The organism is Geojedonia litorea, assembly GCF_042654525.1.
Classification (GTDB): Bacteria; Bacteroidota; Bacteroidia; order Flavobacteriales; family Flavobacteriaceae; genus Geojedonia; species Geojedonia litorea.
In genome coordinates this window covers 692,058-749,728 of the sequence record NZ_JBHSGP010000014.1, presented here as the reverse complement: position 1 = coordinate 749,728, position 57,671 = coordinate 692,058, and the positions used below count along the sequence as shown (strand labels likewise).

The following is a 57,671-nucleotide window of genomic DNA, read 5'->3' as shown; positions in this document are numbered from 1 at the left end:
TATAGACGATTTTTTGCTTCGTGTCAGTAAGCTTGACTATTTCTTCTGCAAAATCTTTTATACTGATTTCATGTGGGTTTCCAATATTAACTGGGTAAGCATAATCACTGAACAATAGTTTATAAATCCCTTCTACTTGGTCATCAACATAACAAAATGATCGTGTTTGCAATCCATCTCCAAACACCGTAAGGTCTTCTCCTCGCAACGCTTGACCCATAAATGCAGGTATCACTCGTCCATCATTTAATCGCATTCTTGGTCCATAGGTATTAAAGATACGAACTATTCGGGTTTCTAAACAATGAAATCTGTGATAGGCCATGGTTATTGATTCCTGAAAACGTTTTGCCTCATCATAAACTCCTCTTGGGCCAATGGTATTTACGTTACCATAATAATCTTCGGTTTGCGGATGAACCAGAGGGTCACCATAAACTTCGGAGGTTGACGCTATAAGTATTCTAGCCTTTTTTGCTTTTGCAAGTCCCAGTAAATTATGTGTACCTAGAGATCCTACTTTAAGGGTTTGTATCGGGATTTTCAAATAGTCTATTGGGCTTGCGGGAGATGCAAAATGAAGTATGTAGTCCAGATGGCCTTGTATGTTTACAAATTCAGTTATGTCGTGCTCAATGAACTTAAAGCTGGGAACATCTAAAAGATGCTGAATGTTTTTACGATCTCCAGTAATGAAATTATCCATCCCAATAACTTCAAAACCTTCAGCGATAAACCGATCACATAAATGCGAACCTAAAAATCCAGCAGCTCCGGTTATGAGAATTGTTTTTGACATTATTGAACAATATTTCTACCTATTGAACTATAATAAAAGCCTTCATTAATCATATCGTCAATATCATACAGGTTTCTTCCATCAAAAATAACTGTTTGATTCATGTTCTCTTTTAATTTTGAAAAATTAGGTGTTCTAAAAATACTCCATTCAGTTGAAATAATAAGTGCATCTACATTATTTACAGCATCATACATATTTGTAGCGTAATAAAGCTTGTTGCCATACTTAAGTTTAACATTATCCATTGCTTCAGGATCGAACACCCGCAACTTAACCCCCTTAGACAATAGCTCATCAATCATATATAACGCAGGTGCTTCCCTAATATCATCTGTTTCTGGTTTAAAAGAAAGACCCCAAACAGCAATGGTTTTATCTTTTAGTTGCTGATTAAAAAAGTTATCTATTCTTGGAATTAAAATCTTTCTTTGAAGTTCATTAACCTTAATAACCGCATCCAATAAATTAAAGTTAAATCCCAAATCTTTTCCTGATTTATGTAAGGCCTTAACATCCTTCGGGAAACATGAACCTCCATAGCCTATACCTGGAAACAAAAACCGTTTCCCAATTCGAGAATCAGAACCAACTCCAGCTCGTACTTTATCAACATCTGCTCCTACCAACTCACAAAAATTAGCGATCTCATTCATGAACGTAATTTTGGTTGCTAGAAAAGCATTGGCTGCATATTTGGTAAGCTCGGCTGATTTCTCATCCATAACTATAATAGGGTTTCCAGATCGAACAAAGGGTTTATAGAGTTTTTTCATAAGGTTGGTTGCTCTCTCTGAACTCGACCCAATAACAATGCGTTCTGGTTTTAAAAAATCATCGACCGCAAAACCTTCCCTTAAAAATTCTGGATTTGAAACCACATCATGTTCAATATTGGTTTCTGCAGTGATAACTTCTTTAACCCTCTCTGCTGTACCAACAGGCACAGTGCTTTTATCAACAATAACCTTATAACTCTTAATAAGCTTACCTATTTGTTTAGAAGTTTCAAGTACATAAGACAAATCGGCCGAACCGTCACCACCATCTGGTGTAGGCAAGGCAAGAAAAATGATATCCCCATGATTTAATCCATCTTCAAGATTAGTAGAAAACCGTAGTCGATTGGCTTTAATATTTCGTTCAAAAAGTACATCCAAATGAGGCTCATAAATTGGAACCTTACCTTGCTGCATTAATTTTACCTTGCTTTCATCAATGTCGATACAAAGTACCTCATTCCCAGTTTCTGCTAAACATGTTCCTGTCACTAAACCTACATAACCTGTACCTATTACCGATATTTTCATTAATTATAATTTATATTATTGCAAAAATAGGAAAGTATGCTGAAATACAACCCAACCATAATTTTTGAATTGAACGTATAACAATACTAAGTTTTAATAGAATATTTAATTAGCTAAAAAATCTTGCTTTAAACACTAAAAAAATAAACTTCATGTTACCGATTAAATATCGCTTCCACATACGTTTTGGCTCCTGTATTAGCCGATAAAACCATTCTAATCCACATTTTTGCATCCAATAAGGTGCCCGTTTTACCTTTCCAGCCACGACATCAAAACTACCTCCAACGCCCATTATAAAATTGACACTATTTAAAAGCTCCTTGTTTTCGTATAAGAAATTCTCCTTTGTTGGAGAGCTAATAGCAACAAACAAAATATGTGCACCGCTTTGTGCAATTTGTAATGCTATATCCTTTTCATTTTCTTTTTTAAAATATCCGTTTCTATATCCAGCAATGATATTGGAAGAATACTTTTTAGAATAAGTACTGACAACATTGGTAACAACCTCTTCCTTGGCTCCAAAAAAGAAAATCTTATAATTTTTCTTATGAGCAAAAACAACAAGATTCTCCATTAAATCTATTCCCGCAACTCTTTCTTTTAAAGGTTGACGTAAAAACTTTGAAGCCCAAACCACAGCTTGCCCATCAGCATTGATTAAGTCACTTTCATTAACACTATTACGAAGCTGTAAATCCTTTTGCATAGCCACTATTTTGCCTGCATTTACTACCACATGATGTATTTGTTCTCCTTGCTTAATAGACTCTTCAATTTTAAGGAGTGTTTCATCCATTGAGAAATTATCAATTATTGTGTTGAGTATTCTTATTCTATTCATCATTATTGAGCTCTAAAAAGTAAAAACTAAATGCATAAAACATCCAAGCTTGCGCCCAACGAATATATGGAATTCTAGAAGTGATCATTTTCTTTTTTTGATAATAAAAATAACCCTTGTTAGATTGCATATTATCAATTGTCCAGCTTAAAACTTTATCTATAAGCTCTCTGTTTTCTTTAAAATTTCCAAATTTAGACAGAGTGACTATTAATTGTGATGGTGCATGGATATCGATTGGATACGTTTGATTATTATAATATTTTGATATGCCTTCAGAAGTAAAAAAAGTTTTTAAATAATAATCCATACCTCTTTTTAGGTTCTCATCATATGACGAATCTTTAGACGATTGTTTATAAATGCTAATGCATTCTAAATTATAGCCTGTATGAAAATTATCTATCCATTGGTGAAACGGTAATGTACCGTAGGCCCAAGAACCATCGCTATTCTGTTTTTTACAAACATATGAAACTACTTTTTTCGATTGCTCAAGTAAACCTTCATCCTTAGTATAAACATATACTCGGCTTAACAGTTTTGCTCCTAGTAGCCCTGCATTGTAAACTTGCGTATTATCTAGTGGAGAGTAAGAAAACGTATAATCCCCATCGCTATCAAAAGATTTGTTCAAATCATTCTTGACAAATTCTGCTGCACTTATAACCGTATCTAGATAACGCTTGTTGTTGGTGATTTTATAGGCTTCTAATAATGCTTCAGAAATAAAGGTCGTAGCAACAACTGTAGGTGTGTATTTGGGTTGAAAGAAGGCTCTTGCTTGCCAATCAAAGTTATAGCCCCAACAAGCTCCTGAATACCCTTCGGTTTTAAGGGCTATTATTTGTTGGGCTAGTTCATTTATTTTGTTTAAATAGTCTTTTTTGTTTTCTATGGTATAAAGATTACAATAGCCTGTCAAGAATAAGCCAAGTCCTTTGGGGTTATAAGCCTTTTTAATTCCAAATAACGTTCTTAAATTTATAGGGTTCCTTTTGAAAAGTTGAATCCATGCTAATCTAAAAAAACGGGATTTTCCTAAAAACGTATTTTGTATAATCCAGCTATTTAATCCATCATAAGGGTCCCACCCTTTGTAATACTCTTGTTCACAGTAAATTTTTAAATTTTCAAAGCTTTCTCTAAAATTCATTCTGATATTTATTATCGTTCAATTTAAAAACCAACCCAAAATATACAATCCAAAATAATGAAGACGAATGTGGTAATTCAAGAATAACATTAAATGAACAAAATATTGCAATGCCCAATAAATTCAAAAACAAAAATAAAACTTCATTATCCTTTAGTAATTTTTTATTGGTGAAAAGTGTTTTTAACGGATAAATCAGCAGGAAAATTGATAAAATTCCGATATGAAGTATCATTGAAATAAAAGAATTGTGTGGAGCACATAAATATTTACCATCACCAACAATTTGAGGACCGCTTATTGGCCAAGAAAATAACTCATTTAGCTTCGACACTGTCTCATCAGATGCATATTGAATACCAAAACCGTCTCCAAATATAAGATAGTTGTCAATGACTTTACTTAATGAATCTTTCCAGAATAAAAAGCGCCATTTCATGTTAACATCAGTAAAGGTAGGAACAAATGCAAAAACACAAACTCCAACTGCCAATAGACTCACTGTCAAAATAATTCTTTGACTTTTATTTGCTTTTAAAAACCAATACGAAAAGTAAACCAATCCTAAACTTAAATATAAGGAATCATGCCCTGTTGTAAGAGAGATATAAAAGATTAAGATGAATAAAATATGTTTTAAATAAGTGTTTTTTATATTGATAAGCACATAACTACCCATAAGTAACAACCCTAGCATGATTATTGGTGAATAATAATATTTATGCAAAATAGGATCGTAAGACTTGAAAACAATTACATAGGTTATATTCAATGCTTGAATTATAAAGCAGAATACACCAAAATAGATAAGGTATTTTACAAGGTTTTTATACGTAATTTCTAAACTTGTTAATCTATTGAATATAAAGTAGATCACTATTCCATACCCAAATAACATAAACTGTCTTAAAATATAATATGAATCCTCAAGGTTCAATTTTAAAAAAGAATATATTAGATATACGCAAGAAATACCGAAAAAAAGTTCGACACTTTTTATTCTATGTTTAAATCTAAAATATGGAATTGATAGTAGGCCAATAGTTAGCAACACTAAATCATGTGCATAAAAAAAAGGCTTAATTACCAATAGAGTTGTGTATGATTTACCAAATAAACCAAGCAAAGCAAGATCCATAACTAGAGCTATACTTATAAACCATGCTAATTTCTTGTCCATCTGTACCTTTATTTACCGTTTAAATGCTTTGAGGTAAACCGGTGTTTAAGCTATCAATAATTTTTAAAGTGGTTAAGGTTGTGTATTTAATTGACTGAAAACTAATTGGTGAATTATGCCCTTGTTCAATAGATTTAACAAACTCTTGAATTTCCTCTTTATGCCCTTTAGAAGGTGATTTTAGTTTTATTTGCTTGTTTTTTTCATGTAACTCTCCCGATCTAAAATCATGGATTCTTCCAACTTTACCGCCTCCAAATACTTCAATGCTTTCTTTTGGAAGCGATTTATCTCCATTTGCCAAGTAATTTAAATTTCCAATTGAGCCATTTTTAAATTTTACAATAATTGAAATATTATCATCTGGTTTGATTTTTGAGTTATCTGTATTAATACATTCTGCAAAGACTTTTACGGGTTCAGAATCCGAAAAATATTGCATCAGATCAATGAAATGGCACATTTCGCCAATAATTCTTCCGCCCCCCAACTCTGGGTTTTGAGTCCAATGGTCTTTAGGGATAAATCCAGCATTCACTCTAATATTAACAAAGATAGGCTCCGTTAAACCTTGAAAGGCTTTTTTGATTGACTTCGAAACTTCGGCAAATCTACGGTTAAATCCAACCATTAATCTGCCTTCAGTTTTACTATAGGCTTCTTCTACAGCACTCAATTCTTCAATGGTCATTGCTAAAGGTTTTTCAACAAAAACATTTTTATTGGCATTCAGCCCCAAAATAGTATAATGAGCATGGGTGTTATGAGGAGTAGCTACAAAAACCGTATTAATATTTGGATTTTGAATTACATCATTGTAGTTTGAAGATGCTTGATTGAATCCAAATTTTTCAGCAACATTTTTTGATGTGATTCCTTTTGTTGTTACTACTGTATCCAATGATGCACCATGTGATTTAACATTTGGTATCAAGTAACTTTGTGCAAAACTCCCAGCGCCAATAAATCCAGCATTAACTTTTTGAATTTTTTTATTGTTAACTTTAACGCTAGCTATAGTTTTGTTAGGGTTTTCTTCTGGATACCTCAATAAAATTCCTATCGAAGGTTCTTCAACCTTTCCAAGTACAATATCATAAGCTTTTTCTGCATCAATGATGTCAAAAACATGTGTTGTAAGAGGTTTTAAATTTATGGCTCCATTAGATATTAATTTTAAGAAAGCCTCCATGTTTCTTTGTTCAGTCCATCTCACATAAGCATATGGATAATCTTCTCCATTTTCTTCATAATTTACATCATATCGCCCAGGACCATATGAGCAAGACATACGTAAATCCAACTCTTTCCTATAAAAATGTGGGTCTCGAGGTATATCCATTTTTACTGCTCCTACAACCACAACACAACCTTTTTTACGTGCAATTACCGCAGATAGTTCTATTGGATCGTTAGAAGGTGCGGCGGCAGTAATAATAATACTATCAAAACCGTGACCAGATGTAAAGTTATCGGCGGTTGCCAATAAATTTGAATCGCCTCTTAACATGGCTTCGTCAGCAGATGTTTCTTTGGCTAAACTAACTAGTCTAGGAGATAAATCTATACCAAAAACATTGCACCCATTAGCTTTTAGTAGTTGACAAGTAATTTGGCCCAATAATCCCAAACCAATTACACATACATTATCTCCTAATTTAGGCTCACTTTGCCTTACGCCTTGCAGGGCAATGGCACCAAGAGTTGTAAAACAAGCATCTTCAAAGGAAACATTATCTGGTATTTTGGCTACCAAATTTTGTGGTATTCCCACAATTTCAGAGTGGGAGGCATAATCCTGGCCGGCGCAGGCAACGCGATCTCCCTTTTGAAATTGGCCATTGGAATCCATTGAAGCCATAACAACACCAGATGTGCTGTAGCCCAAGGCCTTTAAACTATCTAGTTTTGTTTTAACTTTATCCAGAGTGGCTTTTAAGCCTTCCTTTTTAATGTTCTGTAGAACTTGAGCAACAAGGTCTGGCCTTTGTTTAGCTTTGCCTAACAAGCTAGCCTTTCCAACCTTTACGGTCCCTCTTTCAGTACCCGCACTTATCAACGAAAATTTGTTCTCAACCAATACCATCCCTTTTGAAATTGATGGCATAGGTACCTCATCGACATATAATTCTCCTGTTTTAAAATTTTGAATGACTTGTTTCATTGTTTTATAGCTTTACATCATTTATAACAAATTCTTTTATCACCGAAAGGTTATTATCAATGTCTACTAAACCTAAACGGAATAGTGCGAATTGTTTCAAATTTGATGTAAACGTTTTTTTAATTGTTGGTTTTCCGAATTCTTTTGTAATGCTAAAATCTATAATATCGAAATTAACAAACCCATATTGTATTCTATCGGCTGGTAAACTATTTATATCATTTGGATAGCTATATGCGTGAAAATAAAAATACCGTTTTTTACTGTCGATTAAGCTTTCATTTAAAAAATCATTGAAAATCAAAGAAACCTGATAAGTGTTTTCGCCCAATTTATCTAATTCTATACTTTCGATAATTATTTGATCAGTTATATCAATAGGAGCGTCAATGAGCTGTTTTATATCTTCTTTATTGTTCTTGAGATCTTTATTATAAAATACAAAATAATTGCCATACTGATGGTTTGTATTAAAATACTTTGGCAATAAAAAATTACTATATTGATTATAATTCTTTTTGTCTCTATTTACTATAACAATATCATTATAACTTAATTTATCAATTATAGCTTTTAACTTTTCTTTATAATTCACTTGAGAAAAATAAATATCTGTGGTAATATCTATTTTGTTGTTTGAGTAATTGGATATTACCTCCTTATCTATATTAACGAATTTCATGTCTCGCTTTTGCAGGTCGGGGATGTTATTTATAACTGCTTTAAAATTATTAGTTGTGCTGGGTAACACTTCATCGTAGTGTGCATTGAAAACCCCTATATAGGCAATTAGGACGAACGACACTACCAAATATTTTAATATTTTAATATTTTTAAACACAAGTTTGTTCTGAAATTCTCTTATTATTATAGTTAAAAAAGCACTCGATATAAATAAAAATGGAGTATAAAAAGGCACAATATTTCTTTCATAAAACTCTACTTGCTTCATCAAACCGAATAACGAAATAAATAATACTATTGTTAGTATTCCAAGTTTCATTTTTTCATTCTTATTAGAATAATAAAATCCAAATATCCAAACAAAAGGTAGAAGATAAATAAAATACCCTATTAGGTCTTTTAACACAATAAAAACGTGTTTAAAGTTATTATTAAATCCCGCAGTACTCTCATTAGAGGCTAAAGCAGACTGACCATTTTGATAGTTCCAAAAATTAGACACGAAGTCATGTAGCATAACATTGATATCTCCAAAAAAACCGTAATAGTTAATAATAATAAAAGACAAGAAGAAGGATCCGAATACAATAAAAACCTTTTTTAAACTAGTCTCTAAATCATAACCGCCTTCTTTATTTACAAATGGCATTGTTAGAAGCAGCAAAACAAAAATCAAAGCAGAAAATTTTACCGAAATTATAAATGCTGACAATAACCCAAGTAAAATCATCAAAAAACTAGAAATTTTTCTTTTGTCGTATAAATAAAGAAACAACCAGGTAATAATACTAATAAAACCCATTAGTAAAGGCTCAATATAAGCATAGCTTTGTTCATGCGTTAATTGGATATTAATTGCAGGAAATACAATTAAAAAGAATAATGACATGCTATAGTTTCGTTTGAAACAATAATACAAAAGGGGGATAAGGCATATAAAAACAAAAACTATACTTTGAAGTCTTAAAAAATAAAAGAAATCCCTTAAGTTAGGGTCGTCAGCTAATCTCTGTTTCACTATTGAAGGGTTGATATCTTTATTAATATACTCATTTAGTATATAATTGTGTCCTGGTTTCTCCCAGCCTGACAAAAAAGTATTTCCTCCCATATTTTGGGACATCTTAATGAGCGCTCCAGGATAAAAAAGTCGATACATCCATCTTGCACCTTCCAACGACCTAAAGTTTTCGACCGTTCCAGTTTCAAAAGATTTTATTCCTAAATACACGGTGTGAAATTCATCATCATGATAGGTGTTTAAATTGTTTTCTAGATGATTTTTTCTAACTCCTACCAACAGTAAAAAAGAAAGAATTAAAATAACACTAAACTGGAATGTTTTATTTTTTAATAATTTTTGAATTCTATTTTTCATAATTTTTTTAATTGGTAACTACTTGCTGTATGTAATACAATAAAAACAATTGTGTAAACCCTTTATAATTATCTTCCCATATAGGCTCTTCTATAAGGTCTTCTGCGTTGTTTACAGTATTATATGCAATCTGCTCTATCTCTAATGCCGTAATAGAACCTACCACCTCTAATTGTTGAGAATCTGTATCGTATAAATGATTTACTTGAATAGTTTTAATGTCATTGAATTTTTCACAAAGTAAATTCAAATCAATGCTAGTTTCGCAGCTAATCATTAATCCTAGGTCAACAGGTTCTCCGTTTCCTATATCAATATTTTTATTGATTGAATAATAAGATATTTTAATATTAGCGTGTTTAGATTGAGATTGTATATACTTTAAAGAATCTGTTTTCCTAATCTCTAATTGTTTAATAACTTCTTCTTTGGTATATCCTCGCATCTTCATATCCCTATTGATTTTCCAATGAAGCCTCAAATCTTCAGCTGGGGACACAAAAATTTTTATATCAAATAATTCACGTTTTGCTAAAATATAGAATGGATGTAACCCTTCAAATAGAATAACTTTATTTGGATAAATACTGAGGGGCTTTGTGAATTTACCCGTATTATGATCATAATGCCTTCTTAATATTTTCTTTCCTTCCTTTAAAGATTTTAACTGGGTGATTTCGTCATGTAGATCATTGGCTTTAGGCGACAAATGTGTATGTGTTTGCCACATGGTATGACCTCTTTCCCACTTATGCATATCATCCCCTCTCAATATGGTCATGTTATCTTTTGCGAATAGCTTTTGAATAGATGCCGTTAATGTGCTCTTACCAACTCCAGAGTCTCCGCCAACACCTATTAAGCAAGGTGCATTTTTAATTTTTGCTTTTACATTTTTAGTTACGCCAATTCTGTATATCCAAAAAATATTAATAAATAACAATACCTGAAGCCCTGTAAAAACAATATTTAAAAGCATACTTGGGTTTAGTCCAAAAGACTGAAAAAATGTATATAGAGTATCTCCATCGCTTTTATAAATGTAAAGATTGGTAAAATCTGAGTTTGGAATCAAAGCAAAATAAAGAAGATAAAAAAATTGCAATGCTAAAAGGGGAAAGACACTCAATTTATCCTCTTTTATATAAAAATAAATCAAAAAAGGAATGATCCAAAAATACCATCCTGGTTGAGGTGGAATAAATAGCAGTAAAGAACAAAATGCAAAACCAATAAACATGATAAAAAGATCTTTACTTAACTGCTTATATCTAATAACCTTTGCTATCATTAGCAAATAAACAGCTGGAATGACGTAAAAGAACATGTTACCAAATCTAATTTTGAAATCCCAAAGTTTAACTTGTTCTTTATTTTTAAAAACAAGGGTTAAAAATTCTTTATCTAATAAAAAGGTGCTATTTAAAACAAGGAAAACACCAGTAACTATACAAAAGGCACTCGACACCAATTTAATTTGTTTGTTAGCATTGGTAAACTTCCATAAATAAATAAAAAAGAATGGTAAAACTATTAATAAGTTAGTTTTTGTTGCCAAACCTAACCCAAGAATTGCGCTCGCAACAAAAAACCTCTTTTTAAATAAGAAGAAAAATGAAACAAATAAAAACATGATGGGTAGTATATCAAACTGCCCATGCAAATAACTGATATAAAAAAGAACCGGTGAACACCAATATAGAAGTAATAGCTTCTTCTCTGCATTTTTTAAAAATCTGCTCAGAATTATTAAAATAACTATATCTGCAATTAATAATGGCACTCTGAACAAAAAAGACTGAAGAATTATGTTGTTTTGAAAAAAGAAACTAAATATACTTTGAATGAAGAGCATTAAAGCAGGGTAAGGGAAAAAGTCGAACTTTTCTATACTATAAAAATGTTCATAAGGATTACTAAACCCTGTACTGCTAAAATAATTTACAAAAGGTATGAACTTGTTTTTTAATAAGTCTCCTATAAAGAAAAATGGTGCCACTATTTTAATTAGTAAACCAATTAAAAATATCTTATTTTTTAAAATATTTAATTTGTATTTCCCTAATTGGTCGTAGAGCAATTCGTTATTAAATACCACTACCCTCGCCATTTTTCTATGTTTTTATACTTTGTGCAAATAGCATCAAAAGTTATTTTCTGTTGCATTAAATAATTTTTATATTCCAGTATATCTTCTTCTCGACCTTGTAATTCAGGTGAAACTAAACACAACTTATATCCCATTGCTTTAATTAAATCAAACACTTTAAAATCTAGTGGTAGTTTGGTAAAACAATCTACCCAAACCCATTTTACTCTTCCCTTCATAGCTTTTAAATTATCTAAGCCTTCATATTCTGAAAACCTAAGTGCTATGTTTTTTTCTCCTTTATTAGACAATAAATGTATCATAGGGAAAGAACTGTCTAAAAAAAAGTACTTCCTTATATTATATTTTCGGATTAATTTTAAAACATTTTCTTCAATACGCTCGCTTTTTATATTCAAAATAAGTGTGCCATGATTATAAGCCTCCAAATAGGGCTCAAACAACTCTCCAGAAATAAAAGGGTCGTGACTGATATAAATATTTCCATTTATATCATCTCTCAAGTCAATTTCTACTCCAAAATTTTTAGGCAGGGTCTTTAATTCTTTTAGCGTGTTGATTCTATGGGCAATGTATTCAATCATTTTAAGCTTTTTTTCAATTTTAAACTAAAATCGAAGGTTCTCTTAATAAATTTCCATTTAGATTTTAAACCTGTATTCCAGCTGGAAGAGCCATGAATACGTTCTGGAAATAATACATTAAACCTAATGATTTTAAAATTTAGTTTTTTTGCATAATAAAGCGCATAGAGATCAAGTGCAAAATCATTAGGAGCGTTTTCCCATTGTTCAAAAAATGATCTGTGAAAAATATTAGGCTGCGCATTGATGTCCCAAAGTTTCTTTCCCATATATAAGGTTTCAAAAACACTCATTCCAGAAGTAAAAAACTGGTCAAAAAAAGGTCTACCTATGCGATTCCCTTTAATGTATACTTGGTCTTCATTTTGATTTTCGATAATTTCCAGAGCCTTTATTACATCTTTAGGATCTGTTTGCATATCTGCATGTGTCCAACCAATATATTCTCCACCTGCTTGTTTTAAACCAGAAACAATTCCAAAACCATAACCTATATTTTCTTCTACTTTTACAAGTCTTGCAAACGCATACTTGGGTATTAACTTTTTAAAAATATCATCACTGTTGTCCGTAGAGCCATTGTTTACTATAACAACTTCTACGTCATCTCTGATTATAACATCATTGAATCTTGAAAGTATCAATGGAATGTTTTCTGATTCATTATAACAAGGTACTACTATTGATAATTTCATAATTGCCTTTCTTTAAAAACCCAGTATTTTTGTCCAATAAAATTTAAAACTGTGCTAGCTCCAGTTGCACAAATAAAAGCAAATAAAACATTATTTAATATTATTAAAGCTAAAGCATTTATCCCAACATTGACTCCTAACGTCATTGTATATAAAATCATAAATAACCAAAATTGCTTTGGAGATTTCTGCTTTTGTTCAAAAGTCCATAATTTATTTATTATATAGGAAACTATTGTTCCTGAAAAAAAGGATATAAACTTAGCAATTGCATATTTCACATTTAAAAGTTCTACCAACATAAAGTAAACTACAAAGTCTATTAAAACAGCACATATACCGGCGAAAAAAAATCTAATTAATTGTCTTTTTATTTTTGAATCAACCTTATCTATCCCCATTTTTGACTAAAGCTAGTATATTCGTTTTCAATTACTGAAATTGCTTTTTTATTAATTGTAGTGTCTTTTTCCAATTTGTAGGGGTGCCAATCTACTTTATGAAAAAAACTCTGCCAATATTTAAAAGTTTTATAATCGTTAGGGGTTCCCCAACAGATATAGTTGTCAATTTCAAACACTTTCACATTTAATCCTATATTTACTAACTCTTCTATACAGCTGTCAACATAAAATTCTCCGTTAATTCTAGTGTTTTTTTTATACATTTTATCCAATGCTTTTTTGAAATGTAACCCTTTTCTAAAATAAAATGTTCCAACTATAGCATGATCTTTCCGAGGGTTGTCACTAATTGGTTTTTTAACGCTTACACCTAAAACTTTATCCCCTTTTGTTTTAATCCACCCATACATTTCAGGATTTCTTTCGCTTGATGGATGATTTCTAAATGACCAAATAATAGCGTCTACTGATTGGTCTTGTAAAAGTTCCTCATATCTTTTTTTATTCCATAACATCCCATTGTCACAGGCTGCTATTAATAAAGGTTTTTCAAGATTTTCCCCTTCCAAACCAAGTTCACATGTGCAAGCTTGGCCTTCGGTGACTTGATTTAAACTGATTATTTTAGAATCAGGAAACTCTTGCCTAATTTCTTTCTCTAAAGGGTAATTTTTTAAATGATCTTCTAAACATATAAAAATGTTGCTTTCTGCACTAGGAAGGAAATTAGATGCTTGAACTATAATGGGTTTTCCAGAAACCTCAATTAACGGCTTAGGGTTTTTATATCCTTCTTGTACAAACCTACTTCCTTTACCTGCTAAAGGTATCATATTAATAGATCCTTTTTCAATTTTAGGTGTTACTCGTTCTTTAATAATTTCTTTAAAATAATCTGAAAACCCATTATATTCTTCTAAATCTTGTGGTGTTCCCCATTGTAACATGTGCTGGATATTATAAATTGAAACAGTCAACTTATCTTGAACAAGAAGGTTGTAAACTAAACTTACATAAAACTCCCCATTAAGGTTAATATCTTCAGCAATAAGCTGATTAAAGTATTTTTTTACAAATGTTCCTTTTTTAAAGTAATAAGTACCTATAGAAGCATATTCTTCCATACGGTTGTCTGTAAAAGGTTCCTTTTCTTTTATTTCGAGCATCCATTGTTTGTCATCCCGCATGAAAGCATAATTCGTAGTGCCTAGCATGTGTGGGTGAAATCCTTTATATGCAGGTACAGCTCCATCTGCATTTCTATTTCGAGTGTGAGACAAGAAATCTTGATAATCCCAATAGCATGAAAAATCGCAATAATTTACAATGATTTCATCATCATCATTTATTAAATCTTGTATTTGTTGTACTGCATAAACAGGTCCTTTTTTGTGAGGTGGAATTTCTACAACAATTCCATTGGGAGCAATTTTATTTAAAACACTTCGCATATTAGTTGTACGCAAGTGTTCGCTATTGCAAATAAATATAAAGTCTTTCTCGCCTGGAAACATATTAACAACGTGTTCTATAATAGGTGATCCATTTACTTCAATTAATGGTTTCACATTTTTATACCCCGCATTTATAAATCTTTGCCCTTTTCCAGACATTGGTACTATTATCTTCATGTATTATAAATTTTGTCTGTATTTTTCAGCGTCCCAATTACCTAAGTATGCTATCTCTGCATCATCTAAAAAAACAATTTCTTCTTTTACCTGTTTTAGTATTAATAAATTGTTTTTTAAAACATCTTCTATCATTTTTGCTTTTTTCAAATCTTTTGATACAATGTATAGATGTTTATTATAAATAATTAATTTGGGCAATTGCTTATATTCTTTCAGGTAATCTATAACACTTTGATCTCCTGTATATTCTAGTGCTTTATAACCACAAAACACATAACCGTCTGGACAAAATGGCTTTTTAAAAAACAATTCTTTATTAGATTTTAAAATTGAATTTATATATGCATCTTCAGATAAATAAGACATCAAAAGCTCATTAGAGTGTTTGTTCACTGCTTTAGATAAAATGTTTGTTGCTTTATATGCTTTAAAATCAATTTTTAAAAATGTTTCTACTTTATTTATAAATTCTTCGGTTAATTCTTGAACACTTTCAAAACTATTAGAAGTAATTATTAATCCGTGGTTTTGAAGGCAAATTATTGATGGTTTTTTATGGTATTTTTTTACATACAATTTCATTTGAGCGTTCATTTCTATTGCTAAATCAATACCAGGTGTTTCATATTTTATTAATAAAACTTCTGGGGCTATCCTATTTAACAAATCTTCCCAGTTTTTAACTGATGTTAGCATGTTTACTGAAATAGCATGTACATGTAAAGTATATTTATATAATAAAGAATGAAGATATGTTTCTATAGAAGGTCTTGGCCCTTCTGTTATTTGAGCATTATTAACTGCTTCAGATCCTTTTTGATCTCTTAACCTCTTATTTGAAATATTAATTATTGTTGGATCTTCAATGATGCTCAAGATTTTTGAATTATCTACTAAAGCATATCCTGTATTTTCATCTACTTCAGATAACAAATAACCTGAAGCTTTAATGATCATTTGGTTATTATCTAATTTTACAGATGTATTGCCGCCTCCAGCTTGGATGAGATCAAATCTTTCCCCAGCATAATTAGACATTCTAATAAATTTCTCTAATTCTTGGTTCATTATAAAATATTTAATAATTCCTCAAAATGAAAAATTTCAGTAATTCCTGGTGGCATTTCTTTTTTCTCTCTTTTGTGATTTAACCAAATACCTTGAATTCCAAAACTATAGGCTCCTAATATATCTTTTTCCCAATTATCTCCAATCATTACAGCTTGTTCCTTAGTGCCTTTTAGCTTGTCAAGTGCTTTATAAAACATTATTGAATGTGGTTTTTCTTTTCCTGCCTCTTCACTACTAACCATAAAATCAACATAATTTGTTAATTCCAAAGCATTAATTTTTCGCATTTGAATATGAGTGGTTAAGTCTGTAAGAATACAAATTTCTCTGCCTTGTGATTTAAGCATTTCTAACAAACTTATAACCCCCTTGAAGAGTATCATGTTATTTAAAAAGGTTCCCCAATAGGTTTCATAGCATGGCAAGGCAAGTTCCAAAGCATTCCTATTTAAACCCTCAAGTGTTTTCTGAAAGTAGAGTAGCCGATTGTGAGACGAAGCAGTATTAGCCAATTCAATATGTGTATTCTTTCTAGCACTATTAAAAGTCATTAAAATTTTTTCCTCCGAGCAACCTGTCATTTTTCTTAAAAAAGACAGAGCTTCATTAATTGCTATTTTATGGGCAAGATCATAATTATAGAGTGTGTGATCCAAATCAAATATGACTTTACTTTTAGTTTTATAAGACATTATAATGGTTTTGATACATTAATAAATTTAACTCATGACTAACTTGCTATTCATTCTTAAGCTTTTGGCATTGGGACCTCTCATCAACACAAATTTTATTGTTTTAAAATTGTGTATGACTTATTTCATTTAGATTTCTCACTTTAGTAAATGTTTGAATCATTTATATATACCTCCCATAGGCTTTTCCCATCTAAGACTTGCCCCGTGGTAATGCTTAAAATATGTTTTAAGGGAAGCTTTCTACTGGCAATTTTATATATAGCGTTAGAGGTTTTTGATACTAATAAATGCTCGTTAAAATTAAAGTCCAAATTAATAAACTCCTCTGTTTCTTTTATCACAACGTGAAGATAAAATCTGTGCTTAAGTTGCTCATCTGTTGGGTTTTTAAAAATATAATAAATAACATCTCTGTTTACTAACAACGATAATTGCTCATCTTTGATAATTTCCCAATTGTTTTTAAACCCTTCATTTAAAATTTCAATATCGTCACTGGAAACTATTTGGTTTTCAAACTTTATTTGTTTTGTGTTTTGTGTTTTGTGTTTATGGTTCTCATTGCAACTAAATACAACAACACAAAATACAATAATTAGTTTTTTCATATTAAACCTTTACCTCACTGAATTCTTTTTTAAATGACTCGATTATGTATGAATTCTCGTCTTTAGTTCTTGATGCCAGTCTAACAAATTCGCCATTCAATCCTATTTTGTCTGAACATGTTCTTAAATAAATCCCATGCTTGATAAGCATTTTAAACACAAAATCATCGCTAGTTTCACCGTTTAATATTTCGAGTAAAGCAAAATTCGCCATACTTGGGTACACTTTAATGTTTGGAATTTGCTTTAACTGGTTAATAAAATCTTGCGTTTCTTTAATGTATTTCACTCTAACTTGTTCATATTCCTTCAAAAACTCGTCACTCGTATATAATCTAAAAAAGTACTCTGAAAGCCCATTAGAATTCCATAAAAACCCATTTAATAATAGCTCTTGAACGCGTCTAGAGTTCATAACTGCGTATCCCGCTCTTATGCCAGCTATACCGAAATCTTTAGACATGCTTTTAACTAAAATTAAGTTAGGAAACTTATATACTAAATTTGAAGCCGTTTTTAAATCATAGTATTCATTTTCGTAAGCAAAATGGATAAAACTCTCATCTAAAATCAAGTTTTTAACATCTCTTAACTCTCTTAAAATATGATGTACTTTTTGAGAATCCATATAAGCTCCATTAGGGTTATTTGGGTTTATAAGTACAACAGTGTCTGGTTTTTCTTTTTTTACAAGTTTTATATAGGATTCTACATCTAACTCATAATTATTTTCTTTTAAAAGTTTATTATAAACTACCTGTACATCGTCATTTATAAACTCATAATATGATGAGAATGTGGGAATATTTATAACAATTTTAGTCTTGGTATAACGTTGAATAATAGTTTGAATAATCTCTATAGCCCCATTACCTATAAAAATATTATCTGGGTGTATCCCAATTGTTCCCGAAAGCGATTCTGCAATTACTCTATTTTGCGAGGGGTAAAATTCAAGCAAGTCTCTCAAACCTCCAGTATCTAATAATTCCCTTTTAAAGTATTCTAAAAATAAGTCTGTCGCATAGGGATTGGACAGAAAACAAGCGTCAACTTTTACCTTTAATTCGGGAATGGCTTCTTTTATTGTGAAAATACTTGGTGAGTGTGATCCAGCCTCTTCCTTAAGTAGGCGTAATTGCTTTGTAAGTTCTTCTTTTGTTTGCATTAAACTTTTACTTTAGATTCAATAATTTTTACTTTATCTGTTTGTTTGTTTCTGGGTATGTTTTTCACGACATTTATGGTAAGTGGAACATCCCCTAGTCTTTGATTAATCCCTGCCTTTAAATTATCAAGATCCAATTGGGTTAGTGGTTCATTCTCACTTATATCCATGGTGATAGAAAGGTCTTCTTCTTGTAAAATATAGAATTGTTTTATGTTCTGAAATTTCTCCATTAAATTATAAAAATTAATGGTAGGGATAGCTTGCTTACCTTGTTTATACAAAATATCATCTTGTCGTCCTTCAATTCCTTTAAATGGAATTGTCATTTGCCGGCCACATTTACACCTAATATTTTCATGTTGTAAAGGTATTGCTTTATCATTAGTTTGATATCTTAATAAAGGCATAATATCATTGTTTAACGAAGTAGCAATGATATTATTTTCCTCATCCAATTCACAGATTCCATAATCATCATTATTATGGTAACTACCGTATGCACATTGTTGAGCTGTTATTGTTCTTTCATTCTGGCCATACCAATCGAGTACATCACATTGCCAATACGCTTCTATAACACGTCTGTATTTTGGCAGCATAGTTTCAGATGATGTTATAATTGTTTGGATTTGAGGCAGTTTAATGCCTTGCTTTTTTAAAAGCAAGGTTAATATATACACCGAAGAAGGGTAACCTTTTAAAACTTTAGACCTAGATTTATTAAAGACTTCCAAAAAGATTGGGAGATAAACTTCGTTGATATGATAAGGTGATAAATACCAGAAATTTCTAATAATATCTCTTTTATAGATTGGCTCACCTTCTTTTGGAGAAAAACTTCTTATAACAATGGCAGGTGCTCTTAATTTATAATCAAATTTACCAAAAGACCAAGCACGATAGCCTAAGATTACCTCGATGGCATCACTAAAATAATTCTTGGGGACTTTGAAAGGTTCGCCTGATGATCCTGAAGTTGATTTCCACCTTAAATTTTTTATATCCTTATCCTCTCTGATAAAATTAGTTGGATTTGCCCTAATAAGATCCTTATTAACAACCGGAAGTTTTTGTAGTTCGTTCAAGCTAAAATTTTCAAAGTCAATTTTAGATTTATAAGGTTTGTAGTATGGCACTTTATTGACGGCAATTTTCAAGATACTTTTTAATTTTTTCTCTTGAAACAACCTGATCTCGCTAGCAGATTTAAATTGAAACCCTAAATATTCGTTATATTTTAAGTATGTATATACAATATTTAGCAACTTATTTAAGGCATGACTCACTTTCATTTATTAAAAACATTTTCTAGCTTAAAACTTGCGTTTCTTTCTTTAAAATTTTTGTAGAGCGGAAAGGCAAATTTACCCAAATTTCTAATAAATTGAGGTAAATTAAGTTTATTTTTAATCTTGTAATAGCCTGAGAAATAATTATTATCGCCATTCATTTTTTTGTGCCCTAAAATTTGTATACTTTCTTTATTACAGTTTATCAAACTTGATTTTAAGTTTTGTGAATCTAGATTGATTTTACAGAAGCATTTAAGTATATCTGAATTATAGTGCGCATCACTTCCCCCAAGAGGTATTAAGTGCGTATAGTTAATAATCTCTTTTTGAGCCAAAACATTAAAATCGTGATTGATTTTAGCATTAAATACTTCAAAAGCATCACCAAGTTTTATGGCTTTATCATAACTTTTTGATTGCATAATTCCATCTTTACGTGCAGGATGCGGAAAATAAACCAGCCCCTCCTGATTTTTGATAGATTGAATTACTTTAAGGGGCTCTGCTGATGGTATATGTTCGTTTAAAAACAAACCTATTATATGTGTGCCATCAGTGCAGGTGATTTCTTCCCCAATTATGACCTCTAAATCTGTTTTATCGTTTTTTTTAAGCCATTTAATCAATCGATAAGCGCCTTCAATAGTGTCATGATCAGTAATCGCAATTACGTCTAATTCTGCTTTCTTTGCGAACTTATATATTGCTTTACAGCTATTATAGCCATCAAAACTGGCATTTGTGTGTGTATGAAAATTTACCTTGATCAATTTATTGTTGTAAAATTTTATAAAAAGTATCTCTGATATTGTTTTCAAATGATTCTTGGTTATACATTTTCAAATATTTTGCCCTCCCATTATTACCAAAATCTTCTCTTAATTTACTGTCATTTAATAGTATCTCTGTTTTAGCAACAAACTCTTTTACTGTAATTTCTGGCACTATAAATCCCGTTTCATTGTCATCAACAATTTCAGGTATTCCGCCAATTGGAGTTGAGACTACCGGTAATTTACTTTGCATGGCCTCTATAACAACTCCTGGATTTAGATCTATAAATGAAGGGAAAATAAATATTGATGCTTTTGCGTATAATTCAAATTTTTGCTTTTCAAAAATTGGCCCATTAACTTCAACATTTTCATCTATTCCTTTTTCTGTTAGTAAATTTTCTATTTGAATTTTAGTTACATCAGCATCCGCTCCTGCCATGAGTGCTTTAATATTATAACCTTTTCTTATTAAAGCTTCTACGAGATCTACAAACAATAACGCTCCTTTATCTTTTACATAATTTGATAAATACAGTAAGGTGCTTTCTTGTTTAATGTTTGAATTCAAAAATTCAGACGCTTCATCTTTCATGCCATTGGGCACTACGAAACACTCTTTATAAGGCAAAAAGCTCACGTCTTCAAACTGGTTATTATTTAGTATTATTACATAGGCGTTTTTAAAAGCAAAATCATATAGCAACTTTTTAAATTTTCCTTCATAACTTTTTTTTATTCCTAAACCCCTTAAATGAAAAATTCTCTTTACCCCAAATAGTCTAACAAGTGCCACATAAAATACGTCTCTTAAAAAAGGTGTTCCAAAAGGAGAAATTGTAAAATACACTGCATTGGGTCTAGATACTAAAGCCAAAGCTAGTCGAAACCAATAAATAATAACTTTAGCTATTTTTTTTATAGACATTTTTCCTATATCTGCAATAGAATCGGCGAAATTTATAGGTAAAAGTTTTATATTAAAGTTATCTTTAATTTCTTTGCTCTCAATTAATGATTTATTTCTTAATGCTGCTCCATGTACAGGAGGAGGAACTTGTAACATGAAAAGTATCTTTGCTTTATTAGCCATAAAGTATTTTTAATTGATAAATATGAAAAAAATTAAACAGTGCTTTTTTTTATTGGCCTCAAAGATATATATATATATTATTTTGGTTAAGTTAAGCAGAAGGAAATATTCCCGAGTGTTTATTTTTGATATTGATAATACAATTGCCCATACGTGGTTTAGCTTTAACACAACTTATTTTAAAAACAATCACGATCGTTTATTGTCATTACCTATTTTTACAAAAATGCGACGTTTAATTAGCATTTTATACAAAAACCCCAATACTATAGTCCTTTTTTTAACGGCTAGAAGCCTACACGACTATCCCGTGACCTACAAATGGTTAAAAAGTCAAGGGTTTCCTCTAAAATATTCGGATTTATTTATTGTAAATTCGCCAAGATTTAAAATTAAGATACTTTCGGCCTTAAAAAAGCAGAAGGTCAATGTTTATTATATTGATGATTTAAGCTATAATCATGAAAACGGAGTGGTTAAGTTTTATGATTCAGAAATAAAAGACATAAAAAACCTTTCGACTTTACAAGAAAATATAAAATACTTTGGGTATGACGATATTGAACGTTTTAACAGTTTTTAAAAAAGCGTTAAAAAAAATTCAAACAATTTATTTCTGTTTAAAAAAAATAGATTGGAGAAAGGCATACACACTTTATAATAAAGAAGCGGATATTATTTTGTGGTATTATCCCCTTTATCGAAAAAATATCTTTACTCAATCAATTGAACGAGATTTTGCATTTATCAATGCTTTTGTTGAACAAAATTTACCCTTTAAAGTGTTTTTTGGCAAAAATATTGGCAAATATTCAAACAAGAAGATTTTTTATTCTGTTACAAAATATTATGATGGCAACGGTTTTAAAAACTATGCCATGATTTTATATCATATTTCAAAACAACTTGAAGAACAATCTAATATTGTATATCCCACTTCTCACGAAACTTTATTGTGGGAAAACAAATTGCATATGCATAAACAATTTAATGACTTAAATATTAACCAACCTAAAACAGTATTTATATCACAAGAAACCGATTTGAGTAAAATCGAATTAGACTATCCATTTCTTATTAAAGAACCTCACTCTAGTAGTTCTATGGGTTTGTACAAAGTAAATTCATTAACAGAATTACATAATCTCATCAATACCAAAAAACCTTTCAGCAGAAACAATGCTCTATTGGCCCAAAAAATTATTGATATGAGAAAAGATGTTAGGGTAATTCTGGTTGGAGATAAAATTATGCTGCATTATTGGAGAATTAATCTCTCTAACGAATGGAAACCAACAGCCACAGGTTATGGAAGTAAAGTTGATTTTGAATTTTTCCCGAACAAATGGGAGGATTATATTAAAAATGAATTTAAAAAATTGAATATAACTACTGGGGGATTTGATGTGACTTGGGACAAAGATGATTTAGAAAAAGAGCCTTATTTTTTAGAAATCAGCCCATTTTACCAACCAAATCCAAAGGCTGATATGACTAATGTAAGCTACTCATATGGTGAATACAAAAAGAAGTTTAAACTGATAAACTCTTGGGATAAAATATTTGTTGATGTTGTTTTTGAACTACAATCTGAAACTGTGTCACATTTTTTAAATAAACACGCTTAATTTAAACTTTTGGGGGATCTATTTAACTGTAGTACCAAATAGTAAAAAGTTACAAAAAACACTATTCCCTTATTGAGGGTGAGTACGTTTTCTGTTATACTACAAACGCTTAATAAAACAACCAATGCAAAAAGCAAAAAATTTGATTCTTTTACACTTTTGAATAAATTTACTAAAACACCAAAAATAAAAACTAAAGTCCCAATAAGGCCCAACTCAATTAAATAATGTAGATATTGATTGTGGGTTGAAAATTTATTACTAATACCTAGTTCAAAGTTTTTAATTGAATATATATTATTTAATTCTGTTTGCCCATTACCTACGCCTACACCTAGAAACATATTGTTTTTAAAAACTTCCAATGCACATTCCCATTTAGCTAAACGAATATTTAATGAGTTCCAGTTAGGATTATGAACATTATCCTCTAAATTATATCGAAAAACATTTTCGTCAATGCCTTTGGCTTTATAATAGAACAAACCTACTATAATCACTAATAGGATTACTATAAAAAGTCTCGCCCACTTGTTAAATTTTATTTGCTTAAAATGAACAAAATAAAAACAAAGGATAATAAAACATGAAACAATTACCGAAAATGAATTCAATAAAATAATACCACTTAACAAAACTATAAGCATCAAATAGCTCCAAATTTTATTGCCCTTGTTTTTTAAATCAAAAATCAAAATGCAAGTAGAGAAAACCGAATAAATTCCCAAATAAACAGCATGAAACTCAATTGGAGCACTAAACCTGTGGTACAAGAAATAGTTTTCATTGACAAAATTTTCAGGATTATAAATAATGAAAGTGCCATTTTCCAAAACCTTGTAAGCAGCAGTAGCGAGACAAATTAAAATTAAAACAACATTGACATAAGCAAACACTCTTAAAACTTTAAGCACCTCATTTTTGGCAACAGAAACTGGAGTTAGTGTTAAATAGAGCAAAATAAAAACTAGTGTCTTTTCCAAGGCTTTTAAGCCTTTCAATAAATCACTAGCATAAATTAAGGAAATTAGGGATAAAGTAAATAATATGGGGAAAAAAAGCGATTGAAAATCCAACTTAACTTTGGATTTTTTAAAATGGATAAGGCCGTAAATAGAAAACAATACAATGGCTATATTATTTATGACCATTGGTAGTGCCATTGTTATTATTACGAGCAATAACAAAAACGTAAAAATGACACTATACTGTAATTTTACTCGCTTCATTTTCTTTTAAATAAATGCCCATAAACAGTTCAAAAAATATAATTACACTAAAATATTCAAACCAGTAATCTAATAAGAAATAACATAGCATAATAATTAATAAAATTGAGATAAACTTGGATTTATTAAATAGTTTTATCGGTCTGTACAAATATATTAGGAACAACAAAATTCCAATCAACCCGAATTCACCTACAATAAAATTATAATGAGAAAATGGTTGATTTGCAGTCCCATCGGAATAGCCTCTACTTAAAACTTTAGTGTTCCATAACTTGAAATGATTGTTCTCAAAATCATTCGACTTATATATTAAACTTTCAGGAAACCAAGAAACATATTCTCCCCCTGTTGTAAAAGCAACTCTAGAAGAAAATTTACCTCCGCCGTTACCAACAAGAAAAGTTGTAGGGCTATCAATCCAATTGCCTAAGGTTTGCTCTAACGACACTATCTTTCTAGCAGGATCCGTTTTACTATTAATCTTATCAAATAAAATGTTCTTCGCATATTGTACGTTATTTGGACTAACTGCATTGAATCCTACAAACAACAATATTAAAACTACAACGCTTTTTATTTTATTTGAAAACGAAAAGAATGAAAATCCATATATCATTAAAGCCAACAAAAATAAAACAATACCGCTCATGTAAGTTGTTGAGAGCACCGCTATTGTTGCAATAACAAAATATTTCCACATTTTCAAACTAACAAAATAGATTAAAAAAAATGACATTATTAACATGTTAACCGATGAATTGGGAAAAATTCCTTTCATAAAATCTCCTGCAGACATAAAATATTTCAATGAGGAGAACGGATTAATGGACATGACATCAATACACATATAGAGGTACTGATAAATCATGATGGCTATATTAATTTTAAAAAAAAGTAATAATACCTTTTCTAAATAATCCTTGGATACAGTTCTTGTTGCAAAAGATACTACGTTGCTGTTAACAAATGAAATTCCTATTAAAAAGACTATTAACCCAGTATTAACAATATAATTTATACCATAATCTTCTTTAAAAAAAAGTAAGAACTGAATTGAAGATAGTAATATGATAGATAGATAATAAGTGTTTTTAAAATCAATTTTAAATAATTTATGATAAATTAAAAAATAACCTGTTCCAAAAATCATCAATAATCCTATTTGAATGATCGGAGATGATAAACTACTTATAATCAAGAAAACAAAAAACAAAAAGGCTTGTAGTTTTTCTTTTCTTATCTTCATTTGTATAGTTCTTTATTGGTGTAAATATAGTAACATCCGTAAATTATCAGTATTAGCAAAGTTAAAATACTACTATATAGGAAAGTAAAATTCTCCTTTAGAAGAAAAAATATTAAGAACATAAATAAAAAAGGAAGATAAAACATAAACCTCTTTTTAAACTGAAATTCGGTTTTAAGAAAAAATGAGAAGCAAAAAAACAGGGTTAATTCCCCTGCCAATATAGATAGTGCAATACCTGAATCTCCATAATAATTAAATGAAAAAAGTAATACAGAAATAATGGTAATAATCAAGGACAAAATATAACTGAAAGTATATTCTTTCTCTCTTTTAAGTAATAATGTTCTAGCGCTTGATGCAATTAAAACTGAAGACACTAGTGCCGCTACACCGATAATTTTAAATAAAATTTCAATCCTAAAATATTCTTTGGAATAAATCAATTCAATTAATTCGGATGGATATAGTGTACATATAACAAAAAAAACAAACCCACTTATAAAAATTAACTTATCTATCAATAGAGATTTGTCCAATGACACCAAATCTTTGTAAAAGGCCTGAAAAATCAATCTTTGAACCCCTTTCAATAGAACATATATTTTTAAAACTAAAAAAGTGTCGGTAACAATCTGATCTTTATAAAAAGGTGTCGCGATGCTCAAAATACCCAACTGTAAAACAGTGATTGTAATATCTGTGAGCCCAATATTTACATTTTTAGCATATAATTTATAAAAGTGCCTGTCTGCATTTAACTTTATTTTAAAGTTCAATATTTTATTGGAAACATAAACTACTACTGCAAAAGTTATGAAAATAATGATATAGTACGTTCCAATAGAATAACATTCAACAATCCCCATTAAAATCAAAGCTAAAGAAGGCAACGTAACTCTAATTAATGATATAAAGGAGCCTTCAATGGCCAACCCCCTTGCATATAATGCATAATCAGAGACATATGCAATTATTGGGCTTACCAAAAAAATTAAGTAAAAATTTGTTTCTGTAACTAAAAAGGCCAAAATACCGAAAAGGGCAAGAAGAATTCCTAAAGTAAATCTAGCTGCTTGGGTTTTTTCAAGGATTAATTTCCAATTTTGTGACACCACTATATCCCTTGTAGTAATTTGCTGTAACCCAAACGCTATTATCGCAATTATTAATGCTAGTGTAGATTCGATGTTAGTTACATTCTCTAAAAAAACAGCGTCAACTCCACGTTTTACAATAAATGAAATCGAAAAAACAGAAAGAAAATGTCCTGTAGCTACTATGAGTGCAATTATTAATAGTTTTTTCAGCATTGATTAGGAGTCTCATGCAAATACAAAATAGGTGCCATAATTTTAATTTGAGTTATTAATTACTCCACAAAAATCCAATACTACTCTTTCTTTAGGGATTTCTATTGTCTTAAACTCCTTGTGCGCCACTAAAAACGCAATAATATCAGCCTTTTCGACAGCTACTTTATAATCTGTTAATTTAAATACTTTGTGAGTTTCAAGATTTGGTTCAACGATAAAATATTCTTCATTATTTGCGTTTTGAAGTACTTTTTGAGCAATGTATTTTGCTGGTGATTCACGTAAGTCATCAATATTTGGTTTAAAAGCTAACCCCATAATTGCTATACTAGGCTTGCGGCCATGTTGCAATTCAAATTGTAATTTAGCTGTCTGTATTTTTTCCGCACACCAAAATGATTTATAATTGTTTATTTCCCTTGCCTTTCCAATAATTTTAGACTCCATTGGATACTCAGATACTATAAAATACGGATCCACTGCGATACAATGCCCTCCAACACCACAGCCTGGTTGCAATATATTTACTCTTGGATGTTTATTGGCCAATTTAATTAGCTCCCAAACATTTATATCTGCTTTATCACATATAAGGGATAACTCGTTCGCAAAAGCTATTTGCACATCTCTAGATGAATTCTCTACCAATTTGCACATCTCTGCAGTTCTAGCATTTGTTTCATGCAAATCCCCTTTAATAAATTGTCCGTAAAATGACGACGCTTTTTTTGTTGATTTGGTATCGATACCTCCTATAACACGGTCATTATGAACCAATTCATACATGACGTTTCCAGGTAACACCCTTTCAGGACAATAAGCGATATTTAAGTTACCCTTTAATTCTGGTCGCATTTTGTAAATTAAATCCGCCATTTTTTCGGTTGTTCCTACTGGTGATGTGGATTCAATTATATACAAATCGTCCATTTTTAAAAGAGGAATAATAGCCTTTGTAGCTGCTTCAACAAATGAAATATCTGGTTCATTTTTAGCTTTAAATGGTGTAGGAACCACTATAAGGTATGTGTTGGCTTGAATAGGTTTGGTGTCTGCTTTTAAATATCCTTCTTTTACAGCAATTGCAACAGCTTCACCAAGTTCTGGTTCAATGATATGGATTTTCCCTGCATTAACAGTGTCAACTACCGCTTGATTAATGTCAACTCCATGAACGAAGGTTTTATTTTTGGCGATTAAAGTGGCTGTTGGTAAACCAATGTAGCCTAACCCTATCATTACAACTTGTGGTTGATTCATTTTTAATTATTTTTAATATAGTCTACTATTTTTTCACAGGCAGTACCATCTCCATATGGATTGTGTAATCTACTCATACTTCTATAACTATCCTTATGGGTTAATAACCTTCTTGCCTCATCAACGATTTTATTAGTATTTGTTCCAACCAAACATACGGTTCCAGCTTCAACTGCTTCTGGACGTTCGGTGGTATTTCGCATCACAAGTACAGGCTTCCCTAAACTTGGTGCTTCTTCTTGTACACCGCCGCTATCTGTAATGATCAAATATGATTTTTCCATTAACCACACAAATGCTGGATATGATAAAGGAGGGATAAGACTGATATTGTCTGAGTTACTTAAAAGATCGTACACTGGCTTTTGAACATTAGGGTTAAGATGAACCGGATAAATAATTTGACAGTCGGGATGTTCAACTGCTATCTTATTTAGAGCATTGCAAATATTTACAAACCCTTTTCCGTGATTTTCCCTCCTGTGTCCGGTAACTAAAATCAATCTTTTGTTGGGATCTACTATTTCTTTTAAATTTTCTATTTCTTGATCTTTAAAATCAGGGGAGTTAACCTTGCCTACACTATAAAGTAAAGCATCAATAACTGTATTACCAGTCACAATAATACTTTCTTCCTTTTTATTCTCGTTAATTAAATTAAGTTTAGCGGTTTTGGTTGGAGCAAAATGAATATTGGTCACAACTCCTGTTACCGACCTATTCATCTCTTCTGGAAAAGGTGATTTCATGTTGAAAGTTCTCAAGCCCGCTTCAACGTGGCAAACAATGGCACCGGAATAAAAAGCCGCTATACTTGCTGCCATTGTTGTGGTTGTGTCTCCATGCACATAAACATAATCCGGTTTAAAATCTTCTAAAATATCTTTTAGTTCTGTTATTATACTCGCGGTTAGCGAGTAAAGATTTTGATCGGGTTTCATGATATCCAAATCATAATCCGGAACTATTTCGAAAAATGATAAGACTTGATCCAACATCTCTCTATGTTGGGCAGTGATACAAACTTTAGTTTCAAACTCGTTTTTATATTGCAAAAAATGCTTGACAAGAGGCGCCATTTTAATGGCTTCGGGGCGAGTCCCAAAAATGATAAGATTTCTTTTCATTTACTGATTATAGAAAAAGATTCTAATTTAAATAGTAAAAAACCCTTTTACTTATGATTTGAACTGCAAAAGTAAGATAACTTAAGGCTTAATCAAATCTTGGTACAAGGTTTTCTTAATTGAAATTATATTACTGTTTTGAGCTTAAAAAATTGCCTAAACGTATATAGCTTCATTATGGTCAATTTGTGGTGTTTGTATTTTACAATCTATCGGTCGCCATTCCGCTAGGCAAAATACTTTTTATATCAAAAACTATTTTGTTTGGAACAATATTCTCCCAATCATAAGTAAAAAACTCTTCGTGACCAACTGCTATTATTATTCCATGATAAGAATTAATATCTTCAGACTTAACACTTATATTATATTCTTCTTTAATTTCATCTTTATTCGCTAAAGGATCGTAAATATCTGCTTTAATTCCAAAATCAAGAAGTTCGTTATAAATATCTATTACCCTTGTATTTCTAATGTCTGGACAGTTTTCTTTAAATGTGAATCCTAGAATTAAAGTTTTAAACTCTCTAACAATTTTATTTGAATGTAATAATAATTTTACATAGCGTTTTGCAACATGTTTACCCATATTGTCATTAATTCGTCTCCCTGCAAGTATTACCTCTGGGTTGTATCCAATACTCTGTGCTTTATGAGTTAAATAATAAGGGTCGACACCTATACAATGTCCGCCTACTAATCCAGGAAAAAACTTTAAAAAATTCCATTTAGTCCCTGCTGCCTCTAGAACCTCTTTAGTGTCTATATTTAATTTCTCAAATATTAATGCTAATTCATTTACAAAAGCAATATTTAAATCTCTTTGTGTATTCTCAATTACCTTTGCTGCCTCAGCTACTTTTAAACTTGAAGCCTTATAAGTTCCAGCTATAATAATTTCTTTATAGAGAAGGTCAATTTCTTCTGCAATTTCAGGTGTGCTTCCTGAAGTAACTTTCATAATCGAACTAACTCGGTGAGTTTTATCCCCTGGATTAATTCGCTCCGGGGAATATCCACAAAAAAAGTCTTTATTAAACTTTAAACCGCTTTCATTTTCTAGTATGGGTACACAAACATCTTCGGTACAACCGGGGAATACAGTTGACTCATATATAACAATACTTCCAAGTTTTAAATGCTTTCCAACTAATTTGCTTGCACTCTTTAATGGGTGTAAGTTTGGTTTTTTATATTTATCTATTGGTGTTGGAACGGTAACTATAAAAATATTTATTGAAGTCAGACAATCTTCATTAGTTGTAAATTGAAGAGATTTAGCCTCCTTTAATTCTTCAAAACTTACCTCGTTTGTCACATCTATCCCATCTTTTAATTGCGCAACTCTTGTATGATTAATATCAAAGCCTAAAATATTAAATCCCTTTTTTGCAAACTCTACTGCCAGGGGAAGTCCTACGTAACCTAAACCAATGACTGCTATGTTTTTTTCTGTTTTCATCTTTTATTTTAAGATTGTTATTTTCTAAGTTCTTTTTATAGGTTATTTCTAATAAAGAAAAAATTGGATTACATATTTCCTACTTATTGAAAAATCTCTTAATTGAGAAGGATTCTCTTCAATTAAGAATTTAAAATTATATTAAATTGTGATTTTATTGATAAGACACTTGCCTAATCTAAATATAAACTGTAGAAACCCATTTTTTAAAGATCTAATTTTAAATACCCACAAGAAAGGGTTAATTATTATGAGGCTTATCATGTATACCTATAGTTTATAAAAAGCGTTTTGTAATTTTTACGAAGGGCAAAAATACTACTATTTCTTTGTAAACCTAAAATCTAAACTATCATTCCGGCGGCAACAGTTTCATTTGTGGCATCATCGACTAAAATTAAGCTTCCTGTGATTCGGTTTTCTCTGTAGGAATCTGTCATTAAAGGTTTTGTCGTTCTTATTTTTACTTTAGAGATATCATTCATTCCTAAATCTTTATCATCCAACTTACGCTCTAAAGTATTAATGTCATATTTATAAACCACTTCTTTTATCATCGCCTTTTGCTCATTAGACGTGTGCTTTATGGTGTATTTTGCTCTTGGTTTTGCCGGATTATTGTGCAGCCAACACAGCATCACTTCAATGTCTTGAGTTACTTGTGCTTTATTATTTGATCGCACAATCATGTCACCTCTACTAATATCTATATCATCAGTAAGTGTTATAGATACCGACATTGGCGCATATGCTTCTTCTATTTCACCTTCAAATGTGTCAATGGATTTAATTTTTGATGTAAACCCAGATGGCAAAATAGTAACCTCATCTCCAGGTCTAAACACACCCGACGAAACACGGCCAGCATACCCTCGGTAATCGCGATGCGTATCATTTTGAGGTCGCAATACGGTTTGCACTGGAAAACGGGCATCTATCTTATTAATATCACTACTAATATGAAGGGTTTCAAGCGTGTGCAATAAGGGGGCACCAAGATACCAATCCATATTTTTTGATCTATTAACCACATTATCCCCATCTAAAGCGCTAATGGGGATAAATCGGATATCTTTGACTAAAAACTTTGAAGAAAACTTTTCAAATTGGTTGATGACATTATTGTAGGCTTCTTCAGAATAGTCCACTAAATCCATTTTGTTAACACAAACGATAACATGCGGAATTTGTAAAAGCGAGGCAATAAAAGCATGACGTTTGGTTTGCTCTATAACGCCATGTCTTGCATCTACCAATATTATGGCTGCATTTGCAGTTGAAGCTCCCGTAACCATATTTCTGGTGTATTGAATGTGGCCGGGAGTATCAGCAATAATAAACTTTCGCTTAGGTGTTGTAAAGTATCTATATGCAACATCAATGGTTATGCCTTGTTCCCTTTCGTCTCGTAAACCATCTGTAAACAAGGCTAAATCAACACCTTCATGCCCTTTTTTTCTGCTTGTGTTTTCTATAGCTTCTAACTGGTCTTCAAAAATTGATTTGGAGTCATAAAGCAATCTTCCTATTAAGGTGCTTTTTCCATCATCAACACTTCCAGCTGTTGTAAATCGTAATAATTGATTGTTATCTAACATTTTATTCTTTATTGAGATGCTGAAGCAAATTCAGCAAGTTCATTTATCTAAATTAAAAATAACCTTGACGCTTACGGTCTTCCATTGCGGTTTCAGAACGTTTATCGTCACTTCGGTTTCCTCGTTCTGTCTGGCGCATGGCCGACACTTCTAAAGCGATTTTTTCCAAAGTATCGGCATCAGATTCAATACCTCCAGTTATAGTAATATCACCTAAAGTTCTAAAGCGAATCTTTTTAGTATGAATCTTCTCATTCTCTTCAAGCTTTAAAAATTCTGAATTAGGAATCCAAGATTCGTTTCTCCAAACTACTTCACGTTCATGGGCAAAATAGAGTGACGGAATGGCGATGTTTTCTCGTTTTATATAGTTCCAAACATCCATTTCGGTCCAATTACTAATTGGGAATGCTCTAAAATGTTCCCCTTCAAAATGTTTCCCATTGAATATATTCCAAAGCTCTGGGCGTTGGTTTTTAGGATCCCATTGACCAAAATCATCGCGATGTGAAAAGAATCGTTCTTTTGCTCTTGCCTTTTCTTCGTCACGTCTTCCGCCTCCAATGGCACAATCCACTTTATTAGCTTCAATAGCATCTAACAAGGTTGTAATTTGAAGTGCATTTCTAGTTGCCCCTTTCCCTCGTTCTTCAGCCACTCGACCTTCATCAATTGAGTCCTGAACAGAGCCTACAATAAGATTCGCACCTAACTCTTTGATAAGACTGTCTCTAAACTGAATGGTTTCAGGAAAATTATGACCTGTATCAACATGCATTAACGAAAATGGAATTTTGGCTGGATAGAATGCCTTTCTAGCCAAGTGTGTTACAACGATTGAATCTTTCCCTCCAGAGAACAGAATTACTGGGTTTTGAAACTGGGCCCAAACTTCTCGTAATACAAAAATCGCCTCACTTTCTAATTCATCTAAATAATTTAAATAATACTTACTCATTGTTGAGTTTTAATTTAGGTGTTATATAGTCAATTACTTTTTTAACAGAGCTTTCAATAGATTCATTCTCTGTCTTTATTTCTAAATCTGGGGTTTCTGGAGCCTCATATGGCGCCGAAATCCCTGTCATATTTTTAATTTCTCCAGCACGAGCCTTTTTATAAAGGCCTTTTACGTCTCTTCGTTCGCACTCTTCTACACTGGTATTGACGTAAATTTCAACAAAATTAGCATCGCCAACTATGTTTTTAATTCGTTCTCTGTCTTTTCTATATGGTGATACAAAAGCTGCCAATACCACCAAACCTGCATCGACCATTAGGTTTGATACCTCTGCAATTCGTCTAATATTTTCTGTTCTATGCTCAGGTGAAAAATTTAAATCGTTATTAATTCCTTTTCTAATGTTATCACCATCAAGAGTGAAGGTTTTTATTCCTTCTTTATGCAACTTGAGCTCAACAGCATTGGCAATCGTAGATTTTCCTGAACCCGATAAGCCTGTAAACCAAATCAAAAATGAATTGTGATTGTTCAGCGCTCGACGGTTCGCTACCGATACCTGATAACTATGTGGAATTACATTGTCTTGCATATCAATTTTTTCTCTGATCTAAACCGTAATCAAATTTATACCAAATTCTTTCATGGAAATAATACAACAACATTTTAGTTAACACTTCTACAAGTCCAATTTTTAACCCAATCATAGGATCTCCTGAAATTATCCAAGCAAGAATAATCGTGTCAATAGTGCCAAGAATTCGCCAAGTAATCGTTTTTATAATATGACGTTTATTTGGGTTTGTGATTTGGGTTCTAAACCAAATTCTCTCATGAAAATAATATAAAATCATTTTGGTGGTAACCTCCGCTAACCCAATTTTTAAACCTGTCATTGGGTTGCCCGAAATAATCCATGACAAAATCATAGTGTCTAGAGTACCCACAATTCTCCATGTTATAGCCTTCGCGATATGTCTTTTTCTGGATTTATCAGACATTATTTTGATACCAAAAACCATGGATTTAATAAATTTTCTTTGTTATAAAGCAGTGGTTTATTCGTTTCTTTTGAGATTACATTTATTCCTACGGCATTACATATCGCTTGCCCTGCTGCAGTATCCCATTCCATTGTAGGCGCATAGCGAGGATAAACATCGGCATTACCCTCGGCAACCAAACAGAATTTTAATGAGCTCCCTTTTGAAACAATTTCAACGGTTCTACCGGATTGTTTCAAAGATTCCATAAAATCAAGCGTTTCTTGGCTCATATGCGATCTACTTCCAACAACTTGCACCGGATTGGAATTTTCTGGTTTAGGTTGTAATGGTTCTGCCTTCCCTAAAACATCACTTAAACTTGTATCGTGTGACGTCAAAATTGCCTTAAAAGCTGTATGATCTGATACCTTCGCAAAATAAAGCACTTTGGTGGCTGGCACATAGATGACGCCTAAAACAGGCTCGCCATTTATTACCATGGCAATATTGACTGTAAATTCACCATTTCTTTTTATAAATTCCTTTGTACCATCAACAGGATCAACTACCCAACAGGTACTCCAATTTTTTCTAACTTGAAAATCTGTTTGTTTATTTTCCTCACTAATAATAGGAATACCTGTTGGGCGTAAATACGAATTTATAATATCATTTGCTCTTTTATCTGCTTCTGTTAAAGGTGACTTATCATCTTTATACTCTACTTCAATTACCGAAGTATAGACCTCCATAATAGCCTCACCTGCTTTTAAAGCAGCTTTTATTGCAATATTTAAATGCTCTTCCATAATCTATTGAAGTTGCCAAAATTAATTATTTTTTTATTATCCTACTAATTTAGTAGGCAAATATTTAAGATTGTGGAGCAGAGATTAATTGGGCAACAGTATTATCGACGCATTCTTTCCATATTAGCTGCTTTTGCAACACCCTCAATCTCTTTGAATTGTCTAAAATACTATATTTTGGCCGTAATGCTTTAGAATTAAATGAATTAATTGCTTCTATACTATCGCAATTATAATCCGTAAAGCTTTTACAAATTTGAAGTGCAAAATGATACCAAGTGGTCTGTCCCATATCTGTGAAATGAAAAATTCCGAAATTTGAAGTTTTTGATTCAATTAATTTGAAGATAAATTCAGCAAGGGTAGTGCAGCTTGTTGGTGTTCCAGTTTGTGAAGTGGTGATTTTTAGTGATTCTTTATGTTGAATCTTTTTCGCTATCGTTTTTAAAAAATTATGCCCGTATTTTGAATACAACCAAGATGTTCTAACTAAAAAGTATCTCGTTGAATTGTTTTGAATAAACTGCTCTCCTTGAACCTTTGACTTTCCATAAACATTTATCGGATTGGGCGTGTCTGTTTCATTGTAAGGAGATTCCTTTTCCCCATCAAATACATAATCTGTTGAAATATGGATTAAAACAGTGTTATTAATTTCACAGACTTGAGCTAAATTCTTAACTGCTTCGGCGTTAACTTTAAAGGCCAATTCTGGAAAGTCTTCTGATTGTTCAACATTGGTATAAGCCGCACAGTTTACACAATAATCAAATCGATGCTCATAGAAATATTTTTGCACAGCAAGGGCATCTGTAATATCTAAATCTGCTTTTGATGCGAACATGATTTTATAACTAGAGTCTCTAGCATACAATTCTCTAATGGTTTGCCCCAATTGTCCTGTTGCTCCAGTAATAAGAATCTTGGTTTTCATTTGAACAAACTTTCAAATGTTGGTAGCTGCTTGTCTTTTTCAGAAAGAATAAGTTCGCTTTCAGAAATACCCCAATTTATATTCAGGTAAGGATCATTATAAATTATCCCGGATTCGGCTTCCTTATTGTAATAATTGTCACATTTATAGCTGAAAATGGTTTCGTCCTCTAAAACCAAAAAACCATGAGCAAAACCTTTAGGAACAAAGAGTTGGGTTTTGGTTTTATCATCCAACTTTATAGAAAAGTGCTCTCCAAAAGTTTTTGAATCTCTTCTCAAATCTACACAAACATCGAGAACACTACCTTTTAGTACACTAACTAATTTTGCTTGGGCATAATTTCCCGTTTGAAAATGCAAGCCTCGTAAAACGCCTTTAGAAGATGTTGATAAATTATCTTGGACAAAATCAACTGGCAATTCCGTTGCCCCATAAAATGCTTTCTGATTAAAGCTTTCCAGAAAACTCCCTCTAGAATCCCTAAAAACCTTCGGGGTTACAATAACACAATCTTTTAATGGTGTTTGTTGTATGGTCATTATTATTTAATTTGCTGAAGATATTGTCCATAACCACTTTTAAGTAATGGTTTGGCCAGTTCATTTAATTGAGCCCTATTGATATATCCCATTCTATAGGCCATTTCTTCAATACAACCAATTTTAAGGCCTTGTCGTTCTTCAATAACCTGAACAAATTGTGATGCTTGCATTAGTGACTGAAAAGTTCCTGTGTCTAACCACGCTGTGCCTTTATCAAGTATTTGAACATGTAGCTTTCCCTGCTCTAAATAGGCTTTATTGACGTCTGTTATTTCAAGTTCACCTCTACTACTAGGCTTGATGTTTTTTGCAATCCTAATAACCTTATTATCATAGAAATAAATTCCAGGAACAGCATAATTTGATTTGGGCTGTTTAGGTTTTTCTTCAATAGAAATAGCCTTGTTATCCTCATCAAATTCAACTACACCATAACGTTGTGGATCATGAACGTGATAGGCAAAAATAACTCCACCATCTGGGTTATTTATTGCTTTTAAAGTTTGATCTAAACCCGACCCATAAAAAATATTATCTCCTAAAATCAGCGCTACGCTATCATTCCCTATGAATGCTTCGCCAATAATAAAGGCTTCAGCCAAACCATTAGGTTGTTCCTGAACAGCATACTCGAATTTACATCCATATTCACTTCCATTTCCGAGAAGTTCCCTGAATCTAGGCGTGTCTTTCGATGTAGAAATGATTAGTATTTCCTTTATTCCTGCAGACATAAGTGTGGTAATAGGATAATAGATCATTGGCTTATCATAAACAGGCATAAGCTGCTTACTAAGCACTTTTGTCAATGGATGAAGTCTTGTCCCAGAACCACCTGCTAGAATTATACCTTTCATTATTGTTTGTATTTTTCGATGTACCAATTTACGGTTTTTATTATTCCCGTTTCAAAACTTTCATTGGCTTTCCATCCAAGCTCTTTCTCAATTTTAGAAGCGTCAATAGCATATCTGAAATCATGACCTGGTCTATCGTTTACAAAAGTGATTTGTTCTTTATAGGAGCTTTTTTTTGGTTTCAATTCATCTAATATACCGCAAATGGTATTTGCTATATAAAGATTAGTGCGTTCATTTTTGCCTCCTATATTGTAAGTTTCTCCCGCTGTACCATTACGAAATGCCAAATCTATTCCCTTGCAATGATCCAATACATAAAGCCAATCCCTAATATTTGATCCATCACCATAAATTGGAATTGGTTCACCCGCAATCGCCTTTCTAATTATAGTTGGAATAAGCTTTTCATCATGCTGTTTGGGGCCATAATTATTTGAGCAATTAGTGGTAACTACATTTAATCCGTAAGTATGAAAATAACTCCTGACAAAAAAATCTGACGAGGCCTTTGAGGCGCTGTAAGGACTATTGGGAGCGTAAGGCGTTTGTTCAACAAACAGACCTTCTCGGCCTAATGTTCCGTAAACCTCATCTGTAGAAATATGAAGAAATCGATTGTTTTCACATCCGTTCTTGACATAATGTGGACCATCCATCCAATTATCTTTTGCAACATCTAAAAGGTTGAATGTGCCAAAAACATTGGTTTGTATAAATGCATTTGGATTGTTTATGGAATTATCGACATGTGATTCAGCAGCAAAATGGATCACTCCATTAAACTTATGTTTCTCAAAAAGACTTTCAACTAACGATCTGTTACAAATATCCCCTTGAACGAATGTATAATTTGAATAAGTACTAGCTAAATTTAAATTTGAAAGCTCACCAGCATAAGTGAGCTTATCTAAATTGACAATATTAATTTCAGGATGGCTTTCAAGATAAAACTCAACAAAATTAGAGCCTATAAAGCCTGCACCTCCTGTAATTAAAATTGTCATGATTAAATCTCTTCTTTAAAGCGCTCAAGGTATTTAAGAAATTGAAGTCCCATTAGCACTAATATTGTGATTGAAACAAATAAGAGCATAAAAAATTGCGTAAGACCTACGGTTATTCCAAAAATTTCAATATCCTTACTAACCACTCCTCTTTCTTGGGAGCTTGTTATTATCTCTAAAATTTGACTTCTATCTTGCTTATTTCTTTCTATTTCAACTAATTCTCTTCTAATTTCGATTTCGCTTTTATACAATTCAAACTCTTTGGTTTTATCGATTTGGTCAGACCCTTCAATAGTTATACTAGTTTGAGATCCTTTAGTATCCTCTTTTGACATCTCCAAAACTCGCTTGTACATTTTTTGTAAAGAATCAGACTTTATTAGCGCCTGCTTCAAAGCAAGCTCTCTATTATTAAGTTCTAAAAGATCTTTTTCGTTTTCTCTCTTAAAATATTCCGTTTGATTGATATTGTTAACAATATTGTTAAATATAAGAGTTGTATTAAAATTATGCTTGGCTTTAATTTTTATTTGTTGCTCAACAAATTCAGTAGGGTCAGTATTTTCAACGTAGGATTCATAACTAAAAATCGATCCTAAAACAGAGTCTAGCCCTCTTTTATAATAGTCATAGTTTTTGACCATTTGATTCTCTGTTATTATAGGCTCAATCTCAATTGATACTAATTCATTTGCTACATCCATGGTAACACCCAAAGCTTCTGCCACAGTTGACTTATCTCTCGCGTCAATTAACTCGTTATAGTAACTTATTAAATTGTAGAGATTTTTTCCTGTATTGTAGTTCTGTTTTACAATTACTGACGATTGATAAATTGGATTTGAAAATTTCTCTTTAACGAATCCAACGACTAAACCTAAAACGGCTGCAACTACTATAATAATTACATGCTTTTTAAAGAAAAAAACGAGCCATACAAAGGCTAAAAATAGGCTGTAAAAAATACGTCCGAAAAACTTAAAAAATCTTTCAAAAGCATTACCTATTAATTTGAACAATTGTCCTAAATCAACTTCCTCTGAATTATTCGGCTCTGGTAAATTCTTACTCATAACGGTAATTTATTAATTAAATATTTGTTGTAATATTTTTCTTGTTATTAAATAGGTGGGTTTAACTCCAGAAGTCCCAAGACCCCCAGATGCCAAAGTGCTCCCTGTCTCTAAAGGATTATCACTCGCGTAATAAGCATATCTAACCTTTACATCAGACCTTATGCTTCCTCTAACTTTTGATGCGGCCTGTATTGCTTTTTGGTAATGTGCTCCTTCCATTTCTAGTCCTATTACATTCCATGTAGAATTAAAGAAAAATTTTAGGATTTCTTTATTCTGGAGAGATGTTCCTAAAACTGTAATCATAGAGCCCTCACAAACAGCAACTCCTTGTCCTTCTAAATCAGCTTTTGAAAGCTCATTTGTAAAAGGATAATTATCTGCGGTACCTTCAAAAATATGTGCAGAAGGGATCATAATGTCTCCTTTGCCTCCTTCTAAAATACCTGCCTTTCCCATTATAGATATCGATTCTACATTAAGATGCGTTTTTTTGCCATTGACCTTGATAGGTTTCAACAGCTCATCAATAGTTTCATAGGCTTGTTCACCAAAAGCATAATCCATTACGAATATAACAGGTTTTTCTGAAGTGCTAAACTTCTCACTGACATTAATATCTGTTTTTGAGAAATCGATTTTCGCAGTATCAAAAATTTGAACATCAATGTTAGTCCCAGACTGATCTTCGATATAAATCATCCCTTTTTGTGTCGCCTCTTTGACTACCTTTTTTCTCAATGCTTCGTTGTCCTTTTGGCTTAAAGCCTCATAAATTTGAAACATATCCTTTTTAGGTTTCAAACTTTTTAGGGCGTTTGATGCAAAAACAGAATTCATAACACTATGCATATTGGCACTAATTACATGTATTGGGCGTTCTAATAAATTATTTTTATAAAGTACGTCTTTGATGTGATCCGCCCATATTTCGCCATGAATGTGATGGCCTAATCGTTCCCTTAATACTGGGCTAAAGGTCACAGTACGTTTTTTATTGTTGATGACTTCCTCAATTGCCAATTTTCCTAACCAATAAATGATATGAAGCAATCGGTCTGGGTGGGAAGTAGATGTGAACTTTTTATGGGCTTCAGTAAGTTCATTAAACGTTCTCCCTAAAATATTGGCCGTATGGGTAATGGCTATTTCGCGTTCTGGTTGTGTAAGCTCTTCTGCTGCCAATACTGCCTTTTCCAATTTTACCCAATCTCGAGTTGTGTTTCCAATGTCATCAATGAGAACACGCTTGCTGATTTTATGGGATTCAACAAAAAGAAACGTTAAATGGGTTAAAATATCATAGATTTCAGATCGCCCTCTTGTGATTTCAATATTCATCTGCTCATCATCTATGCGATAGCAGTTGCGTCTTCGTTTTGGAGGGATAATAGGTTTAAAGTGCGAATTGGCATAGCCTTCATCACTAGTTAAATTGATGAAAGAACATTCTTCAATACCCTTGGGTAGTCTATCAATAACATAAAGAAGACCTTCTAACTCCGCTTTTTCTTCTGCTATTGAACCGTATATTTCAGGGCGCAAGAGTAATAAGGCCTCTCTTAATGTCTCTCCCGAAACTCCCATTGGTTTATAAAACCCACGATTAAACAAATGCCGCATGGTGATGTACATTCTTTCTATGGCATTAGAGCTCTCTTGAGCCCTTGTTCTTTCATGGTGTTTCTTTTTGTTCATATAGTGTATTTGACGAGCAAAGATAATACTATTTAACCAATTTTAACTCTGATAAAGCATCAGCAATTTTACGATCATTTGAAAGTCTAGGTATTTTATTCTGCCCACCTAATTTTCCAATGGATTTCATGTAAGTCTGAAATCCAAGAGGTATAACTGGGGTTATTTTTAAAGTTTGCAGAACATTCCCCTTAATTAAATCAAAATAATAACTATTTTGTTTTTGAAGTGACTGATCTAATTCATTTGCTAAAGCAGCCATGTTTTCTGGTTCATTTTCAAATTCTATGAACCATTCATGGTAGGGCAGTCCTTCTTTAGGATTAATTTGTGGGGCTACTGTAAATTCGGTTACTCTAATATTTGTGTCAAACGTTGCTTCTTGAAGTGCCTGTTCTACTTCTTTCCCAATGACGTGTTCCCCAAAAGCTGAAATAAAATGTTTTATGCGCCCAGAAACTATAACGCGATAGGGTTTAAAAGACGTAAATTCGACAGTATCGCCTAAATTGTAGGCCCATAGGCCAGCTGTTGTAGACACAATCATTACATAATTAACCCCTAACTGTACATCCTTTAAAGTTAAACGCCTTGGGTTGTTATCAAAATATTCATCGGCTTTTATAAATTCATAGAAAATGCCTGAATTCAACTGCAACAACATTCCACGCTCATTTTGTTTATCCTGAAATGCAAAAAAACCCTCGCTTGCTGGGTATAACTCAATACTGTCCACCTTTCGGCCAATAAGGTTTTCAAACTTTGCTCTGTAGGGTTCGTAATTAACACCACCAAAAATGAACAGGTTGAAATTCTTGAACACATCACCAACATTTTTTCCTGTCTTTTGTTGAATTTTTTCAAAATACATTTGTACCCAAGATGGTATACCAGAAATGACCGTCATATTCTCCGGGAGTGTTTCTTTTACAATAGCATCTACTTTGGTTTCCCAATCGTCTATACAATTTGTTTCCCAGGATGGCATTCTGTTTTTTTGAAGATATTTAGGCACATAATGGGCAACTATGCCTGAAAGCCTTCCAAATTGAATGCCGTTCTTTTGCTCTAAAATTGGACTTCCTTGAAGAAAAATCATTTTACCATCCACAAATTTGCTGTTCCCAGTTTCGGCGATGTACATCAAAATAGCATTGCGAGCGGCTTCAACATGGGTAGGCATGCTTTCTTTAGTAATCGGTATGTATTTGGAGCCAGAAGTTGTTCCTGAAGTTTTGGCGAAATACAAAGGTTTGCCTTTCCATAAAATGTGTTCTTCTCCATTTACAGACCGCTCTACATACGGTCTTAAATCTTCATAATCACGCACTGGAACGCGTTTTACAAAATCGCCATAGGAGTTGATGCTCACAAAATCATGATCCTTGCCAAAAACTGTTGCCGCTCCCTCGCTTATTAAGTTTTGGAACACTTTCTCTTGTGTTTCAATAGGGTTATTGGCCCATTTTAAAACCGATTTCCTTATTCGTTTTGCAAAAGGTATAGCCAGTGCAGATTTTATTGATAGCATTATTTAAAGTCTATAAAGTTTGTTGGATTAACTGGATAGCCTCTACTCCACAATTCAAAATGCAAATGTGGCCCAGTAGTGAGTTCTCCCGTATTACCCGCCATTGCAATTACTTCTCCTGCTTTTACCAAATCACCTTGTTTTTTAGTTATTGAACCATTGTGCTTATAAACTGAAATAAGTTCATTGCTGTGCTCTATTATAACTACATAGCCTGTTTCGGCAGTCCATTCAGCAAAAATTATAGTGCCATCAGCAGTTGCCTTTACTGGTGTGTCTTTAGCAACGACGATATCTACTGCATAATGTCGTTCTTCTACATTATAAGTTTCGGAAATTGTTCCATTTACAGGTGGAAAGAGGATAAAATTTGAGGATAAAATGGCTGATTCAAATAAATTATATTTATCCTCTTTATCAACCAAATCTCTCAACAAAGAATCTTCTTTGGCTGGTTTCAAATTAATAATATTTATATCCTTACTTGCTGCCTCTATTATAGAATCCTTGTTGAACTCAACCATTTTAACATCACCTGTTAACACCCGTTTTATGGATTGATAATACTGGTCGTTCATGCTAATGACATGTTGCAAGGAATCAGTTTTGTAATTGAGTTCTGTAGCTTTTTGTTTCAGCGCTGTTGAAGAATATCCAGGTATAAACTCTCGTAACGAGGTAAAGGCAATTAATAAAATTGTTGAGGTCACAAGTAAAATAGAAGAAAGCGCCACAATAACAAACACATTGAGACGAGTTAATTTCATTGCAAAACGCTCTTCAAAAGTGTCTTCGTTTAAAATGACCAAGCGGTATTTATGCAGTAGCTTTTTAGCGAATTTTTTTTCTTTCTTCTTTGCTGTCATTGTAGCACAAAATTAAATAAAATTAGTGCAAGTTAAAGTACACTTGGTTAAAGTTTGTTTTTAAACGTTTAATTTGAAGTTTAATTATTAAATTTGCAATTCAAATTAGAAAATTATGATCGCATCACATCTGTTTTTAGCAATTGGTCCATGGCAAATCGTTTTGGTTGTTTTGGTTGTTTTATTATTGTTCGGAGGTAAGAAAATACCAGAGCTTATGCGCGGTTTAGGTAGTGGTATCAAAGAATTTAAAGATGCCAGCAAAGACGACAGCAAGTCTTCTACAGACAAAAAAGAATAAAAAGATTAATATCTTAATAAAAAAGCCAGCGTTAACGCTGGCTTTTTTGTTTTATTTAATTTTCACCGACCTAATAATAGATTCCAATTCAAACATATAATCCCGTTTTTGAACCGATGGAGCAAAAACATACCCTTCAATAATTAGATATCTCCCATTAACTTGATCTTCTATGGCATAATTGATAAAAGGTCCCGACATAAAATCGTTTTTAACATCCCAAATCCCCTTTGTTTCTAACGTAGGCTTGTTATCTATGATGGTTTGGAAAATGTAAGGAGAATAAGCGCTTTCTGTAGCCATATGAGCACCTTCAATTCGTCCTGGAATATGTTGTTCTCCAATAGAATCTCTCAATTTAACTATATCAACTACGGCACTATCTCCTTTTCTTATGGCATCTAGTGGCACTTGATACACCAAAAGGTCCATTGTTCCTGTTTTTGTGTCTTTACGTATCCAGAAAAAACCGTCTTCTTCTTTGGCAATACGATACACCGAAGAAAACTTGAGATCGATACCTAAATTTTCTTCTAATGGCTTGTCATCAAATAATGATAAGGCTATACGCCTTTGTTGCTCTTTGAGTTCAACTTTTTTAAACGCGTCAATGATTTTCTCTGCATTTGAATTAAGTTGTTCAATTATTTCGGTATTAGTTTCGCCTGTAATTAAAGCTAAAACTTGTGGTTTTGCATACACATCACTTAATATTTTAGTGTCTGCCGGTTTTCCTTTCTCAATTTTAAGAATGGTCCTGTTTTTAGTCGTGAACCCAGAGAAAACTTGAGTTGGCATTTGACTTAGATCGAAAATGGGTTCGTCTTGTGGAAGGCCTTCTAACGGAGCTGCTAATACGTCTCTAATGGCCTCACCAACGTTGTCTTCCCATAGTAAGTTGTCAACTACAACCGACACATTGTTTATGTTTCCTGAAGAATTTGGTACTATGCGTTTGTTTTTTGATTCTCCTCCACAGGCTACTAATAACACTGTTAAAGTGAGGGCTAAAAAGGTGTTTTTCATCGATTAATTTTTAAAATTATTTATTGGAAACAATAAGTGTCATCCCAACGGTTAGTTTTGTACCACTAATATCGTTCCAATCTTTAATATTTTGTACCGAAACTCCAGGAAATTTTTGTGATATGCTCCAAAGCGAATCTCCACTTTGTACCTTATAAGTTTGCTTTCCGTTAACCTCAATAGTTTTAGGAGCCGTGGTTTTAACCACCGTTGAAGCGGCTGCCGATGGGTTTCTGGGATAAATGGTTAGGCGCTGACCTATTCTTAAATTATTACTTCGCAATCCATTCCACTGTTTAATCTGACTCACTCTTACTCCATAAATTCTTGCAATTTTCCCTAAATAATCGCCAGATTTTACTCTATAAATTGTTTTGGATTCAGAATCGAAAAATTGAGGTAGCGGTTTTTCGCGTTTATCAAATTCTGATTTAACATAGGCATAGATCTGCTCTTCGTTGTTGACAAACTTTCCTAAAGCATGCTTGGGCAACCTTAATGCATAGTTTTCTCCCTTTATATATGGAATGATATCTAATTTATATGAAGGGTTCAAAAATTGTAATTCTTCTACAGGCAAATCTAATAATTCTGAAACCTGATCAAGAGTAATCATTTGTTTAACCTGAATCGTATCAGTCTCAAAATACCTAAAATCAGGTTTGATCTTTTTGAAGCCGTGCTGCTCGGCAAATTCAAAAATATACATTGTGGCCAAAAATGCTGGTAAATAACCAGCCGTTTCACGCGGTAAATAGGGCCTAATATTCCAATAATTTTGATAGCCCCCAGATCGTCGAATAGCTTTGCTTACATTTCCGGGTCCAGAATTATAGGCGGCCAAAGCTAAATCCCAATCCCCAAAAATTTCATAAAGTTTCGCTAAATATTTACTTGCCGCATCTGTTGATTTAATAGGGTCGCTACGTTCATCAACATAGCTACTTACATTTAAACCATACATTTTACCTGTAGCAAACATAAACTGCCAAAGGCCTGTAGCGCCAACCCGAGACTTAGCTCTTGGTTTTAACGCAGATTCAACAATAGCTAAATATTTAAGTTCTAATGGAACATCATGATTATCCAACTCCTTTTCAAACAACGGAAAGTAGAACTCACTTAAAGCCATTAAGCGCTCCAAAGACTGTCTTCGATGTTTTAAATAGGACTTAATTACACTTTCGAGCGAAGGGTTGTATTCAATGTTAAAAGGCGTTTTAGCATTTAGAATTTCGAGTCTTGCCTTTAAAGTGTCTGTTAAAAGTTCTGGGTAATCAACAGGATCATATGTAAGTTCTGAAACAGAAGTATAAATACTATCAAAAAGACTGTTGCTATAAAGCTCTTCTAACCACTTTTGATCAACATCTTTAGCAAGTTGATAGTCCTCTAGAGAATTTATGGCTAAAGAATCTAGAACGGGAGAAATAACTGTTTTAGAAACAATTTTTCCATCTATTATGGTGTCTCTTGCAGGTGGATTAGGTTTTTTAATGCCTTCTTGGGCGTTACAAATTCCACATAAACACAAAAGAAAAAACACATACGTTTTAAGTCCTTTATTCATTATTCCCTATTTTATTAATCAACGAGGGATAAGCTAAAATCGTATTTTTTAGATTAAAATGAAAATTAAGCAGTTTGTTTAACATTATTACAATATAACTTAATCTAATATTGCGGCTATTCCTGGAAGTGTTTTTCCTTCAAGGCTTTCTAACATAGCTCCTCCACCAGTACTCACATAGCTCACTTTGTCTTCAAATCCAAATTCTTTAACGGCTGCGACAGAATCTCCTCCACCAACTAAAGAAAATGCTCCGTTTGCTGTAGATTCGGCTATAAAATTCCCTAATTCAATTGTTCCATTGGCGAAACTTTCCATTTCAAATACACCGAGAGGACCATTCCATAGAATGGTTTTAGACTGAAGCACAATATCTTTAAAGCTCTCTAATGATTTTGGTCCTGCATCCAGTCCTTGCCAACCTTCAGCAATTTGGTAAACATCCATTATTTTAGTATTTGCATCATTACTAAAAGCATCAGCTGCCACCACATCAACTGGTAAATGAATTTGTACATTTTTTTGTTTAGCTTGCTTTAAAATGCTCAATGCTAATTCCATTTTGTCGTCTTCACAAATTGAGTCTCCAACACTCCCTCCTTGAGCCTTAACAAAAGTAAAAGTCATTCCGCCTCCTATAATTAAATGATCTACTTTATCTAAAATATTCTCTATGATTGTGATTTTAGAAGAGACTTTAGCGCCTCCTAAAACTGCTAATACAGGTTTTTCGCCGGTTTGCATTACTTTTTCAATGCTTTCAATTTCTTGCGCTAAAAGATGACCAAAGCATTTTAATTTAGGAAAAAACTCTGCTACTATGGTAGTTGAAGCATGCGCTCTGTGTGCTGTTCCAAATGCATCATTTACATAAACATCTCCTAGCACTGATAATTTTTTTGCGAATTCTTTATCTCCAGCTTCCTCTTCTTTATGAAATCTTAAATTTTCAAGTAATAAAATTTCACCGGGTTGTAATTGTTTGGCTGCTGCTTCTACTTCAGCCCCAATACAATCACTAACAAATTTAACTTCAATTCCCAAAACGTCCTCTACTTTAGAAACAATATGCTTCATTGAAAATTCATCTTGAACGCCTTTTGGTCTACCGAGATGGGACATTAAAATACAACTACCTCCATCTTCCATGATTTTGACTATTGTAGGTTTTGCCGAGACAATTCTTGTGGCATCAGTTACCTCAAATTTTTCATTTAACGGTACATTAAAATCTACTCTAATTAATGCTTTTTTGTCTTTAAAATCAATATCGTCAAGCGTTTTCATGGTATAATATTATTAATAAAAATGTATAAAGAAACAAGGTTTTTTAGTTTTCGAAACAAATATAAATGAACAATCCGAGTAACTTAATAAAAAGTCACTCGGATTGTCAATTTTTTTATGATGTTATAGTTACTTATTGATTATTTTAAAGGTTTGTGTTACTTCTCCAGACTGAACTTTTACCAGATATAGACCACTTGTGAGGTTAGTGATGTTTAAGGTCATTTCTGTAGAACTTCCTTTTTGGCTAAACACTTCCTTGCCCAACACATCATAAACGGCGGCTTTATCTAAAGTGGTTTTAGCCTTCATTCTCAACACGCCACTGGTTGGATTAGGTCCATAAGTAAATCCTTCAATAAGGTTATCCTTGGTTGATAAGGTTTGTGATACCACTTGAAAATCATCAAAGCCTAAATATTCATTCCCGTTTTGATAAATAACAAGTCTCATTCTCACAAAACTAGGCCCAGTTGGAATTGTATATTTTACTTCTTCCCAACCTCTGGAGTTAAAATTACCATTTTGGTTGGTTCTGAACACATCGGCCATATAATCATATGTGGACCAGTCGGTTCCGTTGTTATAAGACAGTTGATAATAAATGTAATCGTTTTTATCAATTCCCACATAATGTATTCTAAATGACATCTCTGCTCCTAATCCTCCAATATAAATTGGGTCAAAGGTTAAAATGTGCTCTGGTGAAGACTTTCCAGTATAATTTTCAGAATATTCATTATCTAAATCTCTTCCGGCTAAATATGATGTTCCTGAAAACGGGCCACGAATTCGTCCGTTAGAATTAGACTTTTGTGCCCATAAATCAGAACCGTTGCCAAAGTCGTAAAAAGGAATATTTGATGTATAGGACCAATTATCCTTTTGTTGGTTATCAAACCCTTGTCTGGTAACCTGACCTATTACGTAGAAAGAATTTACAACTAATAATAGCAAAAATAGTGTAGTCTTTTTCATGGTCTTAATTTTAAATAATTAAAAACTAATAGATTAATGAGGGACTCAAACTTAAAATAAAATTTACTCTACACCCCACAAAAGTCGATGACTAACCTTTTATTTAGACTTAATGCATTTGAAAGCATCTATTCTACTATATTTGTTCATGCTTTTTTCAAAAATTTTAGGTCAAGAACACATTAAAAGTCACCTCTTGCAGTCTGTAAATCATGGCAGAGTTCCTCATGCACAGTTATTTGTGGGTCCAGAAGGGAGTGGTACTTTACCCATGGCAATAGCTTATGCTAAATGCCTTTTGACAGCTAAAACAGAGGCTCAAAACGATATTCAAACTGTTAAAAAAAATACAGAAATTGATACTTTTTCTCATCCAGATCTACATTTTGTGTTCCCTGTAAATTCTAACGATGAAATAAAAGTTAAACATCCAACAAGCAAATACTTTTTAGACTATTGGAGAAAGTTTCTAGACGAACAGCCATATGGAAATTTATTCGATTGGTATAAAATTTTGGGTATAGATAACAAACAAGGAAATATTAGTGTTCATGAGGCTGCAGACATATATAGCGCCCTTTCATTGAAAGCTTATCAAGGCGGATATAAAGTCATGATTATCTGGATGGCAGAAAAAATGAATTCAGAATGTGCTAATAAGCTTCTAAAGTTGGTGGAGGAACCGCCTAACAAAACAGTTTTTATTTTGGTTGCAGAAGATGAAGAACAAATTATCAATACTATTAGATCTCGCTGTCAACTTTTACATTTCCCATCATTATCTGAAGATGTAATAAAAGAAGGATTGATGAATAATTTTCAGCTAGGCGAAACCGAAGCTGCTAAAATAGCTCATCAGGCCAATGGAAACTATAATAAAGCTTGCGATTTAGTATATCAGGATTCAGAAGATATACAATTTGAAGAATGGTTTGTGTTTTGGATACGGAGCGCATTTAAGGCCAAAGGCAATAAGAGTGCTATACACGACTTAATTACTTGGAGCGAAACGGTTGCAAAAACAGGGCGTGAAACCCAGAAACAGTTTTTACAGTTTTGTCTCAATTTTTTCAGACAAGCTATGTTGCTTAACTACAGTGCGACTGACCTGGTTTATCTTGAGCCAAAATCCAATGGCTTTAAACTTGAGAATTTCGCGCCATTTATTCATAATGGTAATATCATTGAAATAAGTAATGAATTAAGTGAGGCGATCTACCACATAGAACGAAATGGGAATTCGAAATTAATTTTAACAGACTTGTCTATTAAACTTACACGTTTACTTCATAAAAAACCAGTCTAAATAATTTCTACAAGTATCACTTAAAATTCTACTCTAAATACAAGATTTGGCGTTATGCCTAATGAAATTTTATTAATTTCGCGTAAAACCTCACCATTATCCATGGTGCTTTGACGCTTTTCGTAAGTTCTACTTAATATGTTTTTCTGATTGTATAAGTTTAGAATTGATAAACCAAGCTTTCCTTTCCAGCGTTCATTATTTGAAATATTAAATTTATAGGTCGTCGAAATATCAAGTCTATGATAATCGGGTAATCGGGCTCCATTAGTATCATCAAATACAATTACAGAGCCATCTGGCGTATCCATGATACCTGTTGCCATTGTATAAGGAATTCCTGTTCTCCAATTCCAGCCCAATGAAACATTAAAGTTTTGCCATTCGTAGGTGTGCGACCATGTGACCTGATGAGTGATATCTGCATTACCAGGAAATGCTTCACCATTATTTATATTACTAAACTTAAAGTCATTATCTATTAAAGCATAACTTAACCAAGTTCTATAATTTTCGATACGCTTTTTTACTAAAAGTTCAAGGCCTAGAACGGTACTTTTCCCTTTAGAAAAAAAATCGTCCTCGTTATTAAACCCTAAAGTAAACGAAGTAAGTCCTTTTATGTTTTTATAAAATCCTTCAATGTCAATATTCCAACCGTCTTTATTAAATACAAATCCCGTAGTGAGTTGGGTACTTTTAAGTACGGGAATTAAGTTGCCGTCTGATAACGCCCATATTTGATTTTCGAGACCAAAATCTTTTGTATTAAACTCTACGACTTGACTTACTGCCTGATGAAGTCGTTCGGCAGAAGCTTTGAACTTAAAGTTCGAATTTAATTTGGTTTCAAGTTGAAATCGAGGTTCAATAAAAAACCTATCAAGTACCGAAAAGTAACTACTTCTCAAACCCAGATTGAAAAACCATTTATCTTTTACTTTGTATTGGTAGTCCGCATAAATAGCATGGTTATTATTCGTATCAATATTGGTTTCACTAAAATTATCTTCTGGGCTTTCACTGTCTTCAAAGCTTAAAAGATATTTCACTCTACTTGATGAAAACTGATACCCGAAACCAATAGAAGACTTCTCTTTTACAGCCCAATTAAGGTCATATGAAACCCCAAGGTCATCAATACCATTTTCTTTCGCTAATTCATCATTAAACTCGTCAGTAATACTGTTACTACCAACATACCCTAAATCAAAACTGGAAAAGTAACCGCTAACCGCATGGGACAATTTAGGGTTATAAATATGCTTCCATTTTAAACTTGTACCATGATTTGATATGTCTAATTTGTCTTGCGAAGCTTCATCGTATTCTTCAATTAAAAATCCGTAATCTAATTTATTTTTGGTAAACAAAGTGCTAACCGTAATTTCATTGTTTTCATTCGGTTTTACTATTGCCTTAACGGTAAAATCAGTAAAATAAAATAAGTCCTTGGTGGTGGTTACTTGGTCATCTTCAAAAACTTTATTCCCTTCAGAAATTTTAGTGTCTTGAAAAACGCGTTTTGATAGATTTTTGAATGTTTCGCTATTGTAGATATCATTTATAGAGCGTCTAGCTGACACGATAATTGCTGTAGATTCGCTAATTGGTGCTTTTACAAAGGCATCCATGTGTGTCATATTAAAGCCTAAACCACCTTGTAGCTTTTGAGGAAGTTTATTGTCTGAAGAAATGTCGATGACTCCAGAAATTCTATTTCCGTATTTTGCTCTAGTCCCATTTTTATACAGTCTAATGTCTTCAGTTATATAGGGATTAAAAGCAGAAATAGTTCCAAAAAAGTGACCTGAATGATACATTTTTATACCATCCCATAATACAAGATTTTGATCGGGTGTACCTCCTCTTATGTATACACCTGATGCTGTTTCTGTAGGACTTTGAACTCCAGGAAGTAGTTGAATGCTTTGCAATACATCAGGTTCAGTTAGCCCGGGGAGAATTCCTAATTCTTTTGGTGAGACCGATATTGACGCATCGTCGCTAACCTTATTAATTCCTGATGTTATGTATTCATTAATTACTATTTCTTGAAGAAGTTGGGTGCTTGTTAAATCTGTTTTTGGAAGTCGTTTAACAGTGTAGTATCGATCTGATTCCTTTCTGAATTTAATATTGATTTGAGTTTCAATAGCAATAAGGATGTCTTCTAAAGTCACATCTTCAGATTGAAAGGTGACAAATTGATTGATTACTAAATCAGAATTAAATGAGAATTTAACATTAAATCGATTCTCTAAATCAATAAAAACGTCACTTAAAGAAATATCGTTATAGTTTACCGAAACCTTCTCTTGAGATACAACATGAAACGAAAACAAAAAAACAATGATGGTTAGTACTAACTTCATTTACTCCCAATTAATCCAAACAATATTTAAATTTAAGATAATATTACTAAAATTAATTGGTAATATAAACCTACTTGTTAGGATTAGAAAGAATAATTGTGTTGTTACCTCCAGAAGTGTATCTAATTTCCATAGGTGTCATAACGGTTTTCAAGGCAAGGTTTAAATCTTTATGAGTAAAACCGCCTGTGAAACGGCTGTTTAAATCTATCTTGGAAACGTCAAATTTAACTTTAAATTGGTTCTGTAATGAAATGACAACTTGCGACAATGGCGTGTTATGAAACGTACTTTCACCTAATAACCAGTTTGGTTCGTCTACACTGTAGGTCCATTGTTCAAGCGTTTTGTTAACGATTCTAACAGCATCACCAGGAGCGAGCACGACTTCATCATTTGTGGAACTACTTGTAACTCTAACACTTCCTTCTTGGCAACGCACTTCAAAATATTGCGCTCTAGAGATTACATTAAATTCTGTACCGAGAACTTCAACTAAACCTTCGTCTGTATATACTTTAAATGATTGTCCTTTTTCGACATCAAAAAAGGCTTCACCCTCTAGATTTAATTCTCTATTATTTTTCCAGTTTCGAGATTTAAAATCTAATTGTGAATTGGCATTAAGTTGTACATTGGAATTATCTGGTAGCACCACTGCTAATTGTTCTCCAAAAGAGGTTTGGTAATGTGATGTTGTATTCAAAACATAAAATAATCCAAATGCAATAATCACAGATGCCGCAGCAGCATAAGCCCAATTTGGGAAAGGCTTTACTACTTTGGTTTGGGGAAGACGATCTTTAAGTTGTTCTTTTATTCGGTTAAATAAGGCTTGTTCATCAAATTTAGGGCTTTCTAAGTTTTGAGAGGCTTCATTAATTTTATTAAGAACTGGATAGTCTTTAGATGCTTTAAACGCTTTTAGCTCTTCGGGGGTTAGGTCTCCCGAAATCCATCTTGCCAAAAACGTACTATCTTGGTTAAATTTCTCCATTTTTGAATGTTCTTTCATTAATAAAACAGTTGGTTTGTATTTTACCCTACTTTTTTTTAAATATCCCCTAATTTGTCTCTTAATATTACAAGTGCTTGACTCATACGCTTTTCAACAGCTTTAACTGTAATATCTAATAGTTCGGATATTTCAGAATATTTTTTCTTATCTATTCTACTTAATAAAAATACTTCTCTCTGTTTCTCTGGTAGATCCGCAATTACTTTTTTGAGTTTAACCATGAATTCTTTCTCTTCTAATAAAAATTGTGGTGTTTCATTCGTTCTATCATTTGAAGAGTGAGATTGATGTTGCAATACTATTTTTTGATGCGCTACCTGATTTAAAAATAAATTTCTAGCTACAGTAAATAAATACGACTTTGCCTTTTCATATATAATACTAGAGCAATTGTCCCAAAGTTTTATAAAGGCATCTTGTACAATATCTTCAGCCTGTTGAGTATCGCCTCCTTTGTAATAAATAAAATTAAATAGTGTTTTGGAGTAGGAATCAAAAATATACTTATATGTTAATTCCTCGCAAACAGATTTGGTGTTGTTATTCATATGCGCCTAATGGTATATGGCTTAAACATCAAATTTAAAAAATTTAAATAAAAAAGTAGGGTAAAATACAAACCAACTGTTTTATATATAAACCGGGAGCTTTAAGCCCCAATAAAAGCTTCTGGTTACTTGCCCCAAATTTCAAGTTTACATTTAGCCTACTGTTATTTTAAATGAATATCAACATATTCAATGGTTGTAAGATCTGATTGTCTAGACCATTTTGGAATACTTTGATAGGGTCCGAACAAAAGGACAAATTTATAGTTAGAGAATTTGCGTCAAAGCATCGCCCCCAAATCAGTAAGTCTTTGGCGCAAATTTACTAGCTTATTAAAACAAACAAATCAAGAAAGATCTTATGACTTTATTGACATCATATTTTGTGAAAAAAGAAAAAGAAGTATACAACACTAGCGATGCCTTTTTGAGTTTATCAAATGGAAGGTGTTTGGCTGCGTGTCCAGTGTATGATCTTTGGATTTTTAAAGATGGAAGAGTTATTTATAAAGGTATTGAAAATGTTGAAAAAATAGGTGTTCACAAAATGTATTTGTCAATGGAGGCTCTTAAACATTTAGATTTATTACTATCTAAAATGAGTACCGAAGATATTGGAGGTATTAGAGAGCGAAAAAAACCATTGCGTTTATTAAAATTTAAGGGCAAACGTATTGTTTATCAATCAAATAGGATAAGTGGAAGTCTTTTAGAGCTCGACCAGTTATTTAAATCAATAATAAAAAGTTTGTAGCAAATTACAAGCTGTAAAATAAACAGATAAAAGAAATTAAATGAGGGTTTAACTTTTATTGTTTAGCCTCCGTTAACACCTAATTAGCGGAGGCTTTTATTTTTGTACAGATTAAGTAAAAAACATAATTAGTTCTTTTTGTAATTAGCATTTAAAGCATCGATTATTTCTTGGGTAAGATCAAGCTCTTCAGCTCCATATAAAACCGATGCTGCATTGTCACTTGTCCCTAAAATATAAGTATAACCATTATTCTTTCCATAATCTTTAACAAAGCTCTTCACTTTTGTAATAACCGAATCTATTTCTGTTTGATAGGCCTGTTGTATTTGTTGTTGCTCAAACTGTATTTGTTGCTGCAGCATTTTTTGTTTTTGACCCAATACCTGATACTGCTCCTGTTGTTTACTTTGTGAAAGAGACGCTAGTTTTAATTGAAAGTCTTGAGCTTCTAATTGAAACGCCTTCCCGATACTATCAGTTTTTAACTGAAATGCTTGTTCTTTTTTGGTGAACTTTTCTTCGATATCCTTTTTCTCTTGATATTCGTTAATCATTTTACCATTGTCAATAAATCCAATTTTAGATTGATTTTGGCAAGAAGCTAAAATCAATACAAGTAAAACGAAGATGCTGTTTTTTTTCATTATAGGAAATTTTAAAATTTTTGCAAATGTATGAAAGTGTATAAGAATTTTAGCTATTTATTAATCTATAGCTATAATATATCGTATTTTCTATTTTAATAACTTATGGCTATACAAAACCATTCAATTATTGACCAATTTAAGACCCTTAAAAAACAAAGGTTATATAAAGGTCCATTTAAGAATTATTCGGCTGTAAAAAAGCCTAAAATTAAGTTTTAGCCCTTTTTATTATATAAATCAATGAGGAATACTCTCCTGTACGCTTTGCATTGACATTTGAACGCCAACCTATCCAAAATGCTTTTATTGTTTTCATGACACCTCCCTTAAGTTTTTCGGAAAGCAAACTCACATAATACGAATCAAAAACCATTGGTTTAATTTTAGACACTTCCATTTTTTCAGTCTTTACCAATCTAGTAATTGCCCTTTTTGAAAAATGCCATAAATGTCGCGGCACGTCATAAGCCGCCCAAAAGCTTTTGTAATATTGGGCGTCATAACTATTGTAGTTTGGCACTGCTATGATTAAGGTCCCGTTTGGTTTAAGTAATTTATTGAATTGCACTAAATGTTCTTCAAGATTAGGAAGATGCTCAAAAACGTGCCATAATGAAATCACATCAAAGCATTCGGGATTCAACTTAAATAGTTCTTGAGAATCTAGAATCTTAGATTTAGTTTTAGCTTTTGCCATTGAACGTGCTTTATCATTAGGTTCAATTCCTGTTATCTGCCAACCATTTTGCTGAGCAACTTTTAAAAAGTCGCCTGTCCCGCAACCAACATCAAGCAAGTTTCCTTTTCCCTTATTCAAAGAATTAATAAGTTTAAGTTTTCTTTTTAAAGCAAATGATTTGATGATTTGATAAACGATTTCAAGAAAATTTCGTCTATTGTCAGTATGTGAAATATAATCTTCACTTTTATAATACTCCGGTAATTTGTCTAAAGAAGGCCTCGGAACTGTTTCCAACATATCTCCTTCTTCATTGAAAACTAACTGAAATTCTTCTCCGGAAACCGAATGGTCCTTAACCGTTAAAAACACGTCTTTGTCTTTCATTTAGTTTTGTTCGAGTTTTTTGCAGATTTAACAAGAAGATTCTTTAAAGCCAAAAACGAATTCAAAGTGTTCCACGTGAAACAATTTAAAAATTACCTCCCCATATAAACCAAAAGCACAGACACATCGCTTGGAGAAACCCCACTAATTCTTGATGCTTGACTAATGGTTCTAGGTTTAATCTTATTTAACTTTTCCCTTCCTTCAAAACTCATAGATTTTATTTTTGAATAGTCAAAATTTGAAGGAATCTTAATGTCCTCAAGTCTATTTAATTTGTCGGCATTGTTCTTTTCTTTGTCTATATACCCTGAGTACTTAACTTGAATTTCTGCCTGTTCAATAACTTCTTTATCTAATTCATGCTCTTGAATATAGGTCTCTACTGCTACAACCTTGCGCACATCATCCATTGAAATATTAGGCCTAGAAAATATCTTAAACAACTTTCCGGATTGATTGACAGGCGCCGAATCATTTCCCTCCAAAATTGGATTAATCTCCTCTGGAGTGACGCTAGTTTCTTTAAAAAACTCTACAAAAGAATCTGACTTAGATTGCTTTTCTTCCATGCGTCGCAATCTTTTTTCACTAGCTAAACCAAGCGTGTATCCTTTTGGTGTTAATCTAAAATCAGCATTGTCTTGACGCAAAAGGGTTCGATATTCAGCTCTAGAGGTAAACATTCTATAAGGTTCTTCTGTACCTTTAGTAATTAAGTCATCCACTAAAACACCTATATATGCTTCGTTTCGCTTTAATATAAATTCTTCGCGTTCCTGAACTTTTAAGGCCGCATTTATTCCAGCCATCAAACCTTGAGAAGCCGCCTCTTCATATCCAGTTGTTCCATTGATTTGCCCAGCAAAAAACAATCCTTCAACCAATTTAGTTTCTAATGTGTGCTTTAATTGGGTTGGCGGGAAATAATCGTATTCTATAGCATAACCTGGTCTAAAAAATTTGACCTTTTCAAACCCAGCAACAGATCTCAATGCCTTA

The 57,671-nt window shown here is 32.4% G+C and carries 53 protein-coding genes (2 of these 53 cut by a window edge); 5 read left to right on the top strand and 48 right to left on the bottom strand.

All coding sequences use genetic code 11. From position 1 onward, the window contains the following. The 19 genes from ACFO5O_RS11240 to ACFO5O_RS11150 form a co-directional block, all read right to left on the bottom strand. Nucleotides 1-799, bottom strand: partial view of a UDP-glucuronic acid decarboxylase family protein gene (locus ACFO5O_RS11240; RefSeq protein ID WP_387963803.1) — the 5' portion only. 191 nt of this gene lie to the left of the window's left edge; 799 of the gene's 990 nt are visible here — the first part of the coding sequence; the start codon lies at nucleotides 797-799; its stop codon lies beyond the left edge, outside the window. Next, complete coding sequence (locus ACFO5O_RS11235) at nucleotides 799-2,109, bottom strand: UDP-glucose dehydrogenase family protein (protein WP_387963801.1); 1,311 nt, start codon at nucleotides 2,107-2,109, stop codon at nucleotides 799-801. Before ACFO5O_RS11235 ends, ACFO5O_RS11240 begins: the two co-directional genes overlap by 1 nt. Before the next feature lie 109 nt (nucleotides 2,110-2,218). Continuing rightward, entirely contained in the window at nucleotides 2,219-2,959 is a 741-nt protein-coding gene (locus ACFO5O_RS11230; RefSeq protein WP_387963799.1) for a WecB/TagA/CpsF family glycosyltransferase, read from the bottom strand. After that, complete coding sequence (locus ACFO5O_RS11225; RefSeq protein ID WP_387963797.1) at nucleotides 2,949-4,112, bottom strand: glycoside hydrolase family protein; 1,164 nt, start codon at nucleotides 4,110-4,112, stop codon at nucleotides 2,949-2,951. The genes ACFO5O_RS11230 and ACFO5O_RS11225 overlap by 11 nt, the downstream gene beginning before the upstream one ends. After that, entirely contained in the window at nucleotides 4,102-4,809 is a 708-nt protein-coding gene (locus ACFO5O_RS11220) for a hypothetical protein (RefSeq protein ID WP_387963795.1), read from the bottom strand. The genes ACFO5O_RS11225 and ACFO5O_RS11220 overlap by 11 nt, the downstream gene beginning before the upstream one ends. Nucleotides 4,810-5,311: 502 nt before the next feature. Then, nucleotides 5,312-7,456, bottom strand: coding sequence for a bi-domain-containing oxidoreductase (locus tag ACFO5O_RS11215; protein WP_387963793.1), 2,145 nt, complete (start codon nucleotides 7,454-7,456; stop codon nucleotides 5,312-5,314). 4 nt (nucleotides 7,457-7,460) lie between these two features. Beyond that, a complete protein-coding gene (locus ACFO5O_RS11210) occupies nucleotides 7,461-9,518 on the bottom strand; it encodes a hypothetical protein (RefSeq protein ID WP_387963791.1) in 2,058 nt (685 codons plus the stop codon). 7 nt (nucleotides 9,519-9,525) lie between these two features. Then, complete coding sequence (locus tag ACFO5O_RS11205; protein ID WP_387963789.1) at nucleotides 9,526-11,301, bottom strand: hypothetical protein; 1,776 nt, start codon at nucleotides 11,299-11,301, stop codon at nucleotides 9,526-9,528. A 314-nt stretch (nucleotides 11,302-11,615) separates the two neighbouring features. Then, a complete protein-coding gene (locus tag ACFO5O_RS11200; protein ID WP_387963787.1) occupies nucleotides 11,616-12,212 on the bottom strand; it encodes a PI-PLC domain-containing protein in 597 nt (198 codons plus the stop codon). After that, nucleotides 12,209-12,907 (bottom strand): glycosyltransferase family 2 protein, encoded by a 699-nt coding sequence (locus tag ACFO5O_RS11195; RefSeq protein WP_387963785.1) that lies wholly within the window; start codon nucleotides 12,905-12,907, stop codon nucleotides 12,209-12,211. The genes ACFO5O_RS11200 and ACFO5O_RS11195 overlap by 4 nt, the downstream gene beginning before the upstream one ends. Beyond that, entirely contained in the window at nucleotides 12,904-13,308 is a 405-nt protein-coding gene (locus ACFO5O_RS11190) for a GtrA family protein (protein WP_387963783.1), read from the bottom strand. The genes ACFO5O_RS11195 and ACFO5O_RS11190 overlap by 4 nt, the downstream gene beginning before the upstream one ends. Further along, nucleotides 13,299-14,942, bottom strand: coding sequence for an NTP transferase domain-containing protein (locus ACFO5O_RS11185; RefSeq protein WP_387963781.1), 1,644 nt, complete (start codon nucleotides 14,940-14,942; stop codon nucleotides 13,299-13,301). Before ACFO5O_RS11185 ends, ACFO5O_RS11190 begins: the two co-directional genes overlap by 10 nt. Nucleotides 14,943-14,945: 3 nt before the next feature. Then, a complete protein-coding gene (locus ACFO5O_RS11180) occupies nucleotides 14,946-16,013 on the bottom strand; it encodes a class II aldolase/adducin family protein (protein WP_387963780.1) in 1,068 nt (355 codons plus the stop codon). Further along, nucleotides 16,013-16,708, bottom strand: a complete 696-nt coding sequence (locus ACFO5O_RS11175; RefSeq protein ID WP_387963779.1) for an HAD family hydrolase — start codon at nucleotides 16,706-16,708, stop codon at nucleotides 16,013-16,015. Before ACFO5O_RS11175 ends, ACFO5O_RS11180 begins: the two co-directional genes overlap by 1 nt. Nucleotides 16,709-16,851: 143 nt before the next feature. After that, nucleotides 16,852-17,319, bottom strand: a complete 468-nt coding sequence (locus ACFO5O_RS11170; RefSeq protein ID WP_387963777.1) for a hypothetical protein — start codon at nucleotides 17,317-17,319, stop codon at nucleotides 16,852-16,854. Between the two features lies 1 nt (nucleotide 17,320). After that, nucleotides 17,321-18,487 carry a pyridoxal phosphate-dependent aminotransferase gene (locus ACFO5O_RS11165; protein WP_387963776.1) on the bottom strand — a complete coding sequence of 389 codons (1,167 nt, stop codon included), beginning with the start codon at nucleotides 18,485-18,487 and terminating at the stop codon, nucleotides 17,321-17,323. Next, nucleotides 18,487-19,782 (bottom strand): phenylacetate--CoA ligase family protein, encoded by a 1,296-nt coding sequence (locus ACFO5O_RS11160; RefSeq protein WP_387963775.1) that lies wholly within the window; start codon nucleotides 19,780-19,782, stop codon nucleotides 18,487-18,489. The genes ACFO5O_RS11165 and ACFO5O_RS11160 overlap by 1 nt, the downstream gene beginning before the upstream one ends. Beyond that, nucleotides 19,779-20,552, bottom strand: coding sequence for a PHP domain-containing protein (locus ACFO5O_RS11155; RefSeq protein ID WP_387963773.1), 774 nt, complete (start codon nucleotides 20,550-20,552; stop codon nucleotides 19,779-19,781). Before ACFO5O_RS11155 ends, ACFO5O_RS11160 begins: the two co-directional genes overlap by 4 nt. A gap of 1 nt (nucleotide 20,553) precedes the next feature. Beyond that, nucleotides 20,554-21,648: a glycosyltransferase family 4 protein gene (locus ACFO5O_RS11150; protein WP_387963771.1), complete on the bottom strand. Its 1,095-nt coding sequence runs from the start codon at nucleotides 21,646-21,648 to the stop codon at nucleotides 20,554-20,556. A 22-nt stretch (nucleotides 21,649-21,670) separates the two neighbouring features. Between ACFO5O_RS11150 and ACFO5O_RS11145 the strand changes: the two genes are divergently transcribed. Together ACFO5O_RS11145 and ACFO5O_RS11140 are read left to right on the top strand one after the other, a co-directional pair. Then, the gene (locus ACFO5O_RS11145) at nucleotides 21,671-22,231 is read left to right on the top strand and encodes a hypothetical protein (RefSeq protein WP_387963770.1); all 561 of its coding nucleotides are present in this window, start codon (nucleotides 21,671-21,673) and stop codon (nucleotides 22,229-22,231) included. Next, on the top strand, nucleotides 22,200-23,276 hold the full coding sequence (locus tag ACFO5O_RS11140) for an ATP-grasp domain-containing protein (RefSeq protein ID WP_387963768.1): 1,077 nt from the start codon (nucleotides 22,200-22,202) through the stop codon (nucleotides 23,274-23,276). Before ACFO5O_RS11145 ends, ACFO5O_RS11140 begins: the two co-directional genes overlap by 32 nt. On the opposite strand, the gene ACFO5O_RS11135 is transcribed toward ACFO5O_RS11140, so the two are convergent. The 19 genes from ACFO5O_RS11135 to ACFO5O_RS11045 form a co-directional block, all read right to left on the bottom strand. Continuing rightward, nucleotides 23,273-24,439, bottom strand: a complete 1,167-nt coding sequence (locus tag ACFO5O_RS11135) for an O-antigen ligase family protein (RefSeq protein ID WP_387963767.1) — start codon at nucleotides 24,437-24,439, stop codon at nucleotides 23,273-23,275. The genes ACFO5O_RS11140 and ACFO5O_RS11135 overlap by 4 nt on opposite strands. Nucleotides 24,440-24,479: 40 nt before the next feature. Then, nucleotides 24,480-25,754, bottom strand: coding sequence for a hypothetical protein (locus ACFO5O_RS11130; protein WP_387963765.1), 1,275 nt, complete (start codon nucleotides 25,752-25,754; stop codon nucleotides 24,480-24,482). Then, on the bottom strand, nucleotides 25,751-27,067 hold the full coding sequence (locus ACFO5O_RS11125) for a hypothetical protein (RefSeq protein ID WP_387963763.1): 1,317 nt from the start codon (nucleotides 27,065-27,067) through the stop codon (nucleotides 25,751-25,753). The genes ACFO5O_RS11130 and ACFO5O_RS11125 overlap by 4 nt, the downstream gene beginning before the upstream one ends. A 42-nt stretch (nucleotides 27,068-27,109) precedes the next feature. Then, nucleotides 27,110-28,330, bottom strand: coding sequence for a UDP-N-acetyl-D-mannosamine dehydrogenase (gene wecC / locus ACFO5O_RS11120; protein ID WP_387963761.1), 1,221 nt, complete (start codon nucleotides 28,328-28,330; stop codon nucleotides 27,110-27,112). Between the two features lie 2 nt (nucleotides 28,331-28,332). Then, on the bottom strand, nucleotides 28,333-29,457 hold the full coding sequence (wecB, locus tag ACFO5O_RS11115) for a non-hydrolyzing UDP-N-acetylglucosamine 2-epimerase (protein WP_387963759.1): 1,125 nt from the start codon (nucleotides 29,455-29,457) through the stop codon (nucleotides 28,333-28,335). A gap of 202 nt (nucleotides 29,458-29,659) precedes the next feature. Continuing rightward, complete coding sequence (locus ACFO5O_RS11110) at nucleotides 29,660-30,919, bottom strand: nucleotide sugar dehydrogenase (protein WP_387963758.1); 1,260 nt, start codon at nucleotides 30,917-30,919, stop codon at nucleotides 29,660-29,662. Nucleotides 30,920-31,263: 344 nt separating this feature from the next. Continuing rightward, nucleotides 31,264-32,517, bottom strand: a complete 1,254-nt coding sequence (gene cysN / locus ACFO5O_RS11105; RefSeq protein WP_387963756.1) for a sulfate adenylyltransferase subunit CysN — start codon at nucleotides 32,515-32,517, stop codon at nucleotides 31,264-31,266. A 52-nt stretch (nucleotides 32,518-32,569) separates the two neighbouring features. Beyond that, nucleotides 32,570-33,475: a sulfate adenylyltransferase subunit CysD gene (cysD, locus tag ACFO5O_RS11100; protein WP_387963754.1), complete on the bottom strand. Its 906-nt coding sequence runs from the start codon at nucleotides 33,473-33,475 to the stop codon at nucleotides 32,570-32,572. Further along, the gene (cysC, locus tag ACFO5O_RS11095; protein ID WP_387963752.1) at nucleotides 33,468-34,070 is read right to left on the bottom strand and encodes an adenylyl-sulfate kinase; all 603 of its coding nucleotides are present in this window, start codon (nucleotides 34,068-34,070) and stop codon (nucleotides 33,468-33,470) included. The genes cysD and cysC overlap by 8 nt, the downstream gene beginning before the upstream one ends. A 1-nt stretch (nucleotide 34,071) precedes the next feature. After that, complete coding sequence (locus tag ACFO5O_RS11090) at nucleotides 34,072-34,479, bottom strand: DUF2061 domain-containing protein (RefSeq protein ID WP_387963750.1); 408 nt, start codon at nucleotides 34,477-34,479, stop codon at nucleotides 34,072-34,074. Next, nucleotides 34,479-35,273, bottom strand: a complete 795-nt coding sequence (cysQ, locus tag ACFO5O_RS11085; RefSeq protein WP_387963748.1) for a 3'(2'),5'-bisphosphate nucleotidase CysQ — start codon at nucleotides 35,271-35,273, stop codon at nucleotides 34,479-34,481. The genes ACFO5O_RS11090 and cysQ overlap by 1 nt, the downstream gene beginning before the upstream one ends. Before the next feature lie 64 nt (nucleotides 35,274-35,337). Continuing rightward, the gene (gene rfbD, locus ACFO5O_RS11080) at nucleotides 35,338-36,207 is read right to left on the bottom strand and encodes a dTDP-4-dehydrorhamnose reductase (protein WP_387963746.1); all 870 of its coding nucleotides are present in this window, start codon (nucleotides 36,205-36,207) and stop codon (nucleotides 35,338-35,340) included. After that, on the bottom strand, nucleotides 36,204-36,749 hold the full coding sequence (rfbC, locus tag ACFO5O_RS11075) for a dTDP-4-dehydrorhamnose 3,5-epimerase (RefSeq protein ID WP_387963744.1): 546 nt from the start codon (nucleotides 36,747-36,749) through the stop codon (nucleotides 36,204-36,206). Before rfbC ends, rfbD begins: the two co-directional genes overlap by 4 nt. A gap of 2 nt (nucleotides 36,750-36,751) precedes the next feature. Continuing rightward, nucleotides 36,752-37,609 (bottom strand): glucose-1-phosphate thymidylyltransferase RfbA, encoded by an 858-nt coding sequence (gene rfbA, locus ACFO5O_RS11070; RefSeq protein ID WP_387963743.1) that lies wholly within the window; start codon nucleotides 37,607-37,609, stop codon nucleotides 36,752-36,754. After that, the gene (gene rfbB / locus ACFO5O_RS11065; RefSeq protein WP_387965119.1) at nucleotides 37,609-38,619 is read right to left on the bottom strand and encodes a dTDP-glucose 4,6-dehydratase; all 1,011 of its coding nucleotides are present in this window, start codon (nucleotides 38,617-38,619) and stop codon (nucleotides 37,609-37,611) included. Before rfbB ends, rfbA begins: the two co-directional genes overlap by 1 nt. Then, nucleotides 38,619-39,692 carry a hypothetical protein gene (locus ACFO5O_RS11060; RefSeq protein WP_387963741.1) on the bottom strand — a complete coding sequence of 358 codons (1,074 nt, stop codon included), beginning with the start codon at nucleotides 39,690-39,692 and terminating at the stop codon, nucleotides 38,619-38,621. The genes rfbB and ACFO5O_RS11060 overlap by 1 nt, the downstream gene beginning before the upstream one ends. A gap of 12 nt (nucleotides 39,693-39,704) precedes the next feature. Beyond that, on the bottom strand, nucleotides 39,705-41,393 hold the full coding sequence (locus ACFO5O_RS11055; RefSeq protein WP_387963739.1) for a DUF6909 family protein: 1,689 nt from the start codon (nucleotides 41,391-41,393) through the stop codon (nucleotides 39,705-39,707). A 28-nt stretch (nucleotides 41,394-41,421) separates the two neighbouring features. After that, entirely contained in the window at nucleotides 41,422-42,924 is a 1,503-nt protein-coding gene (locus ACFO5O_RS11050; RefSeq protein WP_387963737.1) for a GH3 auxin-responsive promoter family protein, read from the bottom strand. Beyond that, on the bottom strand, nucleotides 42,924-43,790 hold the full coding sequence (locus ACFO5O_RS11045) for a M23 family metallopeptidase (RefSeq protein WP_387963735.1): 867 nt from the start codon (nucleotides 43,788-43,790) through the stop codon (nucleotides 42,924-42,926). The genes ACFO5O_RS11050 and ACFO5O_RS11045 overlap by 1 nt, the downstream gene beginning before the upstream one ends. A 115-nt stretch (nucleotides 43,791-43,905) precedes the next feature. On the opposite strand from ACFO5O_RS11045, the gene tatA reads away from it, so the two are divergent. Next, nucleotides 43,906-44,091, top strand: coding sequence for a twin-arginine translocase TatA/TatE family subunit (gene tatA / locus ACFO5O_RS11040; RefSeq protein ID WP_387963733.1), 186 nt, complete (start codon nucleotides 43,906-43,908; stop codon nucleotides 44,089-44,091). A gap of 51 nt (nucleotides 44,092-44,142) precedes the next feature. Here tatA and ACFO5O_RS11035 read toward each other — a convergent pair whose 3' ends face one another. From ACFO5O_RS11035 to ACFO5O_RS11020, 4 genes are all read right to left on the bottom strand, one after another. Continuing rightward, complete coding sequence (locus tag ACFO5O_RS11035) at nucleotides 44,143-45,117, bottom strand: DUF4837 family protein (RefSeq protein ID WP_387963731.1); 975 nt, start codon at nucleotides 45,115-45,117, stop codon at nucleotides 44,143-44,145. Between the two features lie 16 nt (nucleotides 45,118-45,133). Further along, complete coding sequence (locus ACFO5O_RS11030; protein ID WP_387963730.1) at nucleotides 45,134-46,687, bottom strand: lytic transglycosylase domain-containing protein; 1,554 nt, start codon at nucleotides 46,685-46,687, stop codon at nucleotides 45,134-45,136. 99 nt (nucleotides 46,688-46,786) lie between these two features. Next, a complete protein-coding gene (locus ACFO5O_RS11025; RefSeq protein WP_387963729.1) occupies nucleotides 46,787-47,974 on the bottom strand; it encodes a phosphoglycerate kinase in 1,188 nt (395 codons plus the stop codon). A gap of 129 nt (nucleotides 47,975-48,103) precedes the next feature. Next, nucleotides 48,104-48,952: a T9SS type A sorting domain-containing protein gene (locus ACFO5O_RS11020; protein ID WP_387963728.1), complete on the bottom strand. Its 849-nt coding sequence runs from the start codon at nucleotides 48,950-48,952 to the stop codon at nucleotides 48,104-48,106. 148 nt (nucleotides 48,953-49,100) lie between these two features. Here ACFO5O_RS11020 and ACFO5O_RS11015 point away from each other — a divergent pair, with 148 nt between their 5' ends. After that, nucleotides 49,101-50,258, top strand: a complete 1,158-nt coding sequence (locus ACFO5O_RS11015; protein WP_387963726.1) for a DNA polymerase III subunit — start codon at nucleotides 49,101-49,103, stop codon at nucleotides 50,256-50,258. A 20-nt stretch (nucleotides 50,259-50,278) separates the two neighbouring features. Here ACFO5O_RS11015 and ACFO5O_RS11010 read toward each other — a convergent pair whose 3' ends face one another. The 3 genes from ACFO5O_RS11010 to ACFO5O_RS11000 all read right to left on the bottom strand — a co-directional run bounded on the left by ACFO5O_RS11010 (nucleotide 50,279) and on the right by ACFO5O_RS11000 (nucleotide 54,199). Then, a complete protein-coding gene (locus tag ACFO5O_RS11010) occupies nucleotides 50,279-52,633 on the bottom strand; it encodes a TonB-dependent receptor domain-containing protein (protein WP_387963724.1) in 2,355 nt (784 codons plus the stop codon). 70 nt (nucleotides 52,634-52,703) lie between these two features. Continuing rightward, nucleotides 52,704-53,648, bottom strand: a complete 945-nt coding sequence (locus ACFO5O_RS11005) for a FecR family protein (protein ID WP_387963722.1) — start codon at nucleotides 53,646-53,648, stop codon at nucleotides 52,704-52,706. A 38-nt stretch (nucleotides 53,649-53,686) separates the two neighbouring features. Then, the gene (locus ACFO5O_RS11000) at nucleotides 53,687-54,199 is read right to left on the bottom strand and encodes an RNA polymerase sigma factor (RefSeq protein ID WP_387963720.1); all 513 of its coding nucleotides are present in this window, start codon (nucleotides 54,197-54,199) and stop codon (nucleotides 53,687-53,689) included. Between the two features lie 361 nt (nucleotides 54,200-54,560). Between ACFO5O_RS11000 and ACFO5O_RS10995 the strand changes: the two genes are divergently transcribed. Further along, nucleotides 54,561-54,953, top strand: a complete 393-nt coding sequence (locus ACFO5O_RS10995; RefSeq protein WP_387963718.1) for a DUF6438 domain-containing protein — start codon at nucleotides 54,561-54,563, stop codon at nucleotides 54,951-54,953. 128 nt (nucleotides 54,954-55,081) lie between these two features. Here the strand turns inward: ACFO5O_RS10995 and ACFO5O_RS10990 are convergent, their stop codons facing one another. From ACFO5O_RS10990 to mnmG, 3 genes are all read right to left on the bottom strand, one after another. Further along, nucleotides 55,082-55,600, bottom strand: a complete 519-nt coding sequence (locus ACFO5O_RS10990; RefSeq protein ID WP_387963716.1) for an OmpH/Skp family outer membrane protein — start codon at nucleotides 55,598-55,600, stop codon at nucleotides 55,082-55,084. A 211-nt stretch (nucleotides 55,601-55,811) separates the two neighbouring features. Next, a complete protein-coding gene (locus tag ACFO5O_RS10985; RefSeq protein ID WP_387963714.1) occupies nucleotides 55,812-56,669 on the bottom strand; it encodes a class I SAM-dependent methyltransferase in 858 nt (285 codons plus the stop codon). 92 nt (nucleotides 56,670-56,761) lie between these two features. Beyond that, nucleotides 56,762-57,671 carry the final stretch of a tRNA uridine-5-carboxymethylaminomethyl(34) synthesis enzyme MnmG gene (gene mnmG / locus ACFO5O_RS10980; RefSeq protein ID WP_387963712.1) on the bottom strand. Its footprint extends 962 nt past the window's final position, so 910 of the gene's 1,872 nt are visible here — the last part of the coding sequence; its start codon lies off the right edge, out of view; its stop codon occupies nucleotides 56,762-56,764.

What these genes read in the sequence shown, in the direction of transcription:
- ACFO5O_RS10985 (WP_387963714.1), bottom strand. Translation starts at nt 56,669, where the DNA reads ATGAAAGACAAAGACGTGTTTTTAACGGTTAAGGACCATTCGGTTTCC.
- ACFO5O_RS11025 (WP_387963729.1), bottom strand. Translation starts at nt 47,974, where the DNA reads ATGAAAACGCTTGACGATATTGATTTTAAAGACAAAAAAGCATTAATT.
- ACFO5O_RS11195 (WP_387963785.1), bottom strand. Translation starts at nt 12,907, where the DNA reads ATGAAATTATCAATAGTAGTACCTTGTTATAATGAATCAGAAAACATT.
- ACFO5O_RS11005 (WP_387963722.1), bottom strand. Translation starts at nt 53,648, where the DNA reads ATGAAAGAACATTCAAAAATGGAGAAATTTAACCAAGATAGTACGTTT.
- ACFO5O_RS11180 (WP_387963780.1), bottom strand. Translation starts at nt 16,013, where the DNA reads ATGAACCAAGAATTAGAGAAATTTATTAGAATGTCTAATTATGCTGGG.
- ACFO5O_RS11230 (WP_387963799.1), bottom strand. Translation starts at nt 2,959, where the DNA reads ATGATGAATAGAATAAGAATACTCAACACAATAATTGATAATTTCTCA.
- ACFO5O_RS11200 (WP_387963787.1), bottom strand. Translation starts at nt 12,212, where the DNA reads ATGATTGAATACATTGCCCATAGAATCAACACGCTAAAAGAATTAAAG.
- cysC (WP_387963752.1), bottom strand. Translation starts at nt 34,070, where the DNA reads ATGCAAGACAATGTAATTCCACATAGTTATCAGGTATCGGTAGCGAAC.
- rfbC (WP_387963744.1), bottom strand. Translation starts at nt 36,749, where the DNA reads ATGACCATACAACAAACACCATTAAAAGATTGTGTTATTGTAACCCCG.
- ACFO5O_RS11150 (WP_387963771.1), bottom strand. Translation starts at nt 21,648, where the DNA reads ATGGCTAATAAAGCAAAGATACTTTTCATGTTACAAGTTCCTCCTCCT.
- ACFO5O_RS11140 (WP_387963768.1), top strand. Translation starts at nt 22,200, where the DNA reads ATGACGATATTGAACGTTTTAACAGTTTTTAAAAAAGCGTTAAAAAAA.
- ACFO5O_RS11110 (WP_387963758.1), bottom strand. Translation starts at nt 30,919, where the DNA reads ATGAAAACAGAAAAAAACATAGCAGTCATTGGTTTAGGTTACGTAGGA.
- rfbA (WP_387963743.1), bottom strand. Translation starts at nt 37,609, where the DNA reads ATGAAAGGTATAATTCTAGCAGGTGGTTCTGGGACAAGACTTCATCCA.
- ACFO5O_RS11160 (WP_387963775.1), bottom strand. Translation starts at nt 19,782, where the DNA reads ATGAAAGTGAGTCATGCCTTAAATAAGTTGCTAAATATTGTATATACA.
- ACFO5O_RS10995 (WP_387963718.1), top strand. Translation starts at nt 54,561, where the DNA reads ATGACTTTATTGACATCATATTTTGTGAAAAAAGAAAAAGAAGTATAC.
- ACFO5O_RS11020 (WP_387963728.1), bottom strand. Translation starts at nt 48,952, where the DNA reads ATGAAAAAGACTACACTATTTTTGCTATTATTAGTTGTAAATTCTTTC.
- ACFO5O_RS11000 (WP_387963720.1), bottom strand. Translation starts at nt 54,199, where the DNA reads ATGAATAACAACACCAAATCTGTTTGCGAGGAATTAACATATAAGTAT.
- ACFO5O_RS11060 (WP_387963741.1), bottom strand. Translation starts at nt 39,692, where the DNA reads ATGAGTAAGAATTTACCAGAGCCGAATAATTCAGAGGAAGTTGATTTA.
- ACFO5O_RS11210 (WP_387963791.1), bottom strand. Translation starts at nt 9,518, where the DNA reads ATGAAAAATAGAATTCAAAAATTATTAAAAAATAAAACATTCCAGTTT.
- ACFO5O_RS11215 (WP_387963793.1), bottom strand. Translation starts at nt 7,456, where the DNA reads ATGAAACAAGTCATTCAAAATTTTAAAACAGGAGAATTATATGTCGAT.
- wecC (WP_387963761.1), bottom strand. Translation starts at nt 28,330, where the DNA reads ATGAATCAACCACAAGTTGTAATGATAGGGTTAGGCTACATTGGTTTA.
- ACFO5O_RS11235 (WP_387963801.1), bottom strand. Translation starts at nt 2,109, where the DNA reads ATGAAAATATCGGTAATAGGTACAGGTTATGTAGGTTTAGTGACAGGA.
- ACFO5O_RS11185 (WP_387963781.1), bottom strand. Translation starts at nt 14,942, where the DNA reads ATGAAGATAATAGTACCAATGTCTGGAAAAGGGCAAAGATTTATAAAT.
- ACFO5O_RS11015 (WP_387963726.1), top strand. Translation starts at nt 49,101, where the DNA reads ATGCTTTTTTCAAAAATTTTAGGTCAAGAACACATTAAAAGTCACCTC.
- ACFO5O_RS11125 (WP_387963763.1), bottom strand. Translation starts at nt 27,067, where the DNA reads ATGCTGAAAAAACTATTAATAATTGCACTCATAGTAGCTACAGGACAT.
- ACFO5O_RS11175 (WP_387963779.1), bottom strand. Translation starts at nt 16,708, where the DNA reads ATGTCTTATAAAACTAAAAGTAAAGTCATATTTGATTTGGATCACACA.
- ACFO5O_RS11035 (WP_387963731.1), bottom strand. Translation starts at nt 45,117, where the DNA reads ATGAAAAACACCTTTTTAGCCCTCACTTTAACAGTGTTATTAGTAGCC.
- ACFO5O_RS11170 (WP_387963777.1), bottom strand. Translation starts at nt 17,319, where the DNA reads ATGAAAAAACTAATTATTGTATTTTGTGTTGTTGTATTTAGTTGCAAT.
- ACFO5O_RS11010 (WP_387963724.1), bottom strand. Translation starts at nt 52,633, where the DNA reads ATGAAGTTAGTACTAACCATCATTGTTTTTTTGTTTTCGTTTCATGTT.
- cysQ (WP_387963748.1), bottom strand. Translation starts at nt 35,273, where the DNA reads ATGGAAGAGCATTTAAATATTGCAATAAAAGCTGCTTTAAAAGCAGGT.
- ACFO5O_RS11045 (WP_387963735.1), bottom strand. Translation starts at nt 43,790, where the DNA reads ATGACAGCAAAGAAGAAAGAAAAAAAATTCGCTAAAAAGCTACTGCAT.
- ACFO5O_RS11220 (WP_387963795.1), bottom strand. Translation starts at nt 4,809, where the DNA reads ATGCTAGGGTTGTTACTTATGGGTAGTTATGTGCTTATCAATATAAAA.
- rfbD (WP_387963746.1), bottom strand. Translation starts at nt 36,207, where the DNA reads ATGAAAACCAAGATTCTTATTACTGGAGCAACAGGACAATTGGGGCAA.
- cysN (WP_387963756.1), bottom strand. Translation starts at nt 32,517, where the DNA reads ATGTTAGATAACAATCAATTATTACGATTTACAACAGCTGGAAGTGTT.
- tatA (WP_387963733.1), top strand. Translation starts at nt 43,906, where the DNA reads ATGATCGCATCACATCTGTTTTTAGCAATTGGTCCATGGCAAATCGTT.
- ACFO5O_RS11145 (WP_387963770.1), top strand. Translation starts at nt 21,671, where the DNA reads ATGAAAAAAATTAAACAGTGCTTTTTTTTATTGGCCTCAAAGATATAT.
- ACFO5O_RS11135 (WP_387963767.1), bottom strand. Translation starts at nt 24,439, where the DNA reads ATGGCACTACCAATGGTCATAAATAATATAGCCATTGTATTGTTTTCT.
- ACFO5O_RS11090 (WP_387963750.1), bottom strand. Translation starts at nt 34,479, where the DNA reads ATGTCTGATAAATCCAGAAAAAGACATATCGCGAAGGCTATAACATGG.
- ACFO5O_RS11055 (WP_387963739.1), bottom strand. Translation starts at nt 41,393, where the DNA reads ATGAACAAAAAGAAACACCATGAAAGAACAAGGGCTCAAGAGAGCTCT.
- ACFO5O_RS11165 (WP_387963776.1), bottom strand. Translation starts at nt 18,487, where the DNA reads ATGCAAACAAAAGAAGAACTTACAAAGCAATTACGCCTACTTAAGGAA.
- ACFO5O_RS10990 (WP_387963716.1), bottom strand. Translation starts at nt 55,600, where the DNA reads ATGAAAAAAAACAGCATCTTCGTTTTACTTGTATTGATTTTAGCTTCT.
- cysD (WP_387963754.1), bottom strand. Translation starts at nt 33,475, where the DNA reads ATGAGTAAGTATTATTTAAATTATTTAGATGAATTAGAAAGTGAGGCG.
- ACFO5O_RS11190 (WP_387963783.1), bottom strand. Translation starts at nt 13,308, where the DNA reads ATGGGGATAGATAAGGTTGATTCAAAAATAAAAAGACAATTAATTAGA.
- ACFO5O_RS11050 (WP_387963737.1), bottom strand. Translation starts at nt 42,924, where the DNA reads ATGCTATCAATAAAATCTGCACTGGCTATACCTTTTGCAAAACGAATA.
- ACFO5O_RS11130 (WP_387963765.1), bottom strand. Translation starts at nt 25,754, where the DNA reads ATGAAGATAAGAAAAGAAAAACTACAAGCCTTTTTGTTTTTTGTTTTC.
- ACFO5O_RS11225 (WP_387963797.1), bottom strand. Translation starts at nt 4,112, where the DNA reads ATGAATTTTAGAGAAAGCTTTGAAAATTTAAAAATTTACTGTGAACAA.
- ACFO5O_RS11030 (WP_387963730.1), bottom strand. Translation starts at nt 46,687, where the DNA reads ATGAATAAAGGACTTAAAACGTATGTGTTTTTTCTTTTGTGTTTATGT.
- wecB (WP_387963759.1), bottom strand. Translation starts at nt 29,457, where the DNA reads ATGAAAAGAAATCTTATCATTTTTGGGACTCGCCCCGAAGCCATTAAA.